Below are 57671 nucleotides of genomic sequence, written 5' to 3'. Positions count from 1 at the left end.
CCTGTTCTTTCTTTGGCTAATAAAAAATCTTCAATAGATTTAAGCTTTTTACTACTTATATTTATATCAAAATAGTATTTATGAATAAAAAAATATAAAAATTGAGACTTTTTCTTTATTTTTTCAAAAAATACTATATCAAATTGAGTTTTTTTTCATCTATATAACAAATAATTTATTCTTATCAACTTAATCAATTTAAGTAAATTTATTATTCTATATTTTAAAATTATAGAGTTTTTTCAAATCTTAGATTTGTTTTTTAACTCTATTCTAATTTTATTTCTTTGATAAATTTCTTTATTATTTGATGAATCAGTTGCAAATAAAATTTGTTTTTTATTTAAAAGATCTATTACTTCTTGTTTAAAATATTTATATAAAAATGGTCTTTTTATATTCATATTATAAAGAAATTTTTTCTTTTTGATACCTCAAAAATTTACTTTTTTTTGCTTCATTTTTTGAAGAAAAATTGTTTCTAAAAAGTCATCTTTTTGATGAGCAATTAACAGTTGGTTGCAATTATATTTTTGATAAATTTTATTAAAAAACTGATAACGAATTTCTCTAGCTTCGTTTTGAATATTATGATATTCTTCTTGTTTTTTATTAACTGATAAAATTTCTAGTTTAATTCCGTATTTTTGACAATAATTTTCAACTATTTGTTGATCAATATCAGAATCTGTTCGTAAATGATAATTTACATGAGCCACAACGATGTTTTTGTTTTTAAATTGATTAAGCAAAAACATTGAATCTGGACCACCGCTAACTGCTAATAGGCTTGTTTTTGTTTTGGTTTTGCTTAACATTAAATTTTTCTATTGCTTTTCTAAAATCATTATATAAGTAATACAATAAAATATCAACACATTCGTCTATAACTTTTTTAATAATAATTTCTTGAACTGAATTAAAAGGAGTCAGAACATAATTTTTGCTATCTTTATCACGAGATATTCCAATTTTTAATCTTTTAATTTCTTGTGTATTTAATAATCTAAAAATATCTTTTAGTCCGTTGTGACCACCAGAAGAACCATTTGTTCTCATAATCGCTTGCCCAACTTGATAATCCATATCATCATAAACTATTAAAATATCATCTATATTTATTTTAAAAAACCTAACTAACTCACTAACTAACAAACCTGATTGATTCATATAAGTTTGAGGTTTGGCAAGTATATAATCTGGAGTTTTTACAATAAGACCTATTGAATTTCAGTTGGTAAAATTTACTTTTAAACTTTCTGCAAGTTTATCGAGCACACGAAAACCAACGTTATGTTTAGTTAATTTGTATTGTTCCCCTGGATTACCTAAACCGACAATTAATTTCATATTTTCCTTCATTTTTCTTCATTTTTTATTGATTTAAATAACTTTCTAATATTAATTGAGCTGCTAATTTATCTTTATTTTTCTTTCTTTTTTGTCTACTTAAACCTTGCTCGATCATAATACTATGAGCTATTTTGCTTGTTTGCCGTTCATCTACTAATTTTATAGGAATATCAAAATATTCTTGAAATAATTTAACAAAATAATCTACTCTTTTAGAACTTTTGGTTGGATTTAATTGCATGCTAAGAGGATAACCAATAAGAACTAATTCAATATCATATTCTTGAAAATAATATTTTAACTTATCAATGACTAAATTTAATTTATGTTCTTGAAATTGAAAATTTTCTAAAGGTTGAGATGTTAATCTAAGTGCATCAGTGATTGCAAAACCACAACTTTTACTTCCTAAATCTAGGGCGATTATTCTTTTCATATTTTCTTTTTCTTTTTTTATCAAAATAATTTTTAAATATACTTTCGATTTTTCCTATTATCTCTAAATTAAACTCAATGGATAAAGATTTTTCTATTTTTAATGTGCATGAAATATGATTTAAAGATGTGTTATAAGAAAATTCTATAGTTTTGAAAATATCGTTTTTAAAAATAACATAAAGGTCTTGTTGAATTTGTTCAATATCTTTTGTATAAATTTCAATCTTAAATTCATTAGTGTTTAACTTTTTACCAAAAATAAATGTGGCATTTTCATTTAAAATAAATCCAACTAATGCTAAATAATCAAAATCTATTAAATCTGAAACACTCATATCCACAATTACTTCAGGAAATGAAGGATTTTTGTTGTTATCGTTTTCCAATATATGGGTAAATTTACTATAGGAAAGAATACTTTTTAAAAACTGTGAAGCTAATTCACTATCATTAGTTTTAGTTTCTGAAAATTCTTTTTTACTATAAAAATCATTAAAATGCTTCATTTGCACATCATCAAGTAGGTCATGATTTTTTTTGACTAAAAATCTAACTAAATTTTGTGGATTATTTGAATCATTATTTAATTTATTTGCTAATTCAACATATTCTGGTGTTTGTCTATAGTAAAAATCTGAATTAACATAAGGATTTGCTCAAAGATTATCAATGTTTTCTTGCATTTGTGTATTTAATTGATGAATATTTTCCAAATTTAGAAGCCAATGTGATTGTTTATTGAAGGACATACAAAAATCTGATTTTCCATATGCTACTAATGTAACTGGTGAATGAAAATCTATTTTTTGTGCTTCATTTTCCTTTATAATGTGGATAAAATTATTTTTGCAAACAGAAATAATATCAGCAACCACCTTATTATTTTGCAATACTTTCCCCAACAATTTATCTTCTGAATTAAAAATAGTTTTATCAAATAATACTGAAAAGTATTGAACTCCGTTTTCTAAAGTTGGAAAAACATTAGTAATTATCACTTCTTTTAAATAACATTCTTCTACAAATTCTGTATTGTGTATACGTTTTGGACCCAAAAACATTGTTGCTAATTCACAGAGATAATTAAATTTTTCTTTCATAACTAACCTTTGACTATTGTGATTTTTTGTAAATTTATATAGTAAAAACCTTCTTTTATGAAGGATTTTTTAAAATATTTTTAATCGTTGTTTCCACATTTGAATATCAAACTAAGTTAGCTTGAACTAAAATATCACTACCCCCACCTTTTAAAGAATTTAGTGATTGAAGTTGAGCAAAAATAGCTCTAGCTTGCTTGTTTTTTGAAGCAATAACTAATAATAAATGTTGATTTTGCTTTTGTCCCAATACAAAATCAATGTCAACAAATTTTTCTCGTAAATTTACTGCTAATAATTTAAGATTTTGACCTGAATCAATGTCTAAATCTAGATATATTTTTTGATTATTAATTTCTAAAATTTTGCTTGGATCAATTTCTAATTCTTGATTTTCCTTTATTAATGAAGCTTTTTTTTGCAATAACTTATTATCGTTTTTAGCAATTTCAAGATATTTTTCTATTTCTTCCACACTAGCTTCTCAATCACTACTAAAATGAACAGATGGAATTCCACGATATGTCGGATCTAGCTGATGATTTTTTTCTAATATTTTCATTAAAGCTTCATTATTCTCTTTAAAAGTCTCAAAACAATAATTTTGAATTTTATCAAAGGTAGTTATTGCTCTAATTCTAAAAATTCCACTTCCTTTGTTTTGACAAGAAACTATTTTGAATCTTTGAATTAAACCAGTTTTTGCAATGTGTGTTCCTCCACATAAATCAGTTGTAATTCCTTCAAATTGAACCAATCTAACATGTTTTGGATCCATATATTCAGCTTCTTCAAGCGTCATAATTGCATTTAGTTTTTCTGCTTCTTTGATTGAAGTTTCTAAATAATGTCTTTCTACATTTTTATCAATATATGAATTTACTCTGTCTTGTATTTCTTTTAATTCTTTTGGAGTTGGCTTTTTATCTAAAGGAAAGTCGAAGGTGAGCCTATCTTCGTTGTTATCAGAACCTAATTGCTTGATTTGTGGTCCATATTGTTCTCTTAAGGACTTGAAAAGAAGGTGAGTTGAAGAGTGATTTCTTTCTAGATTTGTTCTGTTTGTTGCATCAACTTCAAGTAATACTTCTTGATTTTTGTCAAGTTCGCCTTCTATGACATGAACATGATTTAAAAATTTGTCTTTAAATACTTGCTTTACTTTAATTTTATTATTGTTTTGAATAATGACACCTTGATCATGTTTTTGACCTCCAGCAGTTGCATAAAAAGGAGTTTTGTCAAAAATAACATAGGAATCTTGATTAGCTAAAGATTTATTTATTTGTTCTTCTTCATTAGCTAAAAAAACAATTTTTGCTTTTGATGTTAATTCGGAATAACCTATGAACTCGGAAATTTTTCCTTCAACCAGAGCCAAAGAATTGAGAGTTTTTTTCATACCTAGTTTTTTGGAACCCATAGAAAGTTGAGCATGTTTTTCTTGATAAATTTTAAATTCATTCATATCAAGTTCTATATTTTTTTCAGCCAAAATTTCTTGAGTAAGTTCAATTGGAAATCCAAAAGTTTCAAAAAGCTTAAATGCAACCGCAAAATCTATTTGTTGATTATTGTTTTCAATTTCTTTTTGAAGTAATAACCCTCCATTTTCAATAGTTTTTTCAAATAGCAACTCTTCTTTTTTTATGACTTCACTTACTCTATCAACTTCAATTTCGTAAATTAAAGTTTCTTTAACAATGTTTACTAATTTGTATAAAAATGCTTCTTTAATTCCTAATTTTTTCCCAATTCTGTATGCTCTTCTAATTAACCTTCTGATTATATAACCTCTAAAGGTGTTTGAAGGTTCAACACCATCATTTATTGCATTTACAACAGCTCTAATATGATCTGCAATAATTTTAAAATTTGAATTAATTTTTGCTTGTTTTTCTTCTTTTTTGAAGTAATTTTCTACATCATACTTAAAGGAAGTCATTGTTTCAATTTCTTTAATTATAGGTAAAAATAAATCTGTATCAAAATTAGTTGGACCATCTTGAATTATAGAAACTATTCTCTCTAATCCAGCACCAGTATCAATATTTTTACTAATTAAAGGAGTGTAATTGTTTTCACCATCGTTATTAAATTGTGAGAAAACAATATTTCAAATTTCGATAAATCTATCGTTTTCAATGTCTTCTTTTAATAATTCAACACCTCTTGAATCATACTTTGAACCACGATCGTAGAAAATTTCTGTACAAGGACCGCAAGGACCAATTCCCATATCTCAAAAGTTTGTTTTTCTGGTTCCTGCTATTAAATGCTCTTCTTTTATTCCTAATTTTAATCAATATTCTTTAGTATCTAAATCTTCGAAAAAATAAGTAAAATAAAGCTTATTAACATCAAATTTTAAAACTGTAGTAAGAAACTCAAAAGCATATTCAATTGCTTCTTTTTTGAAATAATCTCCGATAGAGAAATTTCCTAGCATTTCAAACATTGTATGGTGTCTAGAAGTGATTCCAACATTTTCAATATCGTTAGTTCTTAAAGATTTTTGTGAATTAGTAAGTCTTTTGCTTGGTGGCACTTTCTTACCTGAAAAATAATCTTTTAGAGTTGCAACACCTGAATTTATTCACAATAATGAAGGATCGTTTTCAGGAACTAAAGATTTGCTTTCAACTTCTAAATGGTTTTTAGATTTAAAAAAGTCAAGTCATAATTGTCTAATTTGTTTTGAAGTTAATTTTGAATTCATAATTTCCTTTAAATTTTTAATTAAATTTTAGCAAATAAAATCTACTAAAACACCTAGTTCAGTAGATTTTATTTTAATATTAATTATTTTTTATAATATCAGATACATCGATCGATGATATTACCTTGAATGAAACGGGCGAAGCTGAAGAATGAGAAATGTCTTTTAGATCAGAAAAATTACTTAATGTGAAAGGATAAATATTAATGTCCGAGTTAATATTTAATAAATATTTATCGTTTTGTTTTTCAATTTTAAAAGTACTAGAATCAGCTACAGAATTGGAATTTATAAAGGACATTAAAGGATAAATAATGAATTTTTGCTGTGATGCTTTTGGATCTGATGCTTGATAGTCAGAAATTTTAAAATTCTTTAATGAGTAAACTTTTTCTGTTTCTGGAAAAGTTAGTGTAAGGTTGTCAATAATAAAATTTTTAAGAACATTTATTTGATCACTATCTGTGATATTTACACTGTTTTTAGTTTCTAATTCTGTTTTGTATTTTTTGACAACTTGTTTGAATGTGTCTGTTTTTTTAAAATCAGATGAAGAAGGATTTAATTTAAATGTAAAATCAGATTTTGGATTTCATTTTCTAAAATTATTAAAATAGTATTGTTTGTAGTAAGCAAATTCGTTGTCTTCAAATGTGAACAGCTTAACTTCTAGTCATAACTCACCTGTAAAATCATTGAACTTAACTTTATCTATTTTAATTTGATACTGCTTGGTATTACCATTGTCTGTATTCACTTTTTTTACTTCAACAAATTCACTTCTTCAGCCCAAGTTAATACTTGGAATTGAAGGTATATTTACGATGCTTCCTTCAGAATTATATAATTTATTAAATACACCGACACTAGAATCAGAAAATAATAAACTAAAAGCTAAAAAAGAAGGAAAAAGTTGTTTTAATTCAGCAACTGGAGTTTTCACTATTATATTTGATTCTAATGTTTGTAATTTTTCTACTTTTTGATTTTCTCAGTATATATTAATACTTTTTTCCTTCATTTTTGAAGGATTTTCTTTAGAAGTAATGGTTAATTTTACATTTTTTAGTATCTTTCTATTTTTATCTTCTTCAGCATTTGTAAAATCTAATTTTGCATTATATTTTTGTTTAAATTCTTCATCATTTGAAGTTAATTTAGAAACAAAATTGCTATAGTCAAAATTTTTGTATTCATCTGATTTGAATTTATTTAAAGCAGTTGTAGTGTCAAAAGATTTTGCTGTATGAGCAATTAAAAAGTCTTTATCTAAATTAAAAAAATCTATTTCTAAATTATTTTGAATCTCTTTATTTTTCTTTTCTTCTGCTAATAATTCTTCTTGAGTTTTAGATTCTTTACTTATTTTTTCTTCATTTTGTGGCGGATTTGTTTCTACTATGGATTTATTTTCATCCATTTTCTTGCTTTCTATTGGAGCTATTTTCTTATCCTGTTCTTTAACCATATCCATTTTAATTATTGGATTTCCTGGAGTTGTCATTTTATCTTCTTTAACTCCTGATTCTGGTGAAGCATTATTTGTATTTCCTGATTTAGTACTTCCTTTTTGTTGTGATTCATCTGTTCTACTTTTATCTGAATCAGGATTTTTCTTTTCTAATGAATCTCCAGGTTTAGATTTATCTATAGGTGTCATAGGTGAAGGTTTTTTCACAGGAGCAGTTTGTGTTTCACCACAAGAAATAGCAAATAAAGCTGTTGAAAATGCTAGTGTGGATATTAAATAAAGTTTCTTTTTCTTCATAGTGCATTAAATTATAAATATAAATTTGTTAATTTGAAATTTTTTTAAGCGCTCTTAGTTGTTCTAAATGATACTCTTTGGCTGTTTTTATATCGAAATTTGTTAATTCATTATTTTTTGATTGAATTACTAAACGAATTTCTTTTACTATTTCAACAAAACCTGAAAGAGTTCCTTCAATTTGAGTTAAGTCAAACAAAATGACTTCTGCTATTGAAGGATTTTTAAAATCAATTTTTAGAATTCCGTGGTATTTTTCTAAATCTTGAGTTGACAAAAAATTGGCTATATAAATACCTGTGTGTAATTTTTCTATTTCTTCAGGTCACTGGAATTTTTTCTCAGAATCTAAAGTTACTTTTATTTTATAGTTTTCTGTGAGTAGTGAATTAAGTAAACTAATTTCTCCAAAATTCAGATTTTCTTTTAAAAATTTTGTAGAAATTTTTATATTTTGTTGAGTGTCTTTTGTGTGTTCTATTATATGTGTGTTTGGAAAATATTCCTTTAAAATTGAAGCATTTCACTGCCCAAAGCGACCGAATTTAAAGTCTTTACCAATAACAAACGAGCTAGCTCCTGAATTGATTAAAGAATCTATGAAAGTGTTACCAGTCATGTTTTGTATCTCTTCATTAAAGTCTATAAGCAAAATATTTTCAATTTCTTGATTTGCTAAAGCGTGAATTCTGGATTCCAAATCAGAAAATACCAACCCGTTGCTTTTAGGTAATTTAATCGGGTTTTTAACCATACATACAACTACTGTATCTGATAGTTCTTTAGCTTTTTGAATTAATTTTTGATGACCAATATGAAAAGATTCAAAAGAACCTAAAACAAAACTAGCGTTGTTAAATTTAAAATTCGAATCTAAAGGATAAGAATAAATTTTTGTCATAATAATATTTAGTTTATTAGTTTTAATTCTTTTGCTTTTTTGTATACTCCAAGATCTCTTGTATCTTCTGCAATGTCTTTTGCAACGCTTTTTACTTCATCTAAAGCATTAGCCATTGCTACTCCATAACCTACATCTCTAATCATTTCAACATCATTAGAAGAATCTCCAAAAGCTATAATTTGATCTTTGGTAAATCCTAAAAGAGTTGCTAGAAAAATTAAAGTAATACTTTTTTTAATGTTAACTGGGGAAATAAAAAAACCATAAGTTCATCTTGAACTAATTTCTGCTTGAATATTTTTTTCCTTTAAAAATGAAGCAAAATTTCTCATAATATCTGGATTTGGATATTTTTCTTTAATAGTAATAATGTGTAGTGGAGTATCTCCAGTGTAGTCTTTTATTGACTTCATTTTATGTTGATGTTTTGATAAAAATGGTGAATCTAAATCTGAATGTCCATCTGAATAATATATATGTTTGTGATCCATTATTACAAATTCTACATTTTGTTGATATGCAAAGTCTTCAATTAATTTAAAATCACTAAAGCTGATTTCCTTTTCTCAGATTATTTTTTTTCTTGCAAAATCATAAATAAATGCGCCATTTGCTCCAATAAAATAATCAATATTTGGTGTATTAATATGCCTTCCAATAGTAACTAAATCTCTACCAGTTACTAACACGGTTTTGATATTGTTTTGTTGAAGCTGAGAAAACATATCAATTATTTCGTTTGGAATATCTTTATAACCCGAAGGTAAAATAGTATCATCAATATCGGTTGCAAATATTTTTATATTTTTACTTTTCATTTTTATTTCCTTATTTGTTTAGTATTATTTTTATCTTATTACCAAAAAGTTTTTTAGACTTTAAAATCTTGTTTTTTATAGTCCCAATACCCACTGCTTGATTTTGAATTACTAGTAAAGTTTCTTCTTGGTCTTCGTAATTTTTATCAAAAGAAACAACTTTACCTTGTATAAGTTGCTGTAGCTGAAATTTGTCTATTTTGGTTTGAATTAAATGTATTAAATCTAAAACATTTAAATCTTGATTTAAAAAAGAAGAATCTAAAAAATTTATTTTTGTTCTTGTTAATTCTACCATAATTGCACCAATTTTCAACATCTGACCTAAATCATGAGCTAAAGTCCTAATATATGTTCCTCTTGAAACTATAAATTGTAATTTCAGTGTTTGTGTATCGTAATCAAAATTTAAAATTTTATATGCAAATACCTTGATTTTTATAGGTTTTAAGTCCAAAAACTTGCTTTGCCGAGCTAAATCATATGAGCGTAATCCATTAACTTTTTTAGCTGAAAAAACTGGTGGTATCTGTTCTTCTTTAGCAACTAAAATTTTTAACTGTTCTTCTATTTGCTTTAAAGACACTTTATTTTTAGAAAATTTTTCTATTTTACCTTCAATATCGTATGTATCTGAAATAAAGCCAAATTTTAATTTAACAATATATTCTTTGTCTTTTGTGTCAATATAAGGTATGAATTTTGTGTCTTCATCTGTTGCTATCAACATTAATCCAGAGGCTAAAGGATCTAAAGTTCCAGTGTGCCCGATTTTTTTAATATTATTTTCTCTAGCGTAATTTTTAATAAACTTAAATGATGTAATATTGGTTGGTTTATAAAGCAATTTAATCATAGATAACCTTTAAAAAGAAAGAAAAACCAAGCGAAATGCTTGGTTTTGTTCTTGACAGTGTAAATTCAAGAAAGGAGGTGAATTCTACATTTGGTGCGCAAGAAGGGACTTGAACCCTTACGCTATAAAGCACTAGAGCCTAAATCTAGCGTGTCTGCCAATTTCACCACTCGCGCTTAATTGTATGTTTTATAGGAATCGAACCTAATTAAAACTACCAAGTAACATAAATGGTGCCGTCTATAGGATTTGAACCTACGACCTACTGCTTACAAGGCAGTTGCTCTGCCAGCTGAGCTAAGACGGCATATGGTGGAAGATGAGGGGATCGAACCCACGACCCTCGCCTTGTAAGGGCGATGCTCTCCCAGCTGAGCTAATCTTCCTAAAAATGGTGACCCGTACGGGGATCGAACCCGTGAATCCATGGATGAAAACCATGTGTGTTAACCGCTTCACCAACGGGCCAATATGGCGCCGATTGCGGGGATCGAACCTGCGACCAACTGGTTAACAGCCAGCTGCTCTACCGCTGAGCTAAATCGGCTTTTTGCTATTTCTAGCACATATTGAAGTTAAAGAAATTTATTTTTGTAGACCTTCAATAACTTTTTTACCTTTATAGAAACCACAATTTGAACATGCATGGTGAGGTAATGATTTTCCTGAACAAGTTCCACAAGTTACTAAAGTTGGTGATGTTAATACATCGTGAGTTCTTCTTTTGTGTTTACGTTGTTTTGATGTTTTACGCTTTGGTACTATTGCCATTATCTCTCCTTTGTGTTTCTAAATTTAAAAAGCATAATAATTATAACAAAATTTTTTATATTTCATAAAATTTTATTAAATTTCTTTTCAATGTGAGTAGGTAAGAATAATTATAACAGGTTTTCATAAATTTTGTTAATAAATTCTATAGATTTTTCATCACACACTAAATGTAGTGTAATTTTTTGTTTTTTATCTATATTTATAGAATCTTTTAAACTGATTGAAAAAATTCCTGGAATATCTTTTAATTTATTTATTTCTTCTTCTATAGATTGATGTGTATTTAGAGTAAAAGTAATATCTCTGGTTTTTAATTCATTAGAATCATATGGGTTAAATTTAATATTTTTTACAAATTTTTTAATAGCATCTAAATTAATTTCTAGATAAAATGCATCTACTAATTTTAATTTTGGATGTGGTTTACCTATTCAACCTATTAGTTGACTATTATAATATATTTTAGCAGAAACTCCATTATGAAATTGTTCTGAATTTGTTCTTATAAACTCAAAATCTAAGGAAAATAAATCAAATAATTTTTGTTTTAATTCAAAAAAATTAAATTCAGTAGTGGCTAAAATTAAAGTGTTGATCTCTGAATTAATCATTCCTATTTCAAATAAGCTAATTTTAGAAATTTTTCTTTTAATATTATGTTCTAAAGCTTCAGAAATTGAAATAGCTTGTGTGTTCCTAATGGTTTCTCTTTCTTTAGATAAGAAGGTTTTTAGATTTATTTGCTCGTCAAAATCAAATGGATTAAATTCGTTTTTTTGTTTAGAAATTAAAGTATAAGTTTTAATTTCGTTAAAACCTAATACTTTTACTTGTTCTTTTAAAGTATTGGTTTTTTGAATTTTAAAAACTGTATTTTTAGGAACAGTTGGTTCTAATTTTGTATAACCATAGAATCTTAAAATTTCTTCTAAAAGATCTTCATTTAGTTCAATATCATATCTATATGTAGGTATTTTTACTTTTTTGTTTTTAAAATCAAATTCAAAACCTAAAGATTTGAGAGAAAATATAGTATTTTTAAACTCTGGATCACAACAGAATTTAACACCTGCAATGTGTTGCATTTTATGAATATTTAATTCTATTTCTTGTTTTTGAATCTCATTTAAATTTATTGAAAAAGAATAATTATTTAAATGTGATTTTAAAAATTTGTGTGCAAGATGAATAGAACCATAAGCAAAATTTTTAATAGCTCTATTAGAAGTTAAGTTAGAAACTCTTAATTCTTTTACAGTTTTTCTTGTTTGTGTAGTATCAAATATTCCGATTTCAAATAAAACATTTTTGCTATCAGAATCAACTGCATTTTTTTCCAAACCAATTACTGCTGGAAAAGTTAAAACTTCTTCATTTTCGTTGGTAATGACTAAAGAATTAGAAACATTTACTTCTTTTTTTCCTAAAATATTTTCGCTAACATTTGATTTTATAGCTGGTTTTAAAATTTTTGTGGTTTTTAATTTGTCTACATCATAAACATGTACAGGTTGACCTGTCATAATTAAAGTAAGATTTGTTAAATCAACGATCGGATTTACAAGTTTAATTGAAGATTTTAATAAAAGTAATTGATCTTGAATACTAAGTTCAAAATCATTGTCAATTTTAGCTTCTATTCCAGTTAGTTTATTATCTAAAAAGTCTTCAAAAATAAAGTCAGATTTAAAACTAGGTTTTGTTTTTATAGACAATTTTGAAGTTGTAGTTCTAAAGTAAGCTGCTAATTCTTTTGCCATAATTAAGTAAGAATTTGCATCAGCACGATTAGCTAAAATTTTAATATCTAATAAATAATCATCTAAGTCGAAAAAAGCTAAAGGATCTAAAGATAAATCTACTTTTTTAAAGCTAAAAATACCATTTGCTAAGTCTTTAGAAACTAAAGAATCATCAAAGCCTAATTCATTTAAAGACACTAACATTCCTTCAGAAATTATTCCTTTTAATTCCTTAGCACTGAAAGTAATTTCACCACTAGAAGCGCCTGGAACAAAAGCCATAACATAATCATTTTGCTTTAAATTTGTAGCTCTTGTTTGAATAATTCTTTGTTTATCTTCAAATTCTATTTTACAAACTGTTAGATTATCTGCATTTGGATTTTTATAAAGTTCAACAATGTGTCCAAATTTAATTCCTTTAATATTATTTAATTTTGTTGCAGATTCTAGTTCAAAACCAATGGAATTTATAGCTTTTGTAATGTCTTCTAAAGAAATATGTTCATCTAAATTAGCTAATTGTTTTAATTTTTTAAGTGAAAAAATCATTGCAAATCCTTTTATTTAAATTGTTTTAAAAAACGTAAATCGTTTTTGTAAAGTTCTCGAATATCTTCAATTCCGTATTTAATCATTGCAAGTCTTTCAAGACCTACACCTGCTGCTATGGCTCTAAAATTGTTTGTATATCCTGCTTTTTTGAGCACATTTGGATGAATCATTCCTGAGCCTAAAATCTCAATTCATCTATTTTTATAAAAAATATCTACCTCTAAAGATGGTTCAGTAAATGGGAAAAATGAAGGTCTGAATTTAAATTCTAAATCTGTTTCGAAAACATAAGTTAAAAAACTCTTTAAGGTTCCAATTAAATCAGTAATAGTTAAATTACCTACAGAAATAAAGTCTAATTGACTAAATTGATGTGAATGTGTTTGATCATCTTCATCATTTCTATAAACTTTACCCATACAAAATTGACTAAATGCTTTGTTTTTATTAAGTTCTAACATTCTTGCACTAACACCAGTATTATGAGTTCTTAATAAATGTTTTTCGTCTATATACAAACTATCTTGCATATCTCGAGCTGGATGATTTTTTGGAATATTTAGTCTTTCAAAATTGTATTCATCATTTTCTATTTCACTAGCTTTAACTTCAAAATAACCATTTACTAAAAATCATTCTCTGATTCTGGTTTCAATTAAAGTTAAAGGGTGTAAACTAGCAAAGCTATTAGTTGGTAAATTTATATCAATTCATTCTTTTTGAATTTGTTCATTTATTCTTTTTTCTTCAAGTAATTTTGCTTGATTTTGAAAGAAAGTATCAGCTTCTTGTCTTATTTGGCTAATTTGTTTTCCAAGTTCTTTTTTTTCTTCATTTGAAGCAGATTTTAGTTGATTTTGAAGTTGAGCTAAATAACTATCTTTACCAAAAAAAGTATTTTTAGCTAATTTTAAATCTTCTAAATTATTAATTACAAATTCATTTAGTAATTTTTTATAATCCATTTTTTCCTTCATTTTTCTTTATATTATCTCAATATTTTTTAAATTTTACTTCAGCTTGAGAATTTGAGTATGTAAATAATACTTGATTTTTTAATTTATCTGGCATATATTGTTGAAAAATTCAGTGATTTTCAAAATCATGGGGGTATTTATAACCAACACCACGATTTAATTTAAAAGCTGACTGATAATGCGAATCACGTAAATGATTTGGGGGAGTATAAATTTGATTTGAGTTTATCAAGTCTTGAGCTTTTTCAAAAGCTAAATATGTCGAATTCGATTTTGGACTTAAAGCAATTTCACAAATAATATGAGCAAGAGGTAATTTCATTTCAGGCATGCCCAGTCTTTCCATTGCTCAAATTGCACTTTGAACTTTTATAGAAAGCAAAGGATTAGCTAGACCTATATCTTCGTGAACAACAGCGATGAGTCTTCTAATTAAGCCATCAACATCTCCCGAATGTAATATTATAGCTCCATAATAAAGAGAAGCATCAATATCAGAACCTCTTAATGACTTATGGAAAGCACTTAAATAATCATAGTGATTATCACCTTTTTCATCTGAATAAAAATTCATTGATGGAATGATTGCTTTTATGTCTTCTTTTTCTATGTTTTTCTTCTTATTTAGCTTCAAAATTAAAGATAAATTGTTCAAAGATTGTCTAAGATCACCATTTGAATGTCTGATAATAAATTTAAGTAAATTATCGTCTATTATTTGACCTAAATTATTATTTTTTAAGTATAAACTTAGTCTTAAAAATATATCTTCAAAACTTAGAGGTTTAAATTCTAAGAGATAAGTTCTACTTCTTATCGCAGGAACTATTTTAAAAAAAGGATTTTCTGTTGTACAAAGATAAAAAGTTAATTCTCCTTGTTCTAAATGTGAAAGCAAAATGTCTTGTTTATCTTTATTTAGTCTATGTACCTCATCTATGATTAAAACTTGATTATCCTTTATTTTCTGAAGCAAATCAGATTTGTTTTCTATACTAGCATTAAAAATATCAAATTTTAAATTTAAATTTTTTGCTAACAGAATTGCTAAAGAAGTCTTTCCTGTACCTGAAGGTCCGTAGAAAATAAAAGAAGATTTATCTTGTGTTTGTATAAGTTTTTTAAGTAATGTTCTTAAATGTGGTTGACCAACAAATTCATCTAAATTTTCTGGTCTTAATTTAGTAGCTATCATCTTCTGTTATAGAATCTATTTTTTTCAATAATTGTTTTTTTATTGTTAATTCTTCTAATTTACTTTTAAATTGATTGAAATATTTTACAAATTTATCATTAAGAATTTCTCTTAATTTTTCAACAGCTTTTTCAATACTTTCAACTTGTTTGAACATATCAGGAATTTGTTTATCTACCTTATCAACTAATTTTTCAATTGAGTCTTTTTTAAAGTTTTCAAATTCTTTTTGTATTTCTTCTTTTGTTTTAAAGTTTAATTCAACATTTGTAAGTTCACTCTCTTTTTTTGCGAAGTGAAATAAAACATTAATTAGTAAAATAAAGTATTGAGGTCTACATACATACATATTTTTGTATTCAGATACTGATTTAATAGAAAACTCATCTTTTTCCTCTAATTCTGTTACCAAAATAGCATATTTAGATTTTTGTTGTTCTCTATTTCTATCTAATTTTTTATAAAATGAAGAATTTTTTTGTGAACCAGAATTAGATTCGGATTTGGCTTCAATAGTAATAGTTTCTTGAATATTTTCTTTTTTAACATTTGAGAAAAAATTAAATTTTATTAATGCATCTGCCTTTTCATTATTAGCATCATTTTTAGTTATTTTTTCATATGTAACTGTTTCATCTAAGTTAGAAAAACTTTCATAAAAAGTTTTTTGTAATCAGTTTTCAAAATCTTCACCAATTCGTTTTGAATTTGTATGTTGTCTTCTGTCTAATTGTTTTTTAAGATCTTCAATAATTTCTTGTTTTTCTGTCAAATCTTTTTCGTATTTTTCTTTTTCTTGTTCTTTTAGTTCTTTTCAATCGTTTTTAGATTGTTCTAGCTGTTTGTTAAAAAATTCTTCTTTTTCTTTATTAATTTGCTTTGTAAGTTCTTCTTTTTGTTCTAAAAATTTTTGGTTTTCTTTAGATTCATATTCTTGTTTTAGTACTTTTTTTTCTGTTTCAAGAGTATTTATTAAATTTTCTTGTTTCACTTCAAAGCGTTTTTGTAACTCTTCTTCTTTTTCTTGAAGAGAATTAGTCAAATCATTTAGTTTATCTGTTAAACGAATAATTTCGAAATCTTTTTTATCTAATTCAATTTTTTGTTCATTTTCTAAATTAGCAATTTGGTTTCTAGATTTATTTTGAGATGTTTTTAAATTTTCTATTTGTTCTCTTAACTTATTTACTTCTTCATCGTTTAATAAAAATTCTTTTTTTCAGTCTTCTTTTTTCTTCTCAGATATGTATTTTTCTATGTCTTGTTCAATTATTGAGTCGATTGATTGTAATCACTCTCTATCTTCATCTGTTAATGTGAATCTATCACCTTTTTGTGCGTCTTCTAGCAATTCAAATGTTAATTTTTCTTTATCAACTAATTTAACTTTAATTTTTTTACTCATAATTTAGTATTTTACAATAAAAATTATAAAAAAAGTGCATAAATGCACTTAATTGTATTATTATTTTTTTATGCTTGAGCTGCTTTTTTAGCTGCTGCTTTTTTAGCTAATTTAGAAGTTTTTAATCTTCTTTCTTCTTTTCTTTTAGCCATTTCTAGTCTTCTAATTTTACGCATCATTTTCCTTTTAAATTTGATTTAATTTGTTGTATTCTAATACTAATTTATTGTCTTGAGGCTGTTTAGTAACAAAGACTTTTGTAATGTTTACAGCATCAATTTTACCATTTTTATGACTAATTGCTAAACCGGATTTGTTTTCTAATAATAATTCCACTGCTTTGTGCCCCATTTGAGTAGCTAAGATTCTTTCAAATGCTGAAGGTCTTCCACCTCTTTGTGTATGCTCTAGTGACATTGCTCTAGTTGCTATACCTGTTTTATTTTCAACAAACTTAGCGATTGCTTTTAAATCTTTATAAATATGTTCAGCTGTTAAAACAATTGTGCTTGTTTTTCCTTGTTGATTCATTTGTTGATCAACTAAATTAGCGATTTGTTCTTCAGTTAAAATATGAGTATTTGTAATAATAACTTCAGCGCCTGTTGCTATACCACCATAAAGAGCTAAGTCTTGACAATCTCTTCCCATTACTTCCACAATGAAACATCTTTTATGAGATCTGCTTGTGTCTCTTAATTTATCAACTGATTCAACAATTGTATTTAAAGCTGTATCAAAACCTATTGTGTAATCAGTCTCTTGAATGTCATTGTCAATAGTTCCTGGAATTCCAATAACTTTTACTCCTAATTTGTGTAGTTCATAGGCTCCCTTGTAAGTTCCATCGCCACCAATAGCTACTAAAGCTTGGATTCCAAATTCATCTAATATTTTTTTGGCTTCTTGTCTTACTGAATCGTTTTGAAATTCAGGAAATCTTGAGGAGAAAATAACTGTTCCTCCTTCTGAAGAAGCTTTGTCTAGATCAAAATCTTGAACTGAAAAAATTTGTTTAGTTAAAATGCCTTTGTAGCCTTCTTTTATTAGCAATGGTTCTATTCCATGTAATAAAGCTTTTTTCGCTACAGCTCTAACTGCATTGTTCATTCCTGGTGCATCTCCACCAGATGTTAAGATACCTATTTTTTTAATCATAATTCTTCTTTCTGATTTAAATATATCTTAATTTTATAAAAAATAAGAAAAAGTAGTAAATACTTTTTCTTATTTTGGTCATTTTTGAAATGGTACGCCCTAGAGGATTTGAACCTCTGACCCAATGATTAAAAGTCATTTGCTCTACCTGCTGAGCTAAGGGCGCATAATGGTGCTCGAGACTGGAATTGAACCAGCACGGGATTGCTCCCGAGGGATTTTAAGTCCCTTGCGTCTACCTGTTCCGCCACTCGAGCTTACATTGCTGTTTTATAATTATACAATTTTTTAATAAAATAACAAGTTTTTTTATTAATTTTTTTATTTTGGTAAATTGCTAATTAATTATACTACATTTTAATCAAAAGTTAAATTATTTATTTTTTTAATATGATTAATAAATCATTGCATTGTTCTATTTAAATCAAACTCTTTTTCTTCTGATTTATTTTTGGAATTTTTTGTTTTATAAAAATGTAAATTTTCCGCTAGTTGAATAAGATTTTTCTGAATTTCTACATCATCAAAAGTAGGCTTTAATTTTAATTCCTCAATCCTTGTTGGATACAATCTAGAAAGTAGTTTATAACTTGTTTCAAATAAAAAATTTAGAGGGAAAAGTTCTTGCTTTATAGAACCAATAGCTACTAATTTAAAGGCATTTTCTTGGTTATCAAATTTAGGTCACAAAATTCCTGGGGTATCTAAAAGCATTAAATTATCAGTAGAAATTCATTGCTGTGCTCTTGTAATTCCAGGCATATTTCCTGTTTTAACTTTTGAATTTGCTAATAAATTTATTAAAGTACTTTTTCCGCTATTTGGAATGCCAACCACAAAAGCTCTTAATTGAGAATTTAAAATTCCTTTTTTCAAATTTTGTTCTTTTTTTATTTGTTGTAATTTTTTAAGTGAATTTAAAATTATCTTTTTAGAATTTTGTTCTTTTAAATTAACAGATACTACTATATTTTTATTGTTTGCAAAGTGTTGCTTAACAAGTCTTAATGCTTTTGGTTTATCTGCTAAATCAATTTTAGTCAAAACAATTAACCTAGGCTTATTTGGACTTATTTTATCAAATTCAAAATTATATGTGCTAAGCGGAGCTCTAGCGTCTAAAACTACGATAAAAACATCTGCAATAAGGGCTTTTTCTTTAATTTCATCCAACCCTTTTTTCATATGTCCTGGAAATCAATTTATTTGCATATTTTGTTTTATATTTTGTTAATTATCCTTCTTTTTTATAGCTTTTTTAATACTTACAAACACTGGAGAATGATCAGAAATTAGATCTTTAATTTTATCTTTAATATCCTCAACTGGTTTACCTTTTTTTGCTTTACTATTTAAAACTTGTGTTAATTCATCTTCAGTAGTCAGTTTGTCTTTTACTACATCATATAAAGGATATTTGTAAACATTTTTTGTTGTTAAACTTCCTTCTTTTTTGAAGAAAATTTTATCATATGAACTTGAATATTTATCAAAAGTTGAACCCAATGAAGTATTTTCGTCTTTTGAAATTAATAGTTTATATTGTGTAAGTAATTTTTCAAAAGCATTGTCATTTGAAGCTGCATGAATATTTGTATCTGCCATAAAAAACTGATTTGGTGTTTGTGTTTTTTGTTCAAATCAGTTCATAGTATCTAACATGTGATTTGCTTCAGAAATTTCTTGTGATCCATTTTTAGAATCATATTTAGTATTATCTACTTCGCCTTCTTCTTTTCCTTGTTGCACTGGGTTGCTATTTACACCAGGAGCATCAAAATGAGAAGCTACAAGAACAAATTCTTGCTCACTATTTTTTAATTTAAACTTAGCTGCTACTGGAGGTCTAACAAAATCTACTTTTTTAGTAGTTAATTTTTTATCAAAAGTTACTTTTCCTTTTTTAGCTTTATGAGTCGCGAAATATGCAGGTACAGAATCAAATAAAGGGTTTTCATAATTAATTAAATAAGGATTTGACCCATAAAGTTTTTCCTTATTAATTTCTAAAATATCTAATACAGATGCTTTATAAATGAAGGCAATTCGTTCATGTTGACCTTCGTTTCCTTGTCCATGCACTGCATCACTTACAACTGATTTTCATTGTGCATTTTGATTGTCTTTATTTAAAGTTTCAAGTATACTGTCGACACCATTTACTTTGTTTTTTTGACCTGAGTTTACTTCAACTAGTCCTACAATGTCAGCGTTATTGAATTCAATGGTTTTTGCCAACATTTTTGCTTTATAAGTTTTTGCAAAAGAATCTTTTTTATCTTTTATATTGTCATTGTAATTCAAAATGTTTCAAAAACCTACTTTAATGTAGTCTTTGTTAGCTTGATAAACATTTTGATCATCTAATTCAGTAGTATCGATTGTTTGTTTTTCTTCTGTTGATTTTTCTGGTTTTTTAATAGGTAAAGGAGGTGGAGTTGGTTGTGGTGGAGTTTCTGAAGGTGTTCCTGCTGGTGGAGTTATTGCTGATCCGTTATTTCCGTTATCAACTGGTGGAGTTGGTTGAGATGGCGGAGTTTCTGAAGGTGTTCCTGCTGGTGGAGTTGTTGCAGATTCGTTATTTCCGTTATCAACTGGTGGAGTAGAAGATGGGGGGGTTGGTTGAGAAGGCTTGTTTTTGTCAACTGATGGAGTAGTTTGTTGTGGAGGTTGAGGTTCTGGAGTTGTTTCTTTTGGTGGAGTTGTTGCTGATTCGTTATTTCCGTTGTCAGCTGGTGGAGTTGGTTGAGTTGGCGGAGTTTGTGGAGTTGTTTGTTTTGGTGGAGTTGTTGCTGATTCGTTATTTCCGTTGTCAGATGGCGGAGTTGTTGCTGATTCGTAATTTCCGTTGTCAGTTGGCGGAGTAGAAGGTGTGGGAGTCGGTTGAGAAGTCTTGTTATTGTCAACTGACGGAGTAGTTTGGGCTGTTTGACCACAAGATAATAAAAATAAGGTTGGAGTAATAATTGTTGTTAATGTTAAGGTTGCTATAAATTTACTTTTTGTTTTCTTCTTCATACTTTTTTGCTCTTTAAAATCGCATTATATTATATTTTTGGTTTTTTAAAAATATTTTTGAAAAACTTTTATTTTTTGGCACTTTTACTTGTTGAGTGCCAATTTTATGTTATAATATTGTAAATACTAAGGGGGTATAAATATGCAAATGAATCAAGAAAATACAAATGTATTAGAAAAATTTGGGAGAAACTTAACAAAATTAGCTAAAGAAAATAAACTAGATCCTGTTATCAACAGAGATGAAGAAATAAGAAGGATAATTAAGATTTTATCAAGAAAAACAAAGAATAATCCAGTCCTTGTAGGAGAACCTGGAGTTGGTAAAACAGCTATTGTAGAAGGTATTGCAATCAAAATTCACCAAGGACAAATTCCTGAAAATTTAAAAAACAAAGAAATTTGAGAACTTGATGTTACTGCTTTAATTGCAGGCGCATCATATCAAGGAGAATTTGAAAAAAGATTAAAATCAGTTCTTAAAGAAATTGAAAAATCAGATGGAAATATTATTATGTTTATTGATGAAATCCACTTATTAATTGGAACCGGAGCTTCAGGTGGTAATTCAATGGATATGGCTAATATTTTAAAACCAATGATGGCTCGTGGTGAAATCAAATTAATTGGTGCAACAACAATAAATGAATATAGAAAATACATCGAAAAAGATAGTGCACTTGAAAGAAGAATGCAAAAAATCTTTATTAATGAACCAACAGTTGATGATACTATTACTATCTTAAGAGGAATAAAACAAAGATTTGAAGACTTTCACAAAGTTAGAATTACCGATTCTGCTTTAGTAGCTGCTGCTAATTTATCTGCTAGATATATTTCAGATCGTTTTCTACCTGATAAAGCTATTGATTTAGTAGATGAAGCAGCTGCTAATTTAAAAGTACAAATGAATTATCAACCAGAAGTTTTAGATAAATTAAAACAAAAACTAGCGTATGTACAAATGGAAAAAATTGCATTAAATAGTGATGAAAAACCAGAAAACAAAGCACAAATTGAAAGACTTGAAAAAGAAGTACAAGACTTAAATGAAAACATTGAGACTTTAACTAAAAAATGAACTCAAGAAAAAGAAAAAGCCTTTGAAATATCCAACAAAAAAGAAGCAATTAACAACTTAAAATTAAAAATGGATAATTTGGCTTTAGAACAAAAATATGTAGAAGCAGGTCAAGTCTATAACAAAATGTTTGCTTTACAAAAAGAGTTAGAAAAACTTGAAGAAAACAAAGAAGAAAATCAACTAATTAAAGAAATTGTAGATGAACAAGATATTGCAAATATTGTTTCTAAATGAACAAAAATTCCAGTAGAAAAACTTGTTGAATCTGAAAAAGATAAACTTCTTAATTTAGAAATTAATCTTTCTAAAAAAGTAAAAGGTCAAGATCAAGCCATTAAATTAGTAGCTGATTCTATTTTAAGATTTAAAGCAAATATTAATGATCAAAATCGTCCAATTGGTTCTTTCTTATTTTTAGGACCTACTGGAGTAGGAAAAACAGAATTAGCTCGTGCGTTAGCTTATAACTTATTTGACTCTGAAAATCAAATTGTAAGACTAGATATGTCAGAATACATGGAAAAACACTCAGTTTCTAAATTAATTGGCTCACCTCCAGGATACATTGGACATGAAGAAGGAGGGCAATTAACTGAAAAAATTAGATTAAATCCTTATTCAATTGTTTTATTTGATGAAATTGAAAAAGCACATCCAGATGTTGTAAATATTTTCTTACAAATTCTAGATAATGGTTTTTTAACTGATTCAAAGGGAAGAAAAGTTGATTTTAGAAATACTATTATTATTTTTACTTCCAACATAGGAGCAAAAGAAATTTTAGAAAACCAAAAATTAGACTTTAACCAAATAAAAGATAGGTTATTAAATTACTTTAAACCTGAATTTATTAACAGATTAGATGAAATAATTTCCTTCAATTTCCTTGATAAATCTGTGATTTTAGAAATTATTGACCTTGAATTATCTAATTTAAAAACAAGACTTGAAAAGAACTCATATTTTGTAGATTTTAGTTCTGATTTAAAAGAATTTGTTTCTAAAAATGCTTATGATCAAAACTTTGGTGCAAGACCTATTAAAAGATTTATTAAAAAGGAAATTGAAACTTTTGTAGCAAAAAAAATCATAGCCAAAGAATTGATCGAGAAAGAAAAATACATTATTAACTTAGATAAAAAATCAAATTTAGTTTTAGTTAAAAAGTAAAACTATCTGCAAAAGAACAAGTAATATTATACCACTTGTTTTTTTTTTTTTTTACTTCTTATACTTGCTACATTACTTAAAAAAGGTGAAAGTCTTTTTTTATAATTTTTTATATGGCAAAAAAACGAAAGATACTAACTCTTTTTGCTTCATTTACTGTAATTCCTTCATTAGTCTTTTTGGCATCATGCCAAAATATTGATGAAGACTACAAAATTAAGAAGCAAAAACTAACACAAAAAGAAATTATAACTGAAACCCAAAAAAAAGTAAAAAAATTTAAAGATGATATAGCCACTAATATTGTTTTTAAAGATGTTTTAAATACAAGCGAATTAAAAACAAATTTAGCAAGCATTGAAGCAACTATAACAAATATCCAAGCTGATATTAACCAAGCTGACATAAAAGAAGATACTGAAACTAAATTTAAAAATTTAAAAACTGATATAGAAAAATATGAAGCTTTAGTTGGGAATTTTAAAAAACTTTCTTCATTTTTAAAGGAAAGTTCTACATTTTATAACACACTTTTAAAGGATGAAAATCCTGAAACAGATAAAGTAGAAAAAATTAAATTATTTAAAGATTCATATAAAGCCTTTAAATCTAAAGATGAGCAAAACTATCTTAATAATTTAAAAGATTTTTCAGCTACTTCTTACAAAACTATGACAGAAAAAGAAGATTATAAAAAAATTTCTAGTTCATTTAAACCCGCTAAAACAGAATATGATAAATTAATAGCAAAAAGAAGAGAAGATGGTCAATTAAATCCTGAAGTAAAACCTGTTCAACCTCCAAAAGAAGAAAATCCTGAAACTAATAAAATGCAAGGTTCAGGTAGTGAAGGACAAGATACAACTTCAAAAGAAGAAGTTCCTACAAATAAAAACAAAAATAACACTGAAAATACACAGAATGAAACTTCATCCGGAAGCCAAAATACTAACAATGTTGCAAGAACTGACAATCCTCCTGCAAATAACGAAAAAGAAAAATTAGGTAGATCTGATGACAACCAAATTCAAGGTGATGATTCTGGCATAAACAATACACAATCTAGCGAAAAAGAACAAAAAGCAAAAGAAGAACAAGAAAGACTAAATAAACAAAAAGAAGAAGTAAAAAAAGTTATAGAAGAAGCTAAACAACTTTTAACTAAATCTGAAGCAGAAAAAGAACAAGACCTTGGAAATTACCAACAAGAAATTACAGAATTACAAGAAAAAATAGATACTAATAATGATTTGGATAACCAAGATCTTGCTAAATTACAACAATTAAAACAAGACATTACTTCTTTAAAAAGTAGCTTAGACACAAAAGTCAAAGAATGAGAAGCTAAAAAGCAAAAAATTAAAACAGAATATGAAGCTTTATTTACAAAATTAGGTTTTACTTCTAGTCAAAACGAAGAAGAATTAAAAAACTATGTAAAAGAAGAAAAAGAAAAACTTGATAAAAAATATAAAGAATTAGCAGATAAAATTGTATTAGTAAATTCTCAAAATGGACAACAAAGTGAATATGAAAAAAATACTTTTGTTCCTTGAGAAATCAAAAACAATGATAAACCACTAGAAAGCAACAATTTAAATAATGTAGAAAAATATGATTCTTTATTAAAAACATTACAAGATTATGATTCTGAATACACAAATAAAATCAAAACTAAATTAAAACCATTTACAGGACTTAGAAATGCATTAGCTGCTGTGTTTGGTTATGAAACATTAAGCAGCTTCAATACACAAAAAGATGGTCAAAAAGTGGAATATATTGTTCCAAAAGAAAAACTTGATGATTCTAGTTGAAATAGTGGTTATCATAAATATAAAGAAAATGATTTTGGTTTTCATATGAGAAAACTTGAAGATTACTTTGTGTTTGGATTAGATGAAAACTCATTAGGAAATAAAGGTGATGATTTAAATTATATAAATAGTTTTATTTCTCAACTTACATTATCTTTAACTAATGATGAAGCTATTGAAACAAAGAAAAATAAAGTAAAACAAAGAATTTCTGATTTTTTATCGAACATTTTAAAAGATAAAAATGCTGACATTAACAAACTAGCAGAAGACTTTTTATACTACTACAATACTTACTTAAATTTAGCAATTATAAAAAGTGAATTAACAAAATATACACAAACAGGATTTGTTCCTAAAAAAGATACACAACAGAAGTCAGAAATTAAATTTGCTGATTTTGATCAAAAAGTTAAAGAATATGATGATTTACAAGCCAAATTAGCTAAATTAAAAACAGAAAATACTATTCCAACAACAACAACCTAAAACTATTATGAAAAATACAAAAACATTATTTTTAAAACTATTTTCATTTTCTATTACTGCAATTTCTTCGTTTATTATTATCTCTTGTTCTTCACAAGAAACTAGTAAGCAAAATCCTTCTCTTGACAAGCAACTAGATCCAAATGATGAGCAAAAACCTATAACAAAAGAAGGTGAAAACCAAAATTTAAATTTAATTTCGATTAGTTCGAATGCTTCAAATGATTCTGAAAAAAGTGTTTTTTGAATTCAAACAAACAAGCCTTTAGATACTACTAAAAACTATTTTATTAATTTAGACAATAAAGAAATTCCTATTCAAATCAAAAAAAGTGCTTTTGAAAATAAATATTTTGGCTACACTGAGGCTTTAGAACAAAAAACTTACAAATTTAAACACTTAAAATTTGATAATAGTCTTTTAGAACTAGCAAATTCTCAATCACTTGATATCAAAATTTTTGCTCCAGTCGTTTTTAATGATCCAAAATTAGATTTTGTAGAACCAAAAAATCCTGTTTTAGATACTTTAACTATAGATACTAGTCAAAATAGAGTTGAAAATTTTTCCAATGAAGAACAAAAACAATCTGCTGAATATAAACAATTATTTAAGCTAAAAAAATTAAAAAATTGAAGTGCTCCTTATTTTGCTGAATATATAAGAGATCATAATTTAAATAAATTATCCTATGAAAATGAAGCAAAAAATGAAAAATTTATAGCTCCTTTTAATAATGAAGCTAAAAAATCTAATGTTATGTACCAGTTAACTGTTTATTCATTTGCTGATGGTAATAATGATGGAATTGGTGATTTTATAGGACTAAAAGACAAACTAGATTACTTTTCAAATTTAGGTATTGATACATTATATATTTCACCTGTTCATCCAGCTTCTACTTATCATGGTTATGATGTAATTGATTATACAGATGTTGCTCCTGAGCTAGGAGGTATGAAAGCTTTTGATGATTTTATTACTGAAGCACATAAAAGAGGAATAAAAGTTGTTATGGATATGGTTTTAAACCATACATCTTATGAACATCCTTGATTCCAAAAAGCATTGGCTGGAGATGAAAAATATCAAAAATATTATTACATGTATGAGCCTGATGGAGTAAAAAGAAAATCTGAAGGACAAGATAATGTTAGACAATACTTTAAAAGTGTTTATAATGCTTTAGATCCTAAACAAAATCCAACACCTTCTAGACTAAGATGGGTTGCACAGTTTTGATCAGGAATGCCTGATTTGAATTTGAATAATGAAGAAGTATTAAAAGAACTTGATAATGTGCATAAATTCTGAGCTAAAAAAGGGGTTGATGGATTTAGATATGATGCTTTTGAACACTATTTTAAATCTGATAATCCTAAAAAACCAACACTTTCTGATTCTGAAACCACTAAGTTATTTAGTCGTTGAAGAAAAGTAACTGAAGATACTTACAAAGAAGCAAAAGAAGCTGGTATTACACGAGCTTCAGATAGAGCTTTACTATTTGGAGAATGATGAAGAGATCCGGCTGAACAGGAAATAAAACAGTATTGGGGACAAGAAAATCAAGGACTTTCTTCAGTAATTGATGGTACTAAATGAAAATTACAGACAGATGTATCTATTAATTGAAACGAAGAAAATAATGTAATTAAATCTTTAACTGCGCAGGATATAAAACATGAATGAATGCCTTTTTTAGACAATCATGATGTAGAGAGATGAATTAATAATTTTAAAACTCAGTGGAAAATTCCTGTTACTGTAACACCTCACAAACTCAGCGATTTAGAAAGATCTGCTTATGAATATGCTATGTTTTCCTTGTTATCTCGTGGAGGTTTACCTACTTTATATAATGGAAACGAAATTTTAATGCAAGGTGCTAAAAAATCACCTGATACAAATGTTCGAGAAGCATTTTTCTGAAAAGATTTAAGAAGAAGAGTATTTTTCCAAGACAGCAGAGATGTAGATCAAATAATTTCTTCTAAAGCTTCTCCGGGCGAAGGATTTGTAGAAGATATAGTAAATAATCCAAATTCTAGTTATAACAAATTTGCTACTCTAATTAAAGCAAGACAAGATTATATAGCTCTTCGTGATATGGATACTAAATATGTAGCTGATCCAAAAGATGTTTTATATATTTGAAAAGATAATCCATTGCGAGAAGATGAAATGACATTAAGAAAAAATCCTGATGGTACTTATTTGTTAATTATTTATTCATTTGGAGACAGACCAAAAGCTAATTTATCTATAAGATCAGATAAGTATGAAATTAGTAAAACTATTTATTCTGAAAACTTAAAAATTGTAAACGAAAATACAAACGATGTACAGATACATGGTAGTGGATCGGTAAGATTAGGTATTTATTTAATTAAACCAAAAAGCTAGAAAAATAAAGGAAGTAAAAAACTTTTAAAGAAACTTTTCCTAAATTTTTACACTGTATTTATCTTTGAAAAAATACTAAAAAAGAGACATTATGTCTCTTTTTTTATTGAATTTTACTTCTTTTTGTTATATTTATTCATCTTTATAAATAGAATTTTTAAATCCATTTGTTGCTATATAAAAACTACTAAAAATTTGACGTTTGTATACATAGAAATAAGAATCTCTTACATTAGAATAACTATTTTTAGCTATTTTAGACATTGAAAGATCATATTCAAGAGCTGTAGATAAAATTTCTTTTATTTTTTCTGCACTTAATTTGTAAGTTTTGTATTTATATGTAAATCCTTTTGCATCAACTTCTTTTAATTTTGCTTCTTTTTCTTTAGCTTGTTTATACATAGCTTTTTTAAAGTCTTTTAAGTTTTTGTAAGATTTGTTGCTAAACATAGAAGTTATAACTTCAGCATCATTTTTTTTGTTTAATTTGTCTGTTAAGTAAGGTAGTATTCCATTTTCTCAACCTAGTTCTGCAAATAACTCAAAAGTATTTCTTCTCATTGAAAATGGTCCAGTAACTCCATCAGTTTTATCTGCTGTACCATAAAATGCATTGAATAAATCAAAAGATTTATTGTCAGAATCATTAGTTGTATAACCTCAAGAAGAAACATAATCTTTATCTACTAAGTCATCTACTTTAGTTAATAATTTGATGTCATTTTGTTTTATAGTTTCGAATTTGTTGTGTGAACTTCGATCAGTAGAAACTTTTAAGAATAGTTTAGCTTTGTTTTCTTCAGTATCGTAAGATTGAGTTTTATGTTTATCAGTGTTTTTAGTTAAATTTAATTTTAATTCAGCTTCAATGTTTTCAAGAGTATAAATTAAACTCATTGCATTTTTTCATCTTGCTTGTAAGTCTTGAAAGTCTGAATAATCAAGTGATTGATTGCTTAATTTTCCAAGTTCTGAATCTGAGCTTATTGAAGTTAATCCTAAGAAAAATCTTGAATCAAAAAGATATTTTGCAAAATCAAATTTTAACATTTCTTCTTTTACATCTGTTCTAGGCTTGTGATTTTCAAAAAGTATGTTTTGAAGGTTATTTGAAATTTTACCTATAATAGTTTCAATTCCAATTTCTGTTAAAAATCTAGATTCTGTTAATTTAAAAACATCATCTTCGTTTGGAGTATTTTGTGTAGAAACACTTGTGCTAACAACATTTTTAGTTTCTTGTCAATAATCAAGAGTTGAGAAGAAGTCATATGAAGCTTCTTTAGTTTTATCTAGTAAATTTTCTTGTGTTGATCAAGTATTTTTACCATCTCATAATGAGTCAAAAATAAATAATTTATTTAATATTTGATTTTTAGTGCTTGTTGAAACTAAGTTATAATTTAACTCAAAAAATCCTTCTAATCTATCACCAAATTTTTTAAGTTTATTTTTTAATGCTTCTGAATTATTAGAAATTCTATCAGCTCCCATGTCAGAATGATCGTAGAATTTTTGATTTCCAAAAACTACAGCACCAATTGTATTAACTACAAATAAACCACTATTTTCTTGTCTAGCAGTTAAAAGTGTTGGAATTAAATGTCCAAATTTTGTTTTGAATTTATCAGAAGTTAATTTTTTTCACAATGTTGTCTTTGTGGTAATTTCTTCTTTGTTTTGTACATTTAATTTATTTTCTGGTTGATATAAAAAGCTTTTAATTTGTTCATTAAATCAATGATCAACTGTTGTATTTGCTTCTTTTTCTTTCACTTTTGCTTCTATAAAGCTAAAAAAATCTTTGCTAGAATCAATTTCAGGTCTTAAATTTTTTTCATAAAAATTAATAACATTTTGTGGGCTATAATCATCTGGTTGTTTAGAACCTATTTGAATAATAAAATCTAAAAATGACTTATTATCTTTTTGTAAATTTGGATTATCGTACAAAATAAATTTTTTGAAATTAAAATCTCCAATGTTGAAGTTATATCACTTATTAATGTATGTAAGAGCTAGTAAAATTTTAGATTGGTTTTGAAGTATTTTATCTTTGAAATTATCAGCTGTGATGTTTGATTTAGAATTTACTAAAATATCTTGAGCTAAAATAGGTCAAATAAGTTCTTTTACTCTTGATTTTTCTTGATTAAAGCTATTTTCTAGTAAATATTTATTTGAGTTTGCTATTGCTTCTTCACTACCATCAATAAATTTGTTACTGTCATTAAACAAAGTTGGAGAATAATTAACTTGATCAAAGTTTTTGTAAAGACTGTCATTTTTTAATGCATTTAAAAAATTTACATTTTGCTTAGCATAATTTTGATTATCTTTAGCTAAATTTGTCAATTTATCTTCAATTTGCTTTGTGATTTTAGCATTTTCGCTTGTTAAATCGTGAATTTGTTTTTGTGAATTTTGCAATTCTGTTACTTTTTTATCTTCTAATAACTTCAATTGTTGTTTAAGTTGTAAAATTTGCTCTTCTAGTGTTTTGTTAGAATCTACAATAGGTGTTTGTGGCGAAGAAGAATCTAGATTAAATTTTGAAGCATTTTGTAGCTTAACTTTAATATTTTCAACTTCTAATTGTAAATCAGAGATTAATTTGTCTTTTTGTTTCAACTCTTTTTGAGCCTGTTCGGAAGGTTGGTTGTTTTGCTGTGTTTGACCACATGCAGTTAATATTATTGGGCTTAGACCAAAAATGGAACTAAGCAATAAAATTGCTTGTCTCTTATTTTTGTACATAACATCTCTTTTCTTAAAAGAATATGAATAAACTTTAGTGTTTTTATTATTATTTTTAAATTATAATAAATTTTAATAAATAATTATAAACAAATTCTCTATATTTATGTAAAAAACACTGAATTTTCAGTGTTTTTTAAGCTATTTAATTTAATAATTAAATATCTAGTTTTGAAATATCGGTTAGATATAAAGCATATCTTGAAACATAAATATCAGAACCTACTTTTAAGTTTGGATTAAATTTAGTTAGGTTTTCTTTGGATTGGTATACAACTGCGAATTCAATATAATTATCTTTTTGGAAGGTTATTTCAATATGTGCATTTTCAAATGGAACATCGTGATCAGTTAAATAATAACCAAAATAATCACCATTTAAATTATCTAGCATTTCTTGTCTATTTTTTAAATCAGTTTTAGAAATAAATAATTTACCATTTGTTCCATCTGCATTTGCTGGTGTAGCATATATGAAATAATCTTGTGAGTTAGCACTAATTTTTGCAAAAGCTAAAGTTTTTGAAACTGGGAATTTCAATTTTTGATCTTGTGTAGTTTCTATATTTGTGAAGGTTGTTCCTGAATCAGTAGAAGCTTTTACTTTTAAAAATCCAGAAGTATTATTTTGACTAATAAATATTTTTCCTTCTTTGTCTTCAATTATTGTTGACTTAGTTGTGTTAGTTTGTTGTGCTTGTGTAAATTCAGGATTTGTACTACTTCTGTTTCAAGTTTTACCAAAATCATTTGAATAAATAAATAAACTCTCTGTGTTTGAAGCTTCTGTTTTATCTTCTGGATTAGATTCAGCAAATCAATAAACTGGGAAAACTAAAGTATTGTTTTTTAACATAGGAGCATTTGCTGAATCTGCTGGAGGTTTTTGATTAGTTAAGAAAACTCCATTACCTGAACCTGCAAATAAACCTCCTAAATATCTTGCTGATTTATCTTGTGTGTTTTCTTTGGGTTGATAGAAAGTATTTAGTTGAGAATTGATATCTTGAAGATTTGATCAAGTTTTACCATTGTCTTTGGATTCTAAAGTATAGAGTTTAATTCCTGCATCAAAAACGTACTTATTAACACTGTATTTTTGATTGTTTTCTGTTTTAGATACTTTGTAATCATAGATTGAACCATCAAGTTTTGTTGGTAATACTTCTAATTTTGCAAAAGTAAATTCGTTATCCTTACCTTCTACTGCTGTTGCTTCAACATCTTTATATACATTACCAGTTATTGTTCTAGTTTGAGGATTATAACTGTTGTCGATATAAATTTTTGTGTCAGTTAATTCAGAATCTGCTGTGATTTCATCAAAAGATTTATTTTGTGGTAATTTATAAACTTTTCATCAATTTTGTTCACCATTAAACACAATTGGTTTTGCTAAATATTTTTCATCTGTTGGAGTAAATGTTCCGTTTAGATATTTGTCAGCTTTATCTTTAGAATCTAGAATATAAAATCTTCTTCAATTTTTTAATGTTAGATTTACAAATTCAGCATGTGGTTTTTTATATCAAGCAACTGGATCAAAATCAGGTTGGCTTATATTAAATAACATAATTATTTTGTTGTTAGCAGGATTTTGTGCGTCTTTTACTTCAGCAAATGAAGGATTTTTTGCAATTCCACCATGAGCTTTACCACCTCCAACTGTAACAATTGGACTCACCTTCTCTGATCAAGTTCTTCCTTGGTCTGTTGAGAATGAAGAAACAATTTGAATTGTATTATTGCTGTCTTCATCACTGTATTTTCTTCCTTCTGATGCTAAGAATCAAGTTCCATCGGAAAGTTTTAATAAAGAAGGATTTGTATATGAATAATTACCAAAACTTAAGTTTTCTAATGGTTTTGTTATTGATAGTCTTTCAAGATTTCATTCTTTATCATCTGAAATGAAGTTTTTTAAATCAGATTGTGCATTTTGTCTTTCTTGTTCAATTGAAATAGGTTGTTGTATATTTTGAGTTTCAAGAGTTGGATCATTAGGATTTGGATTACCTACAGTATCTGAAGGATTTCCAGGTGTTGATGGATTTGAAGGAGTAGTTGGATTTGAAGGATTTGTTGGATTTGTTGGATTTGTTGGATTTGGAGTCACTGGATCTACTGCGTCGGTTGAGCCTTGATTTCTATAGCTATAAACTGGTGAATAAGCACAACTTACTATTGCTAAAACTGGAGCTACAAGAGCTAATGAAGTAATTAAAAATTTTGCTTTATTTGTTTTCATTTTTCTTCTTTTTCCTTCCTATTTTAGCACCAACGCAAATTTATCTACGTTAATTGAAGTACCTTTGTTGTTTCCAAATTCATCAAATTTATCTCTTGTTTCATAAGTCACTACAAACTCAAGATAATTACCTTTTCTAAAGGTAATTTCTAATTGTGAATTTAAAAATGGAGTATTTGAATCTGTGATATCAAAAATTTTCATTGGCTCTTTTAAATCACTTCCTTTGTATAAAATAATTTGCCCATTTTTGTTATCTGATTTTGGTGCAGTCATTAAGTAATATGTTTGATTATTTCATTTAAATACTGTAAATCCTTGAGCAAAATTTGTTTGATGATTTCTTGTTGATTTTAATTCAGTAAATGGAGAATCTTTTGCATTTTCTGCATTATTTATTGTGTAATAATACTCTTGTGATTCATCAACATCTGATGCTGTTGTAGCTACATCAACTTTTGGTATTCCACTTCCACGTGATTTATTTTGATATAAATACCCATCAGAAGATTCCACAATTGTAGAAAAACTTGTATTAGTTGTTTTTGTATCTTCTGGATTTTTAATTAATCTTTGTCAAGTGTTTCCATCATCATCTGAATAAATTCAAATAGCTTCATTTGACCGATGAACATCTTTTGGATTTCCTGAAGGTTTTAGTCTTCATAAATAAACAGGAAAAATCAATCTTCCATTATAACTACTATCAAACTGATTTTTTAGTTCAATTCCATTAGCTCCACCTGGATAAATTAATCCATAGTCATTTTGATTTGTAAAATCATATAAATTTAATTGTGAACTTAAATCTTTTAAATTAGATCAAGTTTTTCCGTTATCAAAAGATTCAAGAGAATACAACTGAGTACTTTGATCAAATGCGTAGTATTTTGAAGGTCTTGTTATTGTTTGATTTCCTACTTTAGCTTGTCCAAAGTCTTCTCTTGCTTGTGGAATATCATAAATTGAACCACTTAAATAAGAATCTAAATTAGCGGAATCTTCAAAACTATAAAACTCAGTAATTCCTGGAAAATCTTGTTGAAGTTGTTCTGTTGCTGCTCTATCTCTTTGTGCAAAATCAAGCATTTTTGGAGCTGTATCAGAATCTACTAAAGATGAGAAATCATAAACATTGCCTGTTATTGTTCTTGTTATTGGGTTGTAGTTATTATCAATAAAAAGATTTAAGTCTTCTAATTTTGTTCCTTCATCTATTTTTAATTTAAATTCATCAGAACCACTATCAACTGGAACATATTCGTATGAATCATCTTTAACTCAGTTATAAGCAGTGTTATCAATTATTTTATAAACTTTTCATCAATTAGTTTGACCATTAAACACAACTGGTTTTGCTACATATTTTTCCGCATTTGAAGTGTCTGCTTTAGAATAATAATCTGATCAGTCACTAAATTTATTAAAAATATAAAATCTTCTTCAATTTAACCCTTCGTTTACAAATTGAGAATGTTTATGTAAAAACACCGCGTTGTTAAAATCTGGTTGTGAAATTTGAAAAATGTAAATTAATTTGTTGTTTGATAAATCTTTTGTTTCTTTTGCTTCATTTTGATCATCAGTTTCGTTAAGTGGTCTTTGAATTTCAATAAATGAACCTCTATTTGCGATTCCAAAATTTGTATTTCCACCACCTACTTGAACTATAGTTTCTGGAGAAACTGTTTCTCAAGTTTTACCATCGTCTTTAGATCTCATCAAAACTGTTTTAGTTTTGTTAATAAGTCCTCTGGAAATTTGAGCTCTTTGACCAGAAGTTAAAGCTTGTGCATCAGCAGTTAAAATTAGACTTCCATCACTTAATTTTTTAACTACTCCTCTTTCAAAAGAATTAGCTCCAAAATTTCTTGCAACTAAAGGTGTAGAACTTGAAAGTTTTTTGATATTAAAAAATTTATTACCTTCAATATTTTTAAATAATTCTTCTTTTATTTTTGCTTTTTCTTTTAGAGAATCTGATAAAACAGAAGGTGTTAGACTACTGTCTTGATTGGAAGAAGTTGTTCCTGAAGTAGCTCCAGTTCCTGAAGTAGTTCCTTCTGTACCTGAAGTTGTACCAGAACCTGAATTTCCGCCGCCTGTTCCTGGATTAGATTCTGCTCCTGAACCAGAACCTGCTCCATTATCAGGAGAATTTGTCATGCCTCCTTGGTTTGCCGAATCACCTCTTTGACTTAAAACTGGTGAATGACCACAACTCATTAGAACTATTAATGGTGTAAATGCCAAACCAAAGATTGCTAAATATTTCTTGGATTTTGTCATATTTTTTCTTTCAGTTTTTTTATTTATTTGTTATATAAATACTTTCATTTTAAACTACGATTTTTAAAATGAACATTATTATTATTTTTTTTATTATTGAAAAAGTATATTTTCCCACATTTTCCAACACTTTTTTTTTTTTTTTGTTTTTGCTTTAAAAAGTTTTAAAAAATATCTTAAAAATGAATAAAAAATTAAAAGTGTTATATAATTATTGACCCTAATTTCCTGAATGAGCTTTTCATACAATTTGAGCTAATTCTTTGTTAGTTAATTTCTCTACTGCTTTTAGTCCTAACTTAACTGCATATTCTGCTGACTTGGCAGTTATTAAGTTTTTAGAAACAACAACGGGTTTATTTACAAAAAAATCTTTAGGTTTTTGTTGATTTGCAATTGGATAACCTACAAATTTATAGCCATTAATTAATCCTGTTTCATACATAGCATTTGGTGCATCACAAATCGCAAAGACTCATTTTTTGTTTTCTAAAAAATATTTAATTATTTCTAGAGTTTTTGAATCTTTTCGTAATTGTTGTGCTGCTCTGCCACCTGGAATATAAATTGCATCATAGTTTTCATAATTTAGCTTCTTTTTTGTTGCTAATTTTACTATTTCAAACTGTCCTAATGCTGTTGTTTGGTCTAAATTTAAATAACTTATTTTTTCAAATATTTTTGCTCTTTTAACTGTTGCTAAAAAACCCACTAATTCTAAATCCTGGAAATTTTCTAAAGCTATTACTAATAATTTCATAGCAAAATTGTAAAATAAAATAACAAAAACACTGAAATTTTTCAGTGTTTTTTGTATGTAAATTACATATATTAATTAAATTTCTCTGGATCTCTTAAATATAAACCATATCTTTCCACGTGAATGGAAAATCCATCAGTTAAATTTGCTATCGTTGATTTATCATCATTTGTAACATAAGTTAAAGCAAATTCAATGTAATTATCTTTTTGATAAAGTAGCTCTAATGCTGAGTATAAAAAGGGTTTTTGAGGTGCTGTAGCTTCAAAAATTGTTTGTTTGTTTGTAAAATCATTTTGATATAAGAAAATTTTTCCACCAATTCTACCTGGACCTTGTGGTGCTGAAATTAAAAAGTAATCTTTATTATTGGCACTAATTTTTAAAAATCCTTGTGCAACATAAGTATTGTAAGATTGTGAAGTTTCTTTTTTTACTGCTACCTGAGTTTGTGTTTTTAGTCCATCGTTTGAAACCATAACTTTAGGATAATTAGTTAGATTTCTTTGATTAGTAAAGATGTTTCCTTTTTCATCTTCATTTATTGTAGCTTCTGTGTTTGTATCAGAATTTAAGTTCGCTTTTTCATCATGAAGATGTCAAGTTTTGCCTAAATCTTTTGAGAAAATAAAGGTTTGTTGTTGTACTAATCTATTTTCACCACTTGTGCTTGGATTTCTGTTGATAAATCAATAAACTGGGAAAAATAGTGCTCCGTTTAGTTCTGCATTTTCTCCTTGTTGGTGTTTTAGTTGGATTCCATTACCTACACCAGCTAATAAACCTCCATAGTATCTAGCTTGATTTGTGCCGTCGTCATTTTTAACACTCATATTAATGTCGTTTAGATTTGTTCAAGTTTGTCCGTTATCATAGGATTCTAAAGAGTAAAGTTGTAATCCTCCATCAAAAGCATATTTTTTAAGTTTTTGATTTGATACATCGGCTCTTATATCAGCAAAATCATAAATTGAACCATCTAAATAAGGTTTTAAGTCTTGATCAAAAGTGTAAGTATTTTTATCTAAAGTGCTTGATTTTGCTTCTAAATTTTTATAAACATTACCTGTTATCGTTCTTGTTTGAGAATTGTAGTTATTATCTACATAAATTTTTGTATCAATCAAATTTGAAGTTTCTTTTACTTGTGAATAGTCAACGTTAAAAGGCAATTTATAAATTTTTCATCAGTTAGTTTGTCCATTGAAAATAATTGGTTTAGCTAAGTAATTATCATTTGCACTTGTATAAGTTCCATTTGCATAATTTGTAGTATCTGTTGTGGAATTAAATATGTAAAATCTTCTTCAATTGCGTAGTTGAGAATTTACTATTTCATTATGTGGTTTTTTATATCAATTAAATAGTGAAAAATCAGGTTGAGTAATATCAAAAATAAACATTAGCTTGTTTTTTGAAGGATCTTTTGCGTCTTCTACAGTTATAAATGAACCATCAACTGCAATTCCTGAGTTGTGTTTTCCTCCTCCTACTTTGACTATTGTTTGTAAATCAGATCAAGTTTTACCCTCATCAGCAGAAATTTTGCTAACTTGTTTTGTTATATTAAAACTATCATTTCAATTATATTCTCTAGCATCTGAGTTAATAATTAGTAGCTCATTTGGGAGTTTTTTAATTGCAGGAATATTAAATGAATGAACTTGTTCGGTAAAGCTTTTTAATGGAATAGAAGAAGAAATTTGTTTAATATTGTAGCTTAAATAATCACTAATTGTGGATTTAAGTTCTTGTTCATTATCTTGTCTTTGTTTTTCTAAAGCTTTTAAATCTACTTTTAGACTTAAATTAGAAGGAGCAACAACAGGGGTTTTAACTTCTGGTTTTGCATCATTTTCCTTCATTTTTGAAGGATTTTCTTCTGGTTTTTCTGGATTATTATTAGCTGGTGGAGTATTTGGAACTAAGGGATTATTTGGCTTAGTTTGCTCAGGATGAGTTGGTTGTGATGGCGGATTAGAAATTAAAGGTGGAGTTGAAACATTGTCTGAAGGCATAATTTTACGATTACTTAAAACAGGTGAATAAGCACAAGATACTAAAAAAGCAGTAGGAACTATAAAAGTTGTTAAAGTAATAAATAATTTTTTTGTTTTTGTAAATTTCATATGCTTGTTTCCTTTATTTTATAACCATTGCAAATTTGTCAACTTTAATGCTTTTTCCAGAAGATAAATTTAGTTTTTTAATATCTTCATATGTTTCATAAGCTACTGCAAATTCGAGATAATTTCCTTGACGGAATGTAATTTCTAAAGATGAATTGGCAAATCCAGTTGTTGCATCTGTAATTTCAAATGCTTTAATTGGATGAGTTAAATCTGTTCCTTTATAAAGGAAAATTGTTCCATTTGTAGTATTTGTTTTAGGTGCTGTAATTAGATAATAAATGTCGTTATCTCAATTAAACACAGCAAAACCTAAATTATTTTTTGATGAAAAGACATTGTTGTTATCAACAGGTAAATTAAATGTTTGTGGTGTTTGGGAAGTTATATTTGAAACATATGTCACACTTGGATGAGTGGTTGCGTTTTTCTTGTTTATGAATATTCTTCCTTTTTCGTCTTCAACAATGCTAGATTCAAAAGTACTTTCTTTGGTTGGGTCTTTAGCAAGTCTATGTCAGGTTTGTCCTTGATCATCTGAATAAATTCAAATAGCTGCTTGTTTTTGTTCATGTGTATTAGTAGTTGGATCACTTCAGGTTCATCAATAAACAGGAAATAGTATTCTTCCGTTTGCTTTTTTCTCAGCTGGATTTTGGTTTGTTAATTGAACCCCATTACCAGAACCTGAAATTAAACCACCAAAATAATGTCCTTGCTTTTGACCATCTTCTAAAGAAAGTTGAAAATCTAAGTCAGTTAAATTAGATCAAGTTTTTCCATTGTCATAAGATTCTAAAGAGTAAAGTTTTGAAGTAGCATCGAGTGCAAAAATTTTGGCTTTGTCAAAAACTTCTTTTCTAGTTTTTGAGTCTGTAATTTTATCCCAATCTTCTCTGTTTTGCTCTGTATCATAAATTGAGCCTGAAAGATAATTGGAAAGAGGTTCTTCGCTATCATAACTTCAAATTTCGTCTATTCAAGGGCTATCTTTTAAGAAATTACTAAAGGATTTGCCTTTTAATTTAATTTGTCTAGCTGGTACTTCTTCATATACATTTCCTGTTATTCTTTTGCTTACAGGATCGTAATTATTATCTAAATATGTATTGATATCTTCTAAATCAGTGTTAATATCTATGTTTTTAAAGGCTGTATGGGTTTTGACTTTATATATTTTTCATCAGTTAGGTTTACCATTAAATAAAATAGGTTTAGCTATGTATTTAGTGTCGTTAGCACCAGTTGTTCCGTTTTTATATTTTGTTCATTCATCTTTATTTTCGAAAATATAAAACTGTCTTCAGTTTATATTATCGTTTACAAACTCACCACGACGTGTTTTATATCAGCTGTAATTAAAATCAGGTAATCAGATGTTGAAAATGTAAATTAGCTTCTTTTCTGAAGGATTTTTTGGATTGGAGACTTCCACAAAAGAACCTGAATTTGCAACTCCTACATTAGCATCGCCACCACCTACTGAGACAATTTGATTAATATCATTATCTCATGTGTTTCCTTCATCTTTTGAAGAAATAAGAACTTGATCTATTCTGTTGTTTGTATCTTTATCGTTAAATTTTCTTCCATCTACACTTAATAAAAGATCACCATTATTAACTTTTTTAAGTGCAGGATTTACATAGGAATAATAACCAAATTCTTTAGATGCAAGTGGGGTAGAAGAAGATAATTTTTTAATGTTGTAATACTGACCTTCAAGCATGTTTTTATACAATTCTTGCTTGATTTTGCTTCTTTTTTCTTTTAAATCTTCTACAACAACTGGTTTTGAACCAACTGAATCTGGATTTTTAGTTTCTGAAATAGGATCAGTTTTATCGATTGAGTCTTCAAATTCCTTTAATTTAAACACAAGAACATCAATTCCTGTTTGTACTAAAACTTCATTGATTTTAGCTTGGCTTAAATTATTTTTTACTTTTGGAATTCAATATTCGATGGCGGACTTAACTAAAGGATCTGCACTTGCTTTTAGTTGTAAATCCTTTATTTTGCTTCATTTTTCTTCTAGTTTATTAAACTTAGCTTCAAATTCTTCTTTAGTTGGAACAATTTGAGAATGAGTATCAGCTTCGGGTTTATTTTTTGTAGTAACTGGTGTTGTTTGTGTAGTTTGACCAGTTTGTGTTTCTTGTCCAACTTGAACTGGATTAGTTGAAGTAGTTTTATTATTTGGATCATCTACAGGATTGCTTACAACAGGTGCAGAACTTGTTTGATTGTTAATATTTATTTTTCGATTACTTAGAACAGGACTATAAGCACAACTTAAAAAAGTGATGGCAGGCAAAAATATTAGTCCTATTGAAGTTAATAAGATTTTATACTTTTTCATTTTTTTCTCATTTTGTCTTAAATTTGACTAAGAAATCGATTAATTAGCAACTTAATTTTAAAAGTGGAAATCACGTTGTGTCTTCATTCTTGAACACTTTTTTTTTTTTTTGTTTCGGAAGTTTTTTATAAAATCATTTTATTTATGTTTTGAAAAAATATAAAAAGTAATAAAATTATTTGCTGTGATATTTAATGAGCTATTTTTAGAATATAAAATTGACACATTAAATTAAAAACATTGTTTTCGCTGTACTATTTAGGCATTTGAGCATAAAAAAACACTGAAGAAATTCAGTGTTTTTCATTATTGAATATTGAATTATTTAATAATTTCAGTAACTGTTCCAGCACCTACAGTTCTTCCACCTTCACGGATTGAGAACTTGGTTCCTTGTTCAACAGCGATTGGAGCTATTAATTCTACAGTTAAGTTTACATTGTCACCTGGTTTAACCATTTCAACACCGTCTTCGAATTTTACTCCTCCGGTAACGTCAGTTGTTCTAAAGTAGAATTGAGGTTTATAGTTAGGGAAGAATGGTGTGTGACGTCCACCTTCTTCTTTTTTAAGAACATAAATTGCAGCTTTAAATGTTGTATGTGGAACAATAGTTTTAGGTTTTGCAATAACTTGTCCTCTTTCGATTTCGTCTCTGTTAACTCCTCTTAAAAGAACTCCGGCATTATCTCCTGCCATTGCTGATTGTAAGTTTTTGTTGAACATTTCAATTCCTGTAACAACAGTTTTTTTAGGTTCTGCTTTATATCCAACTATTTCCACTTCTTCGTTTAATTTAACTTGTCCTCTTTCAACTTTACCTGTAGCAACAGTTCCTCTACCTGTAATTGTGAAAACGTCTTCAACTGCCATTAAGAATGGTTTTTCTAATTCTCTAACTGGTGAGTCGATGTAGTTATCAACTGCATCCATTAATTCAAGAATTTTTGCTTCTCATTCTGGTTTTCCTTCTAAAGCACCTTTAGCTGATCCACGAATGATTGGAGTATTATCTCCGTCAAAGTCATATGAACTTAATAATTCTCTAACTTCAACTTCTACTAAGTCAACCATTTCGTCTTCACCTTGTAGCATATCTACTTTATTTAAGAAAACAACGATTTTTGGAACACCAACTTGTTTTGATAATAAGATGTGTTCTCTTGTTTGAGGCATTGGTCCATCTGTTGCAGCTACTACTAAGATAGCACCGTCCATTTGAGCTGCACCTGTAATCATATTTTTAATGTAGTCAGCGTGTCCTGGACAGTCAACGTGAGCATAGTGTCTTTTGTCTGTACTATATTCGATGTGAGCTGTGTTAATTGTAATACCTCTAGCTTTTTCTTCTGGAGCAGCATCGATTGAAGCATAGTCTTTAGCTTCTGCTAATCCTTTTTTAGATAAAACTGTTGAAATTGCAGCTGTTAATGTTGTTTTTCCATGGTCAACGTGTCCAATGGTTCCAATATTAATATGTTCTTTACTACGGTCAAAATCTTTTTTTGCACCTGGTTTTTGTACTGCCATGATTTTTCCTTTCAGTGTTAATTTAATTTATTTTAAAAAATTCTAAACGCGTTTAAAACCACCTATGAATAGCCTTTCAACTATTTCCCATCCACACACGTTATAAAATTGCTTAATAGCAAAAATTAAGTAAAGTAATTTTACCAAATTTTTACTTTTTTTCAAGTATTTTGTAAGTCTTGATAAACAAAAAAATATTTATAAACTTACTTTGTTTCGAACAATTCTTGATAAATTTGATCATATTTTTCTACAGGAACAAAACGAATTTGTTTTTTTACTTCTTCTGGAATATCAACCAGATTTTTTTCGTTGTGTTTTGGAATATAAATGGTTTTAATTCCTTTTTTATATGCTCCTAAAGATTTTTCTTTTAAACCACCAATTTCAAGAACTTTTCCTCTTAAAGTAATTTCTCCTGTCATAGCCACTTTTGAACTAACACGTTTTTTTGTAAGTGCAGAAATTATTGCAGTTGCAAAAGTAATACCTGCTGAAGGTCCATCTTTTGGTACTGCTCCTTCTGGAACGTGGATGTGAATTTGGTTATTATCAAAGTCAAAATCTATTCCGAATTTATCAGCATTTGATCTAACATAAGTTAATGCGATTTGTGCAGATTCTTGCATTACATCTTTTAAACGACCAGTTAATTTAATATCACCTTTTCCTGGAACACAAGTTACTTCAATTTGTAAAGTAGAACCACCAACTGAAGTATAAGCAAGTCCAGTAACTGAACCTATATGTGAAGTATTTTCTTTTTCTTCTTGAGTATATTTAATTCTTCCTAATAGCTTTAAAACTTGTTCTTCATCAACTAGAAAGTCTTCATTTTCTTCTATTTTTTTATCTAAAAGAAGCATAATTATTTTTCTTGCTAGTTTTTCAAAAACTCTTTTAAGTTGTCTTACACCAGATTCTAAAGTATAGTGTCTTATAATGAATTCTATTGTTTTATTGTTGATTTTAAAGTGTCTTTTATCTAATAAATTTTCAGAAATTACTTGTGGTAATAAATGGTGTTTTGCAATTTCGATTTTTTCTAAAAATGTATATGAACTTAGTTCAAGAATTTCTACACGGTCTATTAAAGCTTCTGGAATATCGTTTATGTAGTTAGCAGTAGCTACAAACATAACTTGAGAAAGATCATATTCCATTTCTAAATAGTGATCTTGGAAATATTTGTTTTGTTCAGGATCGAGAACCTCAAGCATAGCAGAAGCTGGATCTCCTTTAAAGTCTGAACTCATTTTGTCTATTTCATCAAGTAAAATTAATGGATTAGAAACTCCGGCTTTTTTAATAGCTTGAATAATTTTACCTGGCAATGCTCCTACATAAGTTCTTCTGTGTCCACGAATTTCTGACTCATCTCTTAAACCACCAAGAGAAATTTTGACAAATTTTTTACCAATAGCTTCTGCTATAGATTTTGCTATTGAAGTTTTTCCTGTACCTGGAGGACCTACAAGAGTTAAAATTGGCATATTAGAATAATTATTTAGCTCTTGTGTTTTTTTGCTAGAAAAAAGATTGGAATCTATAGCAAAATTGTTCTCAATGAAGGATAAGTTGTTTGAATCTTTGTCTTTTTCAAATTTTTGTTTTCTGTTGATTAAGGTTGCTAGATACTCAATAATTCTATCTTTTACTTCATTTAAACCATAGTGTTTTTTAGATAATGCTGTTTTTGCATCTTCTAAATTCAAGTGATCTAGTGATACTTGTCTTCAAGGTAAAGCCATTATTGTATCAATGTAAGTTTTAGAAATATTTGACTCTGGAGAAGTTGTCATCATTCCTTTGATTCTTCTTGATTCATTTATAAGTGTAGAAATTACTTCTTTTGGAAACTTAGCTTTTGCTTTATCTGTTTTTAAGATTTGTAAAAGTTGATTATCATATTGTTGATCATCACCTAACTTTTGACGTATAGTTTTTATTTTTTCTCTTAATATAAACTCTGTTTGTTGTTTATCAAGATTTGATTTCATTAGAGTATCAATATCTTTATCAATATCTCTAAATAATCTTCTATATCTTCTATACTTCATAATTAGTTTCATTTTGTCAATGTAATTATTTAGTTCAAAGATATTATAGCTTTCTAAAAAAGTAAAAGATTCATCACTTGCAGCACCTATTATAGCATTTATTAAAATCTGATTTGGTGTTTGCAATTCTTCATCTATTAACTTTTGAACTTCAAAATCTGAAGAAACTTTATTAGAAAATAAACTAAGTCTCACTTTTAAACGTTCATCTTTTAAAAAGTTTAAAAATTTTGTTATTTGTGATACTTCTAAAGCTTCTGGTGAAATTGTTTCTTTAGTAGGTTTAACTACAGCATCAACAAAATGAATACCTTCTGTATCTTTTTCAAGACTAATAACATTTACTTTTTCTAATACCTCAAACTCTAATTTTGTAGAAACAGCTTTTTCTTTATTATTTTCTTCTACTAAATAGCTAACATTGTCGTTAACTACTTTTACTAATGATGCATATTTTAATATATCATCAATAGAACTAATAACCGATGGTTGTGCTGGTGTAGTATAAACAATTACTAACTTTGTTCCTTTTAGTGTTCCATCTGGTGATTCTCTTCTTATTGATTCTAAAATCTCTAGAGTTTTTGGGTTCGATATAAGTTTGGAATGAATAAAAGGTAAACCATTTTCTTGTGGAAAATTTGCAGTTGCATCAGAAATTCTTGGAAAGAAAATTTTATTTTCTTCCACTATAAATTTGAATTTTTGATTTGTTGTTTTTTTAGCTTTAGTTGTCATTTTGTTCCTTTTTGAAGTTTTTTGCATTAATGTTTATAATTTTACCAAAAAATAGCACTAAACACTAAAAAGTGCCAAAATTTGTTAATATTTGAAGTTTTTTTTCAGTTTTGAGTGATTTTTTACTATTACAGTGTACATTCCAAAAAACAAAATTGAAGTAACTGTAAAGTTTACCAAGTTAAAAGGAAAATATAAAACAAATGCTCAAAGAAAATAATTTAGAGACAAAGAAAAAGTTTTTAATACTTTATCTGTGTTTCATTTTTTTGCTAAATCAATAGGTGAAATGTTATTTGTTAATTTATATAATTTAAAAAATACAGGAGTAAAAAATAAAGCATTTAAAATTGTTAGTAATAATGAAGTAACAATAGTAGAACATAGCAAATTTAGAAACAAATTTTTATATAATTTTTTCTTAGAATTTGAACATTGACTTTCCGTAGAAATGCTTTGTTTTCCTTCGTTTTTGAAGATAAATTTATTTAATAATAAAAAAAGAAAAATAAAAATGGCGCTAGAAAAAAGTAAGATAAAATTACCAAAATAATCAATATCTAAGCTTGCTGAAGGAACAATAAAAGGACCTAAAACAAACCTTATTACGAGAACGGCTACACCACATAAAGTATTTGCAATTACAAAAATCGGAAGAATAAATAAAGTCGATAAATCGACTTTAAGACCTATACTACTAACTACTGGTCAAGTAAAAAATTTTTGGTGCGATAACACAAAGAAAATAAGAGAAAGTGCTAAAAACACACCGGAAACTGTTATATTAAAAACAGTGGATTTGTGAAATCTAGAAGATCATTTCATTTTTGATTTTATTTTGTGCCAAAAATTCTATCTCCTGCATCTCCTAAACCTGGAACAATGTATTTTTTCTCATTTAAGTGAGAATCAACTGCAGCTACGTAGATATTAACATCTGGGTGTTTTGCTTCTACTGCTTTTATTCCTTCTGGAGCTGCTACTAAATTAACTAAAGTAATATCAGTAAATCCTTCTTGTTTAACAAAGTCAATTGCTTTAATAGTTGAATTTCCTGTTGCTAACATAGGATCTAAAATGAAGATTTTTGAAGACTTTTCTACTGTTGGAAGTTTAAAATAATAGCTTTTAATTTCAAAAGTAGTTTCTTCTCTATAAAGTCCTATATGTCCAACGTGTGCTGTTGGTACTAAGGATAAAATTCCTTGTAACATTCCAAGTCCAGCTCTTAAAATAGGAACTAAAACAATTTTTTCATCTAATTGTTGTCCGTGGTGAATGCTGTTTGTTGGAGTTTTAACATGTAATGGTTTTGTTTTGTAATCTCTTAAAATTTCATAAACCATTAATGAAGAAATTTCTTCTAATAACATTCTAAAAATGTGATGTGGTGTGTTTTGATCACGCATTTTTGTTAATTTAGTTTCAATAATTGGATGAGTTAGAATTTTTAACATTTTTTTAATTTTTCCTTTTCTTTTAGTATAAATTTTCTGATTTTTTGCAAATTTTTTGAATTATAAAAGAAAATTAAAAAAATCCTAATAAATTATTTTTTCTTTTTCTGAAGTAAGTGAAAATATTGTTAAAGATGAAGAAGTACCAAATCTAGTAGCTCCTAATTTATAGTAATTTTCTAAATCGGAAATAGATTTTATTCCGCCTGCTGCCTTAATCTGAACTTTGTCACCTACTACTTCTTTAATAAGTTCAATATCATCTGCAGTGGCTCCTCTATAGGAAAAACCTGTTGAAGTTTTTACAAAGTCAGCTTTTGCAATCATAACCAATTCAGCTGCTTTTTTTATTTCTTCTTTAGTTAAAAGTGCTGTTTCAATAATTACTTTTAAAACTTTATTTCCAATAGCTTTTTTAACTTGTTGAATTTCATTTAAAACATAGTCATAAACTTTTTCTTTAAATTTTCCTACATTTATAACCACATCGATTTCAGTAGCTCCGTGCTCAACTGCTAATTTTGCTTCAAAAACCTTTGTTTGTGTATTGCAAGCTCCTAAAGGAAAGCCAACTACTGAAATTATGTCTAAATCAGAATTTGCAAGTTTTTCTTTAGCTAATTTTACTCAACTAGAATTTATACAAACACCTCTAAATCCATATTCCTTAGCTTGAGAAATAAGTTTTATTATGTCTTTAGAAGTAGCTTCTGGTTTTAATAAAGTGTGGTCAATCATTTTTTTATAATCAATCATTATCCAAGTCTTTCTAAAATGAGTTTTTGTTTTTTTGGTTTTTGTCTAATAACATAAGCTTTTTGTAATTCATCTTTAAGTTGTTCATCAATAGGATTAGATGAATAAAGAACAAAAAGTACTTCATTTTTCTTTACAAAATCATTATTTTGTTTTTTAAGTTCTATTCCTGCTTCATAGTCTAAAGCTTGTTCTTTAAATTGACGTCCAGCACCTAATAAAACAGCAACTTGACCAAAGATTAGAGCTGATGTTGTTTCTAGAAAACCTTCTTGTTCTGCTTTAATTTCTAACTTGTATTTTGGCTGTCAGAATTTAGTTGATTTTAAAAGATTTACGTCACCGCCTTGATTTTGAACTAACTCATAAAATTTTTCAAGAGCTTTTTTGCTTCTTAAAACTTCATAAACTTTTTCTCTTGCTTCTTTTTCAGTAAGCTTTTTATTAACAAGCATCATCAATTCTACACAAGATAAAACACTAATTTCTTCCAAGTCTTTTGGACCTTCTAAATTCAAGGTTTTTATAGCTTCAAGTACTTCATTTTTATTTCCAATCATCTTACCTAATGGCGAAGACATATTTGTTATATGAATGTGTACATTTTTCTTAAATTTTCTTCCTACCTCTATTAATTCTGTTGCTAATGCTCTTGCACTTTTTAAATCTTTCGTAAAAGCGCCGTTTCCACATTTAACATCTATTAATATGGCGTCTGCTCCTGTTGCAATTTTTTTTGACATTATAGATGAAGCTATTAGTTGAATTGAATCAACAGTTCCTGTAACATCACGAAGAGCATAAATTTGTTTATCAGCTGGTACTAAGTTTTTGCTTTGACCAATAATACTTAAATGTGTTTTTTGAATCTGATTAATAAATTGTTTGTCAGATAAAACTGTATTAAATCCTGGAATAGATTCTAATTTGTCAATTGTTCCACCTGTGTGACCTAGACCTTTTCCACTCATTTTTGCTACATTAATATTTAAGGCTGCTAGAATTGGACCAATAATTAAAGTTACTTTATCACCAACTCCACCAGTTGAGTGTTTATCAACTTTTGGTCCTTTTATACTTGATAAGTCAAGTACTTCTCCAGATTCTACAAACGATTTTGTTAAAAAATAAGTTTCTTTTTTATCTAAGCCATTCAAGAGAATAGACATCAAAAAAGAAGACATTTGATAATCTTTTATTTGACCAGAAATGTAGGAATTTATAGCAAAATCAAACTCTTGTTGGCTGATTTTTTTGTTATGTACTTTTTTATTTATTATTTCTAAAATATTCACGATTTTACTTTATTTCTAAAGCTATTTCCATCATTTTTGTAAATCCATTTTGTCTTTCTAATGGATTTAATTCTTCTTTAGTGATTAAATTATCTGAAATTGTTAATAAACTAGCTGCTTGTTTTTTTAATAATTTTGCAACAACAAAAAGTGCAAAAGATTCCATTTCAACAGCAGAAGCTTCTGTAAGTTTAATTGTAGTTTCAAGTGGTCTTTGTGAATAAAAAGCGTCAGTTGAATGTACTCTTTCTAAAGAAACATTAACTCCTTTTTTGTTAGCAATTGATAGTAAATCAGCAACTAAATCTTTATTAGATTGAATTACATGTTTTTTCTTACCTAACATTAATTTAGCAAAAGAACAAGTATCAGAAATTGCTTCTTCTGCAATTAAAATATCATGTACTTTTAAATCTTCTCTATAACTTCCTGCAGAACCAATTCTTATTATTTTCTCAACATCATAAAATTTAAATAATTCATAAGCATAGATTCCAATTGAACCTGTACCCATTCCTGAAGCTGCTACAGTAATTTGTTTTTCTTTATAAAAACCTGTGTAAATGAATACATTTCTCACTGATGAAACTAATTCAGCATCTTCTAAATAATTTTCAGCTATAAATTTTGCTCTTAATGGATCTCCTGGCATTAAAACTATTTTAGCTATTTTTTCTTTTTCAGCACTTATATGTGGTGTCATATCTTCCTTCATTGTTTTTATGTTTAAAATTTAATTTATTAATATTAAAAATTAATAATTTTATATATTAGCACAAATTCAAAAAAAATTATTAAGAAACAGCTCTAGAATTATAACTTTGTTATTTTCATTCAGAATTTTGTTGCTGTTTAACACGAAAACAAAATGATTTTTCTCAGAAAAATAAAAATAAAAGAAGAAAAAAGAAGTACCAAATGTAAAAAATACTAAAAAACTTTGTGTTTGTTGAAAAATACAAGTAAGTTAAATATGAACTTATTAAAACCCAGATTATTAATAAAAAATACCATCATATTTTTATTTCTTTTAAAAATTTTGCTTTACAAAAATCTTTATGAAATCTTCTATCAGCTAAAAATGAATTTTTTATTCCTAATTTAAACCGTCAAAAGAAGAAAAAAGGAAGAAAATTGAAGCAAATAGTAACTAAAGTTAAAGAAAGTTTAAATATTAAATTCGTAATATTTTTTTGCGATAATCCAAAGTAAAAGTACATCGATTCTACTAAGGAAGCAATTAGAAATAAGATTGAAATAATAAAAAACAATTGGTGAAAAATTTTCTTCATTTTTATAGCTTTTTATAATTCAGCATTTTCTGGATTTTCTTCTTTTTCTTGAACTTTATCTTCAATTTCTTCTTCTCTTTTATCTTCAGGTGATTCTTCTTTTTCTTCTTGAGTATCTTCTAGTGTTGTTGAATTTATTGGTAATTCTTCTGAAGAATTAGATGGTGATTCTGAAACTAATGAATCTATTGAAAGTTCTTCATTTTCCTTGCTATTTTCATTATTTTCTTGAATTTGTTTCTCTAATTCTTCTTTTTCTTGTAATTTGAAAACAGCTTCTATAATCATTTGTTGTTTATAATCAAAATCTAAATTTTTATTGATATTTAAAGTATCACCATTTTTAAGGGTGTAAATTTCAAATTCTTGATCTTCAGGGTTTTCTTTTACAGTAGAAAGAATTTGTTGAGTTTCTTCATAAAGCAGATTTAAACGTTGTTGTTTTTGTTCATATTCAAGGTTTAATTGTTGAATATAAGCTTCATTTTGTTGAATTACTTGTTGTACTATTTCAGCAGGGGTATCTGCGTTAAAGCTAATAATTTGACCATTTGAAAGTTGGTAATCCACTGTTTCGTTTTTTCTAGCATTTGCGTTGTTAAATAAAGATAAAACTGCTTGATATGCACTTTCATTTATTAAAATTTCAAACTTTTTAGTTGCTTCTTCAGTGAAAATTTGATAAGGATTTTTTTGTGAATACTGAACTAAATTAGCAGATGAACGTAATTTATCAATTGTATCAATGTGCCCTTTTCACTTTGTATCCAAAGCAGATAAAATAATGTGTCTTTCTTCAGCAAAATAATTATCTGATAAATTTTGTTTTAATTGATATTGAATAGTTTCAAAATATATTTTGTTTAAAGCTTTTTCAAGAACTTCTTTTAAATCTTCGTAATGATATTTTTCTAAATTTAACTCTGCAAAATCATAATGTGTTATTCTTGATAAGTTATCATTTAAAAAAGCTACTAAATTAGTATAATTTACTTCTTTATTGGATTTAATTATAAAATCATAGCCCAAAATTAAATCAACGGTTCTAGAAATCATTCTTTGAATATAATGATCAAAATTTGTTGATTCTAGAAGAATATCTCTTTGTGTATAAATTAAATCTCTTTCTTGTCTAATAACATCATCGTAACTTAAAACTGACTTACGAGTATCGAAATTAAATCCTTCAATTTTCTTCTGTGCACGAAGCAAAATGCTATGAATTGTCTTTCCTTTTATAGCTTCATCACCTTGTTCACTATAAGCATTTTGAATGTGCTGAAAATTAGAAAATCTTTGTAATAAAGGATCTTCAATTGAAATAAAAAATCTTGAATAACCAATATCTCCTTGACGCCCAGAACGCCCTCTTAATTGATTGTCAATTCTTCTAGCTTCTGCTTTATCTGTTCCTAAAATATACAATCCGCCGAGTTCTAAAACTCCTTCACCAAGTTTAATATCTGTTCCACGTCCTGCCATATTAGTAGCTATTGTAATAGCCCCTTTTTGACCAGCTTGTGAAATAATTTCGGCTTCTTGTTCATTTTGCTTAGCGTTTAAAACTGTATGATATAAATTTTCTTTATCTAACAAGGCAGAAAGTGTTTCAGATTCATTAACTTGTGAAGTACCAACTAAAATGGGTTGTCCTGTTGCATGAATTTTTTTAATTTCATTAATAATTGCTTTATTTTTAGCTCTTAATGAAGCAAAAATCAAGTCTGTATCATCTTTTCTTCTAATTGGTTTGTTTGTAGGAATTACATTTACACGCATATTGTAAACATCAATAAATTCTTGCTCTTCAGTTTTAGCAGTTCCTGTCATACCACAAAGCTTTTTAAACAATCTAAAAAAGTTTTGATAAGTAATAGTAGCTAATGTTTGTGTTTCAGGCTCAATTTCTAAATTTTCTTTAGCCTGTAGCGCTTGTTGAAGCCCTTCAGAATAAGATCTTCCTTGCATCACACGACCTGTAAATGGATCAACTAACTCAATTTTTCCATCTCTAACAATGTATTCAACATCACGCTTCATAACTTTGCAAGCACGTAAAGCATTTTGTACTCTATGAACTAGTTCTGAATTGTCAATTTCGTATAAATTTCTTACCTTAAAAAACTTATTTGCTTTGTCAATTCCTTGATCGTTTAGTTTAATTCCTTTAGTTTCTAAATCAATGTAAAAATCTTCGTCTTTTAAAGTATTTACAAACTGATTTGCAGCTAAATAAATTGAAGAATTATGATTTTGTCCACCTGAAATAATTAATGGAGTTTTTGCTTCATCAATCAAAATTGAATCAATCTCATCGATTAAGCAAAAATTAAGGCTTCTTTGCACTTTTTCTTCTTTTGAGAAGACCATATTATCTCTTAGATAATCAAAACCTAGTTCTGAGTGAACAGAATAAGTAATATCAGCTGAATACATTAATCTTTTGGTTTCGTTATCTAAACCTACTTTATTAATACCAACTGAAAGACCTAAAAAATTATAAACTTGACCTGTTTCATGGGCATCACGTTCTGTTAAATATTCATTAACTGTAGAAACAATAACTCCTTCACCTGCTAATGCATTTAAGTAAACAGGTGCAATTGAAGCAATAGTTTTTCCTTCACCTGTCTTCATTTCAGCTACAGATCCAAAGTCTAAAATTAAACCACCTAAGATTTGTACATCATAAGGTTTTTTACCCAAAACTCTTTTTGTAGCTTCTCTGGCTACAGCAAAAGCTTCTACTCTAATGTCAGCTAAAGTCTCACCTGCAGATAAACGTTTTTTGAATTCGTATGTTTGATTCATCAATTCGCTATCTGACATATTAGAATATTTGCCAGTTAAATCATTAATTTTTTTTAATAATCTTTGAGCGAATCTCATTTCTGAAGAAGTGGAAAAAAACTTTTGTATTGCTTTCATAAAATTCCTGTAGTTAATGAAAATATCTTATTAAATGTATGAAATATATATAAATATTGTTTTATAAAGTTATTTAATTATAAATTAATAAATTAAAAACAAAAATTATAAACCTAGAATAACAAATCACAAATTAAAGGTTTTAAAAGTTTTGTTCAAAAATATTGAAAATAAAAAAATTATGTTGATGTAAAAGTTAAAAAAATAATAAAAATTAAACAAGTCAAAAATGTTGCAATTCCACTTAATATATGTATTTAATTTTTATTTATAAACATATGCAAAATAAAAATTTTTTAAAGTTTTTGAATAAATAAATTACATTTTTATAAATATTTTACACAACAAATTTGTAAGCAACTAATGATGCTTTAAAAATAAAAGCAATAATATTATTTAAAATTATTTTTATTAACGAGTACAAAAAATGATTTAATTTTAGTTTATTTTTCTTTTAAAATGTGGAATAAAGATGTGTCAAATGAATATTTTTTTAATTTTATAAATTAAGAAATTTGGGAAATTACAAAATAATTTTGAAACAATAAAAAAAGATATATAATGACTAAAAATACATTTAATTAAAAACTTATAAAATAAAAACAAAAAAGAGGGATATATTTAATAAAAATGATATAAAAATTTATTAATTTTCATCTTTATTTTGTTTTTTTAATTATTTTAAGTAAAAAATTAATTTTAGAAAGAACTTTAAAATGAGAAGGAAAGTAAAAATTTTATTGCTTGGTTTGTGTATAACATTAAATGTTTCTTTATTTGGTTGATTTACTTACAAAATGATATACAAATATAAAAGTTATTCACAAACAGAACAAGTAAATTTTTTTGATAAGAATCTTAAAAAGATTGAAAAAAATTTTTCTACTTATCAATCAAAATATTTTATGAATTCTTACTGAGTATCACAAGATACTCTTCTAAGTACTGATGAATTAGGACGTAATCCAAATAATCCTGTTTGACCCAAGAATCAAGTTCCTAGAGATTTTGAACTCAAAAAGCAAATGGAAAAAAATAGAACAATATTTAACAATTTTATGGATAAAATTGATAAAAATAATAATATTTTAAAATCAATGAAAGATTTCGAAGAATTAGATTCTGAAATTTTAGTTCCAGTATTTAAAAAATATTTTAGTAAATTTTTTCCTTCTGAAACTACTGAACAGATTTTGGAAAAATACAATATTTATTATTCTATTAAAAATTACAACCCGACTTTGCAATACATTAATAAAAATCAAATGGGCTGATGAGTTTTTGATGGTTTAATATCTAAAAAACTATACTTTATTGATCCTGATTATTTTATTCGTTATCACAATGATTCTTTACCTTATTTTGGGGCTCAAATTAGTATAGTTGCCTTTATAAAAGAAGAAGAAATACATTTTTCTGAAACTACAAAACCTGAAACTATAGTGAGGGAAATATACTCTAATTTTTGATTATTATAATTACAAATCATAAATTATTGTATTGATAAAAAACAATTATTTTTTAAGTAATATAATTTACAAAATTTAAAACTTTTTTTATAAGAAAATTTTTTATAAATAGTGGGTTAGTATTTAAAAAACTGATTTTAATTATAAAAAAATGCAATTTTGAAATTAAAAAAAATATTAATGTACTATTTGTAAAATAATAAATTTAAAACAATAAGCATAAAAAGATTAATTTTTATAAAAAAATAAAGAAAATATCAAGATTTAAAATTACTAACTCAAATACTTTTATAATTTTTATAAATAAAATCAAGTACAATATTTGAAAATTCAGTAAAAGACATTGGAGCAATTACTTATACAATGAAAAGGAATTCATAATAGAATTTTAATATGACAATAAAATTGAAAAAAACTCTTTGAATTATTTTTTTACTTTTTCCTATTGCTTCTTTTTTGATATCTTGTAATAAAACTAATAGTACTAGTTTTATCAAAAAAACAGATGAGAACAAAAATAATAAAAATTCTTCAAATAATCTAAACTCTCAGCATTCAACTATAGAAAATACAAATACTTCTTCAAATACTGAAAATAATTTAGAAAACAACTTTTCTAAAGATTTACAAAAGTTTAAAAATAAAGAAACAATTGAAGAAAAAATTAAATTATTTGATTCACTTTTTTTAGGTGACTATACAAGATTATGAAATCCTTATTTACAAAAGTTTAAAATTAAATTTTATTGACTGTCTTATTATAGTAATTATATTTTTGAAAAAGGACAAATATCACCAGAAGAAAAAGAGTTTTTAAAAAATGAAGAAGAAAAACAAACAATTTTGGCTCCGCGAAGTGATTATGATAACATAATAAAAATTAAAGATTTACAGGATGTAAACAAATTAGATAAATCCAGAATACTTCCTACTTTAAATAAATATATTACTGATAGTTTTCCTAATGAAAAAATAAAGGATGTTATATTAAAAAATAATATTTATATTTTGAAATTTTATAATCAACTTGACTTAACTGAACCTAAATTTGATTATTTTACTTCATTTTATTCAGTATTACCATTTTTTAAATCTGTAGACAATTTAAAGAAACTTTACATAATAGACTGAATCAAAAATAATGGAAATATAGTAATGCTTGTGGAAAACAATTCTATAGGTCATGTGGGTGAAAACATTGTAATATTTGCCATACCAAAAGATCAAAATATTAGTTTATTTCCTTCTTATGATATAGCTGATATTGTTAAAGATATTAGTAAATAAAAGATAAAAATCCTTCAAAAAAGAAGGATTTTTAAATTTTCAACATAGTAATTTTCTTTTAAAAATTTAGTTAAGTTTTAAAATAATGAGCCAAAAAATTAAACTTTTATTATTAATAGTTTTTATGATATAATACAAAAATTAAAATTTAAATTATAGAAAAAATATAAGATAGGAAGGTAAAATGAAAAAATTAAAGAAATTTCTAAAATTATTCATAACTGCTGGAATTTTTGTTTCACCAGTTTTTTATTTATTCGCTAGTTCAACTAGCATAATCAAGCAATTTAAAAACAATAACGAAGAGTTTGCATCATTAAATTTTTCAAGTGAAAAATTTGCAATTAATAACTGAAATTTTTCAGTTAAAAATACAATAGATGAAGATTTAAAACAATATATAAATGAAGCAAATAAATCTATTGAATTAAAAATTTATTTAGATATTTATAGAGAAACGGGAAATTTGGAACAAAGAATTAATACTCTTGTAAATAAAATCAAATATGAATTTAAAAATAGCAATATAAATTGAAAAGTTGAAACAAGTAAAATGTTACCAATAGCTTGATTTTATTTCGATAATGTTGAACAAGCTTCAAATTTTGTCAAAACAATTGACAAACTAGATTATGTTTCAAGAATTGTTTTTTATAAGAAAAATGCTATGGTATCAAATTGATATCCTCAATACATAGGTTCTGAATTAAACTGCGATTTATATCCTGGTAAGTGTGTTGAAACAGGAGAATTACATTCCGTAAGCGCATTATTGAGGGGTAATTATAATTCTGAAACTAAAGTTGAAACTACTGATAAAACAATAAAAAAAGAAGAATATTTTGAAAGAACACAAATAGATAATCAATCTATTTTTACAGATATAAACTTTACTAAAAAGAAACAACAAGAAGTTGAAAATAATTCTAAAATATCTAATGTAGGAGTTTTAGAATATTATTATGGTACTATTAATAATTTTCATACTTTTTTCAAGAAACCTAAAATTTTTGATACATCAAAAGAGTTATCAATAGATGATCATGGCTTATTAGTATCTAGTATAATTGGAGGAAATAAAGGAATAGGTAAAAAAGCGCAAGTTTTTTACTCATATTTTACTTCTAAAAATTCTACTTGACAAAGATCTCTAGAATGGTTAGTTTTAGATAATAACGTTAGAATAATAAATCATAGTTATGGTTCGGCTGAGAGTTATCCAATAGATTATAATGATAAATCATTTTTTATTGATTATATAGCGAGAAGATATGGCGTTGTTAATGTGTTTTCATCAGGAAATGGTTATGACAAAACTGAAGGACAATGAATTGATGAAAGAAAATTATCTAGTAATTCTATAGTAGTTGGAGCTACTGAACCTAGAGAAAATAGAAATAAACCTATACAAATAACACCTTTTTCAAATAGAACTTTACATCCAAAATTTCCAAATCTTCCAAAACCATTAGTTGTAGCTCCTGGTGAAATTAAATTTCAAGGAGGAGCCAAAAGAGGAACTAGCTATTCTGCACCAATAGTAACCGCCTCACTTGCAAATTTATTAAAACTATTCCCTAATTTAGATAATGATGAATTTAGAGTTCCTATCTCAATGGTTATTTTAGCTGCATCTTCTCAACTACCAAAAAACTATAATTTATCAAATTTAAATTCTAATGGTTTTGATCACACTTATGGGGCTGGTTTAATAGATTTCGAAAAAATGGTAGAAGCTGCTAAAAATGTTCAAACATTTTCTATTTCTGAAAAAAATGTAAATAAAGATTTATTTAATATTAATAATATTTGATTAAATAAAAATGATGAAATAAATGTTTCTATTGCTTGATTATTTAATGCTGGTATTTTAAAGAGATCTGAACCTGAATTTACAGATGAAGATATTAATTTTTTACTTGATTCTAAAAAATCGACAAAGTCTGATTCAACTGATAAAAAAATAGAATTATTAGAATTAAAAAAGAAAAAATGAAGAAGTACTCATATCGATAATACCAGATTAACACAAAGTGCTACACTTAAGAAACAAAATGATAATTGATTTTCTGATTTAGATATGTATTTAGAAAAATGAGAAAACGGAAGTTGAAAAGAAGTTAAAAAGTCTGTTGCTACAAAAACTAATGTTGAATTAATAAAATTTAAAATTACTCAACCTGGAACTTACAGAATTCGTATCAGACAATACTCAAGTGTTTTATTTGAAAATTCAGTAAAAGATATTGGAGCAATTACTTATACAATAAAAAGGGGTTAAATCTAAATAATGGTTAAAATTAGAAAATTTAATAAAATAATATTTTTTTCTTTAACTTTAATAGCTTCTACTTTTGCTTTAATTTCCTGTAGCAATAATGTTTCTAATAATGAAAATAAAAACAAAGATATGTTGGATAATAAAATAGAAATTCTTAAAAATAAAGAAAATTTGGAGAAAAAGATCGATTATTTTTCTGATAATTTTTTAGACATTCGAAGTGAACAATGAAATCAATATTTACAGATTTTTAATTCCAAAACTTACTGACTTTCAAATTATA

General features: G+C 26.7%; 38 protein-coding genes and 7 tRNA genes (2 of these 45 only partly in view). 7 read left to right on the top strand and 38 right to left on the bottom strand.

Annotated features, from left to right (window positions below; all coding sequences use genetic code 4):
- From tilS to HF996_RS04065, 24 genes are all read right to left on the bottom strand, one after another.
- Positions 1-818 carry the 5' portion of a tRNA lysidine(34) synthetase TilS gene (gene tilS, locus HF996_RS01010; protein WP_168910232.1) on the bottom strand. The gene continues 61 nt to the left of window position 1, outside the view, so the window shows 818 of its 879 coding nt (coding positions 1-818); its start codon is at positions 816-818; its stop codon lies beyond the left edge, outside the window.
- Positions 775-1350: an aminoacyl-tRNA hydrolase gene (gene pth, locus HF996_RS01005; RefSeq protein ID WP_168910231.1), complete on the bottom strand. Its 576-nt coding sequence runs from the start codon at positions 1348-1350 to the stop codon at positions 775-777. Before pth ends, tilS begins: the two co-directional genes overlap by 44 nt.
- Before the next feature lie 25 nt (positions 1351-1375).
- Positions 1376-1789 (bottom strand): Holliday junction resolvase RuvX, encoded by a 414-nt coding sequence (gene ruvX / locus HF996_RS01000; protein ID WP_168910230.1) that lies wholly within the window; start codon positions 1787-1789, stop codon positions 1376-1378.
- Positions 1755-2891 (bottom strand): hypothetical protein, encoded by a 1137-nt coding sequence (locus tag HF996_RS00995; RefSeq protein WP_168910229.1) that lies wholly within the window; start codon positions 2889-2891, stop codon positions 1755-1757. Before HF996_RS00995 ends, ruvX begins: the two co-directional genes overlap by 35 nt.
- Before the next feature lie 55 nt (positions 2892-2946).
- Positions 2947-5610, bottom strand: a complete 2664-nt coding sequence (alaS, locus tag HF996_RS00990) for an alanine--tRNA ligase (protein ID WP_168910228.1) — start codon at positions 5608-5610, stop codon at positions 2947-2949.
- A gap of 79 nt (positions 5611-5689) precedes the next feature.
- The gene (locus tag HF996_RS00985) at positions 5690-7378 is read right to left on the bottom strand and encodes an LppA-related lipoprotein (RefSeq protein WP_168910227.1); all 1689 of its coding nucleotides are present in this window, start codon (positions 7376-7378) and stop codon (positions 5690-5692) included.
- Between the two features lie 28 nt (positions 7379-7406).
- Positions 7407-8279 carry an FAD synthase gene (locus HF996_RS00980; RefSeq protein ID WP_168910226.1) on the bottom strand — a complete coding sequence of 291 codons (873 nt, stop codon included), beginning with the start codon at positions 8277-8279 and terminating at the stop codon, positions 7407-7409.
- Between the two features lie 8 nt (positions 8280-8287).
- Positions 8288-9100, bottom strand: coding sequence for a YcsE-related riboflavin metabolism phosphatase (locus tag HF996_RS00975; protein WP_168910225.1), 813 nt, complete (start codon positions 9098-9100; stop codon positions 8288-8290).
- A 10-nt stretch (positions 9101-9110) separates the two neighbouring features.
- Positions 9111-9956, bottom strand: coding sequence for a tRNA pseudouridine(55) synthase TruB (gene truB / locus HF996_RS00970; protein ID WP_168910224.1), 846 nt, complete (start codon positions 9954-9956; stop codon positions 9111-9113).
- Between the two features lie 91 nt (positions 9957-10047).
- Positions 10048-10132 (bottom strand) — tRNA-Leu (locus HF996_RS00965).
- A 55-nt stretch (positions 10133-10187) separates the two neighbouring features.
- Positions 10188-10263 (bottom strand) — tRNA-Thr (locus HF996_RS00960).
- A 3-nt stretch (positions 10264-10266) separates the two neighbouring features.
- Positions 10267-10342 (bottom strand) — tRNA-Val (locus HF996_RS00955).
- Positions 10343-10348: 6 nt separating this feature from the next.
- A tRNA-Glu gene (locus tag HF996_RS00950) sits at positions 10349-10424 on the bottom strand.
- 4 nt (positions 10425-10428) lie between these two features.
- A tRNA-Asn gene (locus tag HF996_RS00945) sits at positions 10429-10503 on the bottom strand.
- Positions 10504-10541: 38 nt separating this feature from the next.
- Positions 10542-10727, bottom strand: coding sequence for a 50S ribosomal protein L32 (gene rpmF, locus HF996_RS00940; protein ID WP_168910223.1), 186 nt, complete (start codon positions 10725-10727; stop codon positions 10542-10544).
- 110 nt (positions 10728-10837) lie between these two features.
- Positions 10838-13024 (bottom strand): phenylalanine--tRNA ligase subunit beta, encoded by a 2187-nt coding sequence (locus HF996_RS00935; RefSeq protein WP_168910222.1) that lies wholly within the window; start codon positions 13022-13024, stop codon positions 10838-10840.
- 11 nt (positions 13025-13035) lie between these two features.
- Positions 13036-13992, bottom strand: coding sequence for a phenylalanine--tRNA ligase subunit alpha (pheS, locus tag HF996_RS00930; RefSeq protein ID WP_168910221.1), 957 nt, complete (start codon positions 13990-13992; stop codon positions 13036-13038).
- Positions 13982-15199, bottom strand: a complete 1218-nt coding sequence (locus HF996_RS00925; RefSeq protein WP_168910220.1) for a replication-associated recombination protein A — start codon at positions 15197-15199, stop codon at positions 13982-13984. The genes pheS and HF996_RS00925 overlap by 11 nt, the downstream gene beginning before the upstream one ends.
- Entirely contained in the window at positions 15186-16604 is a 1419-nt protein-coding gene (locus HF996_RS00920) for a DUF2130 domain-containing protein (protein ID WP_168910219.1), read from the bottom strand. The genes HF996_RS00925 and HF996_RS00920 overlap by 14 nt, the downstream gene beginning before the upstream one ends.
- A 186-nt stretch (positions 16605-16790) precedes the next feature.
- A complete protein-coding gene (gene pfkA / locus HF996_RS00915) occupies positions 16791-17762 on the bottom strand; it encodes a 6-phosphofructokinase (protein WP_168910218.1) in 972 nt (323 codons plus the stop codon).
- A gap of 90 nt (positions 17763-17852) precedes the next feature.
- Positions 17853-17928 (bottom strand) — tRNA-Lys (locus HF996_RS00910).
- 4 nt (positions 17929-17932) lie between these two features.
- A tRNA-Leu gene (locus HF996_RS00905) sits at positions 17933-18019 on the bottom strand.
- A gap of 100 nt (positions 18020-18119) precedes the next feature.
- Entirely contained in the window at positions 18120-18947 is an 828-nt protein-coding gene (gene ylqF / locus HF996_RS00900) for a ribosome biogenesis GTPase YlqF (RefSeq protein ID WP_254427735.1), read from the bottom strand.
- A gap of 45 nt (positions 18948-18992) precedes the next feature.
- Complete coding sequence (locus HF996_RS04065; protein ID WP_254427734.1) at positions 18993-20780, bottom strand: endonuclease/exonuclease/phosphatase family protein; 1788 nt, start codon at positions 20778-20780, stop codon at positions 18993-18995.
- A 142-nt stretch (positions 20781-20922) separates the two neighbouring features.
- Between HF996_RS04065 and HF996_RS00890 the strand changes: the two genes are divergently transcribed.
- The 3 genes from HF996_RS00890 (at position 20923) to HF996_RS00880 (ending at position 27747) form a co-directional block, all read left to right on the top strand.
- Positions 20923-23034, top strand: coding sequence for an ATP-dependent Clp protease ATP-binding subunit (locus tag HF996_RS00890; protein WP_168910216.1), 2112 nt, complete (start codon positions 20923-20925; stop codon positions 23032-23034).
- A gap of 113 nt (positions 23035-23147) precedes the next feature.
- Positions 23148-25340 (top strand): hypothetical protein, encoded by a 2193-nt coding sequence (locus HF996_RS04060; RefSeq protein WP_254427733.1) that lies wholly within the window; start codon positions 23148-23150, stop codon positions 25338-25340.
- Positions 25341-25347: 7 nt separating this feature from the next.
- Positions 25348-27747, top strand: coding sequence for an alpha-amylase family glycosyl hydrolase (locus HF996_RS00880; RefSeq protein ID WP_168910215.1), 2400 nt, complete (start codon positions 25348-25350; stop codon positions 27745-27747).
- Between the two features lie 132 nt (positions 27748-27879).
- Here the strand turns inward: HF996_RS00880 and HF996_RS00875 are convergent, their stop codons facing one another.
- The 14 genes from HF996_RS00875 to secA form a co-directional block, all read right to left on the bottom strand.
- Positions 27880-30507 carry a ZmpA/ZmpB/ZmpC family metallo-endopeptidase gene (locus HF996_RS00875; protein ID WP_168910214.1) on the bottom strand — a complete coding sequence of 876 codons (2628 nt, stop codon included), beginning with the start codon at positions 30505-30507 and terminating at the stop codon, positions 27880-27882.
- A 157-nt stretch (positions 30508-30664) separates the two neighbouring features.
- Complete coding sequence (locus HF996_RS03915) at positions 30665-32755, bottom strand: sialidase family protein (protein WP_174813138.1); 2091 nt, start codon at positions 32753-32755, stop codon at positions 30665-30667.
- 18 nt (positions 32756-32773) lie between these two features.
- Complete coding sequence (locus HF996_RS04055) at positions 32774-35044, bottom strand: sialidase family protein (RefSeq protein WP_254427732.1); 2271 nt, start codon at positions 35042-35044, stop codon at positions 32774-32776.
- Between the two features lie 220 nt (positions 35045-35264).
- Positions 35265-35804, bottom strand: a complete 540-nt coding sequence (locus HF996_RS00860) for a DJ-1/PfpI family protein (protein ID WP_168910213.1) — start codon at positions 35802-35804, stop codon at positions 35265-35267.
- A 71-nt stretch (positions 35805-35875) separates the two neighbouring features.
- A complete protein-coding gene (locus HF996_RS04050) occupies positions 35876-37933 on the bottom strand; it encodes a sialidase family protein (protein ID WP_254427731.1) in 2058 nt (685 codons plus the stop codon).
- Positions 37934-37946: 13 nt separating this feature from the next.
- Positions 37947-40295 carry a sialidase family protein gene (locus HF996_RS04045; RefSeq protein ID WP_254427730.1) on the bottom strand — a complete coding sequence of 783 codons (2349 nt, stop codon included), beginning with the start codon at positions 40293-40295 and terminating at the stop codon, positions 37947-37949.
- Positions 40296-40616: 321 nt separating this feature from the next.
- A complete protein-coding gene (gene tuf / locus HF996_RS00835) occupies positions 40617-41825 on the bottom strand; it encodes an elongation factor Tu (protein ID WP_168910212.1) in 1209 nt (402 codons plus the stop codon).
- A 206-nt stretch (positions 41826-42031) separates the two neighbouring features.
- Positions 42032-44623 (bottom strand): endopeptidase La, encoded by a 2592-nt coding sequence (lon, locus tag HF996_RS00830; protein ID WP_168910211.1) that lies wholly within the window; start codon positions 44621-44623, stop codon positions 42032-42034.
- An 84-nt stretch (positions 44624-44707) separates the two neighbouring features.
- A complete protein-coding gene (locus tag HF996_RS00825; RefSeq protein ID WP_168910210.1) occupies positions 44708-45448 on the bottom strand; it encodes an MPN527 family putative ECF transporter permease subunit in 741 nt (246 codons plus the stop codon).
- Positions 45449-45456: 8 nt separating this feature from the next.
- A complete protein-coding gene (upp, locus tag HF996_RS00820) occupies positions 45457-46080 on the bottom strand; it encodes a uracil phosphoribosyltransferase (protein ID WP_168910209.1) in 624 nt (207 codons plus the stop codon).
- A gap of 84 nt (positions 46081-46164) precedes the next feature.
- Entirely contained in the window at positions 46165-46839 is a 675-nt protein-coding gene (gene deoC, locus HF996_RS00815) for a deoxyribose-phosphate aldolase (protein ID WP_442929191.1), read from the bottom strand.
- Entirely contained in the window at positions 46836-48131 is a 1296-nt protein-coding gene (locus tag HF996_RS00810; protein WP_168910207.1) for a thymidine phosphorylase, read from the bottom strand. The genes deoC and HF996_RS00810 overlap by 4 nt, the downstream gene beginning before the upstream one ends.
- A gap of 4 nt (positions 48132-48135) precedes the next feature.
- Positions 48136-48834, bottom strand: coding sequence for a purine-nucleoside phosphorylase (deoD, locus tag HF996_RS00805; RefSeq protein WP_168910206.1), 699 nt, complete (start codon positions 48832-48834; stop codon positions 48136-48138).
- 601 nt (positions 48835-49435) lie between these two features.
- Positions 49436-52351: a preprotein translocase subunit SecA gene (gene secA, locus HF996_RS00795; RefSeq protein WP_168910204.1), complete on the bottom strand. Its 2916-nt coding sequence runs from the start codon at positions 52349-52351 to the stop codon at positions 49436-49438.
- A gap of 716 nt (positions 52352-53067) precedes the next feature.
- Here secA and HF996_RS00790 point away from each other — a divergent pair.
- The 4 genes from HF996_RS00790 to HF996_RS04040 form a co-directional block, all read left to right on the top strand.
- Positions 53068-53829 carry a hypothetical protein gene (locus HF996_RS00790; RefSeq protein ID WP_168910203.1) on the top strand — a complete coding sequence of 254 codons (762 nt, stop codon included), beginning with the start codon at positions 53068-53070 and terminating at the stop codon, positions 53827-53829.
- Between the two features lie 384 nt (positions 53830-54213).
- A complete protein-coding gene (locus tag HF996_RS00785) occupies positions 54214-55107 on the top strand; it encodes a hypothetical protein (protein WP_168910202.1) in 894 nt (297 codons plus the stop codon).
- A gap of 184 nt (positions 55108-55291) precedes the next feature.
- Positions 55292-57388: a S8 family serine peptidase gene (locus HF996_RS00780; protein WP_168910201.1), complete on the top strand. Its 2097-nt coding sequence runs from the start codon at positions 55292-55294 to the stop codon at positions 57386-57388.
- A 9-nt stretch (positions 57389-57397) separates the two neighbouring features.
- Positions 57398-57671: the beginning of a hypothetical protein gene (locus HF996_RS04040; RefSeq protein ID WP_254427729.1), read on the top strand. 515 nt of this gene lie beyond the right edge of the window; 274 of the gene's 789 nt are visible here — the first part of the coding sequence; it begins with the start codon at positions 57398-57400; its stop codon lies beyond the right edge, outside the window.

Origin of the sequence: Mycoplasma sp. 1654_15, from assembly GCF_012516495.1 — a bacterium.
In the GTDB taxonomy this organism is placed as follows: domain Bacteria; phylum Bacillota_I; class Bacilli_A; order Mycoplasmatales; family Metamycoplasmataceae; genus Mesomycoplasma.
The sequence above is the reverse complement of the archived record's forward strand: the minus strand, read 5'-3'. Positions and strand labels throughout refer to the sequence as shown.